We start from the raw sequence: 57671 nt of genomic DNA, 5'->3' as shown, positions 1-57671 counted from the left end.
AAGTTGCCTTGATTGCTGAAAATAGTTTCATTTTCTTTGTCTTTAATGACTAATTTATCAAGGTTGTACTGTAACTTTATATTCTTTGCGAATGCTTCGATATCTTGCTCAGTCGTTATTTGAGCGAGTTCAAGATCGATTGCTCTTTGCACTTTTAATTGTTGCGAGTTTGCATATTGATGCAACGCTGAATTAAGCATATATCCAGTAAGTGCTGTTGCTAGCAAGCAAAAAAATACTTGGATTGTAATAAAGCGAGTTAATCCTGCCATGGTTTTTCTTATCTCACGCTGTATTAATTGGTAGATTGTATTAAATGAAATAGGGGACAACAATAGATCGGCATACTTGTCAGCTATGCAAGACCAAAACTCTGTCACTAATACAAAAAATCACTTATGAAATGGTAAGTTATATTCTAAGAAAAGTCTAATAAAGGTAATAAAATGTAATATAGAAAGGTAAGAATTGGCTCCCCCTCCCCGACTCGAACGGGGGACCTGCGGATTAACAGTCCGTCGCTCTAACCAACTGAGCTAAGGGGGAACAACAATAGGCAGTGTGCTTTGGCTCCCCCTCCCCGACTCGAACGGGGGACCTGCGGATTAACAGTCCGTCGCTCTAACCAACTGAGCTAAGGGGGAACAAGCATACTTAAAGTAGATTAACGATTGGCTCCCCCTCCCCGACTCGAACGGGGGACCTGCGGATTAACAGTCCGTCGCTCTAACCAACTGAGCTAAGGGGGAATCGTTAAATGCTAAGAACTTGGCTCCCCCTCCCCGACTCGAACGGGGGACCTGCGGATTAACAGTCCGTCGCTCTAACCAACTGAGCTAAGGGGGAATGGCGTTGTTCTCAACGGGGCGAAATATTAATGACAGCATGGGGAAGTGTCAACAACTATTAATTAAGAAAGTTAAAAAAGTGGTTTGAATGCATATTTGTTGTGCAACTTGCTAGTTTTTTAACTGCTTTCGTGTGTTATTTGTTCATTAGTGTTTTAAAAATGATGGAAATTACATATTAAAATGAAGTATCTAAAGTCAAAAATTAGACACTCGCTACCTTGCCATTCATTTTATTACCTTAAAATTGTGCTTACGGATGATATAAACACTGAACTTGGTTTTTACTTTTAACACTTTTAAATAATCAGCGATTATTGGTGGATATCTAAAAGCTATTGATTACTGAGTCAAACTCACAATGTCTAATTCTCAATAGGATACAGGCTTATAACTGTGTTTTTAGATAAAATGTTAAAGCGAGCATTTACGAATACTTTGTGATTTATTTGCTTCACTGAACTGACAGGCTAATGCAAAACGGTGGCGATACATCTCAAACTCGAGTGTATAAAGAAGCTAAAAGGCACAAATACTCATCATAATTAGAATTAAGCCCAGAACAATTAAATTAGTGAAAACGTGTAATGCTAAAAAACAATACGCTATGCCTAGTTTAACTATAAGGAGATTGGGAACTTAAAAAGTATCGTTTTCGCTTATCCGACACTAATAAAAAGACATACTCGGTTGTAAATCGCCTTATACTTATTTAAGAGCTAAGAGCAAAGAGCAAATAAAACGCGCAATTGGTTCTAATAATAAGTATTTTGATTTACCTAACGATTAATGAATTAATCACTAGTGAAAAAGTATCAATATTTTTCTTGGCAATTTTTTTGATACTGATATTAGCGCACTCTATGACATATTTATTTTTGTAATCGCTGATTAATAAAGGGCTACATTTAGTTATCCACTAAATCTGTGGATAACTCTGTTTATGAATCTTTGAGAACATAACCAAGCCCTTTATTTATCGGTTGTAAGAGAAATGCAATAGTTTTCAAATAAAAAATATTTGCTAATAAATTCAATGATTTAATTTATTTGATGGTTTTTGGTTGAAAATTGTTCGAAATGTAATCTCGGTATGTTTATTGCGCAAGTTGTTGTGTAAAAACTAGTCGGAGCAGTGGTTGTTAGCTGTTACTAACTGAGTATCTATCGGAATATCAGTGTATTTATATAAATCAAATGTAAATATAGAATTCTTTTGGTTTACTTTTTGTTTACATTGGTTGGGCGGGTTTGTAAAAAGTTAATTTGCGATGGTATCAACGCGCTCATTTCATTAGAATGTTGCGGTGCTTATATAAGGGTCCTCATGCAACAGTCTAAATCGCAATCAGCAAATAGCGCCGCATCGCTTCTCGAAGCGCCGATTGAAAAAACACTTGTTAAAATGACCGTGCCAATGATTTTCGGCATGATCACCTTAATGTTGTTTAATATTGTCGATACTTTTTTTGTCAGTATGTTGGGCACAGAACAACTTGCTGCAATTAGTTTTACCTTTCCGGTTACATTTACGGTTATCAGCCTTGCAATAGGCCTCAGTATCGCCACATCGGCAATAATTGCTAAAGCACTTGGTGCAAATAATCACGCTGAAGCGCGTTTCGATGGTGCAGTCGCATTAATCGTGTCTGCATTGTTAGTTGTGGTGACGTCATTTATTGGCTATTTACTGATCACACCGATTTTTACATTACTTGGCGCGACACCAGAACTGCTGGTTTATATTCGTGATTATATGACGGTTTGGTTTATCGGCAGCGCGCTACTTATTACCCCAATGATTGGTAACGCCGTTTTGCGTGCTAGCGGCGATACTAAAACACCCAGCATTATTATGGGCGGGGCGGGGGTGATAAACGCAATCTTGGACCCTATTTTAATTTTTGGCTTTGGACCAGTGCCTGCCATGGGCATTAAAGGTGCTGCGATTGCGAGTGTTATTGCCTGGTCATTTGGTGTTGCCTTTATTCTTTATCTACTGATTATTAAACGCAAACTTGTGGCTTGGGAAAAGTGTCAGCAAAGCTTTATGACTGCAACGGTAAAAATGCTAAAAATTGGCGTACCAGCAGCCAGTGCAAATATGCTAACGCCGATAGCAATGGCAATTATGACTGCGATTGTCGCAAGCTATGGCGCGCATGCGGTGGCGGCATTTGGTGTGGGAAGTCGTATCGAATCAATCGCCAGTATTGTGGTGTTAGCACTTTCTATGACACTACCACCTTTTATTAGCCAAAATTTCGGTGCAAATCGTTACGACCGTGTTGAGGCAGCTTATATGGCGAGCCTGAAGTTTGTACTTATATGGCAGTTCGTTATTTACCTAGTGCTTATCGCGTTAAGTGGTGTGATAAGCCATATATTTGCTGAAGAGCAAAGTGTTATCGATGTGATAAAACTGTTTATCTACATTTTACCGTTAGGCTACGGTTTGCAGGGTATTATAATTTTAACTAATTCATCATTAAACGCATTACACAAGCCAATGCACGCGCTGGTACTTAGTATTGTACGCTTATTTGTGTTTTATTTGCCATTTGCCTATGTCGGTAGTTTAATCGGCGACTTACAAGGGCTATTTATTGGTGCGTTAGTGGGTAACTTATTCACAGCATGCGTTTCATACACATGGTTTAAAAAGCAGTTAACCAAATGCCATAATAGTATTGTGCCACACACTGTTTAGAGGGAAATATGAGTAAAGAAAATGTTTCAGATTTCAAATTGGTATCGCCCTTTAAACCCAATGGCGATCAACCCACTGCCATCGCGCAACTAGTTGATGGACTCGAAGCAGGATTGGCCCACCAAACCTTACTGGGTGCTACCGGTACAGGTAAAACCTTTACCATGGCGAATGTTATTGCAGAGCTAAATCGCCCGACCATTATTTTGGCGCATAACAAAACCCTAGCAGCTCAGCTATACGGTGAGATGAAAGAGTTCTTTCCTGAAAATGCCGTGGAGTACTTTGTTTCTTACTACGACTATTACCAGCCAGAAGCGTATGTAGTTGCAAGTGATACCTTTATTGAGAAAGATGCTTCAATAAACGACCACATCGAACAAATGCGTTTATCTGCAACCAAAGCGTTGCTTGAGCGACAAGACGTTATTATTGTTGCTTCAGTTTCGGCAATTTACGGTTTGGGCGATCCTGACTCTTATTTAAAGATGATGTTACTGATAAAGCAAGGTGACACCATAGATCAGCGTGACTTACTGCGCCGACTTGCTGAACTGCAATACACCCGCAATGACATTGATTTTCAACGTGGTACCTATCGTGTGCGCGGCGAAGTAATAGATATTTTTCCTGCTGAATCTGAAACCATGGCTATTCGCGTTGAAATGTTTGACGATGAAGTGGACCGCTTAAGCATTTTTGATCCACTTACAGGCGCGGTGGAACGGCATATTATTCGCGCCACAATTTACCCGAAAACCCACTATGTAACGCCGCGTGAAAAGATTTTAGCGGCAATAGACAACATTAAAGAAGAGTTGAAAATTCGTCGTAAACAGTTACTTGATAATAACCGTTTAGTTGAAGAGCAGCGCGTTGCACAGCGTACCCAATATGATATTGAAATGATGAGCGAGCTGGGATATTGCTCGGGCATTGAAAACTACTCGCGTTATTTATCGGGCCGGGCACCTGGCGAGCCACCACCGACATTGCTTGATTACTTGCCTGATGAAGCGTTAATGATTATTGATGAATCACACGTAACTGTATCGCAAGTAGGCGCAATGTATCGTGGCGATCGCAGTCGTAAAGAAAACCTTGTGGAATATGGCTTTCGTTTACCATCGGCACTTGATAATCGTCCGTTAAAGTTTGAAGAATTCGAAGCGATTTCGCCGCAAACGATTTATGTGTCGGCAACGCCTGGCGATTATGAATTAGAACGCTCCAATAACGAAGTAGCCGAGCAAGTTATTCGTCCAACAGGCCTATTAGATCCGGAACTTGAAATTCGCCCAGTCGGAACGCAAGTGGATGATTTATTATCTGAAATTTATAAGCGTGTTGAGCTAAACGAGCGTGTATTAGTTACCACATTAACCAAACGCATGGCTGAGGATTTATCCGATTATTTAAATGATCACGATGTAAAAGTGCGTTACCTTCACTCTGATATAGATACCGTTGAACGTGTTGAAATTATTCGTGACTTACGTGCGGGTGTATTTGATGTGCTGGTCGGAATTAACTTGCTTCGTGAAGGGTTAGATATGCCAGAAGTGTCTTTGGTGGCGATTTTAGATGCTGACAAGGAAGGTTTCTTGCGTTCAACCCGGTCGCTTATTCAGACCATTGGTCGTGCTGCCCGTCATATTAACGGCCGCGCAATTCTATATGCGGATCGCATAACAGATTCGATGAAGCGGGCAATTGACGAAACCGAACGTAGACGCAGTATTCAGCACCAATACAACTTAGATAACGGCATTACGCCACAAGCCCTGAATAAGAAAATCACCGACATTATGGACGTGGGTGAACAAGTTGATGATGCGCCGAAAGCAAGTAAGAGAACGGTCAGTAAAGCGACCGCTGAAATTTTATCAGCCGATGAAATTAACAAGAAAATCAAACAGCTTGAATCTGAAATGTTGGCGTTTGCCCGAGACCTTGAATTTGAAAAGGCAGCAAGCGTACGCGATCAAATTCAACAATTACATCAAGAATTAATAAATGCCTAATATCGATTTAACCAATTTACTAAGCGCTATTGCCAAAGGCGCACCGTTTAACGATGAAGTGTGCCGTGTTTACCATGGCCGCGGTGATAGCCAAGGTGAAACTAATTTCATCAATTTAGATTGGTACCCGCCGTATTTATTTCTTGCGTGCTACAACATAATTGATGAAACAACGCAAAACGCTCTAACAGAAGCCGTTTGGCAAGCGCAGCAAGCTGCTGGATTTAACGCAAAAGGGCTTGTGTTTCAGTATCGTGCCGGACGTGATACGCAAGTGTCTGTACCGTTTGGTGAGGTGCAAGACCGATTCGAAGTTGCTGAACTTGGCGCCAAATATTGGGTACAACTAACCAAAACGCAAAATACGGGTATTTTTCCTGATATGCGTGAGGGCAGGGCGTTTGTTAAAAATAATAGTCACGATGCAAAAGTACTTAACTTATTTTCATATACCTGTGCGTTTTCGGTTGTCGCTAAATTAGGTGGCGCTCAACAAGTTATTAATATGGATATGAATAAATCAGTGTTGCGTACGGGGGCTGATAATCATCGATTAAATAAGGTGGCGGAAAATATTAGTTATTTACCTCACGATATTTTGAAGTCATTTGGTAAATTAAAAAAGGCCGCGCCATTTGATTTAATTGTGGTTGATCCGCCGAGTTTTCAAAAAGGCAGTTTCGTACTAACCAAAGATTATCAAAAAATTTTACGCCGTTTGCCGGATTTATGCCACAGCAATACGCAGCTATTGTTATGTGCTAACAGCCCTGATGTCTCAGAAAACCTGTTTATCGAGATGATAAGTGACGCCACCGAAGGGCGACTGAGCTTTGTTGAAAGACTACCAGCGGCTCCGAGTTTTGAAGAGCCAGATGGCGCAAATTTAAAAGCGCTGGTTTATCGTCTAGCGTAAAATAAGTAGCCGATGCAAAACAAAAAAAGCGCTAAGTAAAATACTTAGCGCTTTTTTTATAACTTATTGATTTCTTTCGCTACTTGGTAGCCATCGTCCGTTACAATTTTTTCGAGTACTTGAACACGTTCAGTTAGCTTGGTGATTTGTTGTTTTAAATCTTCTGTTTGTGCATCATTTGCTTGATTGTGTTTTAACGTCTTCTCTTTAAATTTAATGTGCTTGTTGTACATATCTGCCAATACGCCAAAACCTACTGAGACAAATACGATCATCACAATCATCGTTGTGCCACTCATTGTCGCTCCTAACCTTCGAGTAAATGTGGCTTTAGCTTAATGCAAAAACATACACAATGTGAAATTTAATGATAAACGGTCAAATTTGGTGTTTTTCGAGTCGATATAAAAAGGCTTTGTAACTTAGCCCTAATAATTTTGCGGCTGCAGTTTTATTATTTTCACAGCGTTTAAGCGATTGCAATAAAATATCGCGTTCAAACTGATGCCAATCTATTCCCTCACTAGGCAAAATATATTGACCGCCTTGCTGGAGTTGCCCGTTTTCGTGTGTAAGGCTCTCTAATAGTTCGTCCTCATCGCCAAGTAGCGCGTAACGCTCAATGCAATTTGACAGCTGCCTAACATTACCAGGCCACGGGTAGCTTAATAGCTGTTTTAACGTGTGCGCACTTAATGGCTCAATATCTCCACCATACTGTTGGCTAAATTTGTCTTTAAAGTAATGAATAAGCTTGCCGATGTCTTCACTTCGCTCACGCAGTGCTGGCATATGAATAGGCACAACGTTTAAGCGATAATACAAGTCTTCGCGAAATAGGCCTTCTTCAACTTGTGCTAATAATTGTTTATGGCTTGCTGCAATCACACGTACATCAAGCGCTACTTCTTGGTGACAGCCTAACGGGGTGATCACCCCCTCTTGTAAAAAGCGCAGTAGTTTAGTTTGTAACTGCGGGCTAAGCTCCGCTACTTCATCTAAAAATAAAGTACCACCGTCGGCCGCGGCAAATTTTCCGAGCTTATCTTGATTAGCTCCAGTAAAAGCCCCTTTTTTGGCGCCAAATAATTCAGCTTCGGCAATGGATTCAGGAATTGCGCCACAGTTAATCGCAATAAATGGGCTACTTTTGCGCGGTGAAATTTTATGAAGTGCACGCGCTGCAAGCTCTTTTCCGGTTCCGCTTTCACCACTAATTAAAACGGTTGCGTTAGTGGAAGCCACTTTTTCAATACGTTGAAATACCTTTTGCATACATGGGGCACTGCCAATCAAATCGACCATGCTATCTTGTTGGCTCAGTTGACTATTAAGCGTTTGGTTGGTTAAACGTAACTGATTGGCTTTATTTGCTTTGGCGAGTGCCAGTAATAGCTCTTGGCGCTGAAATGGCTTTGCTAAATAGTCATCCGCGCCTTTTTCAATGGCAAGTGCAGCATGATCAATTGAGCCGTAAGCTGTGGCAATAACAATACCCACAGGGAAGTTGTTTTTTCGCGTAAACTCTAATAATTCAAGCCCGCTTAATTGGCCTAGTTTCCAATCACTAAAAATTAAGCTAATGCGATTATCAGCTTTAAGCGCCACAATAGCTTCTTCCACGCTAAATGTCGCTGTAACGGTAAACCCCTCAGCACTTAACATTGCAGCGATTAACTCATTTTGAGCAGTATCGTCCTCAACCAATAGAATATGTACGTTATCCATTAAACTTCTCTTTTAAACATTGCGCGAAAGTGACTACCATTTTGACTGGTGTTAATAAGTTGAATATCGCCCGCGTAATACAAATTGATAATCTGTTTAGCGAGGTAAAGGCCGATGCCGGCACCATCTGGCTTGTCGCTTACATGCGGTTGGAATAATTGCGCTTGAATAGCTGAATTTACACCTTTACCTTTGTCATTAATCTCAACGTTTACCGTTTTTTCATGTGTATTTACATCAATATCAATAACGTTGTTTTCGCCGCCTGATTCAATACCATTGACAATAAGCGTATGTAAAATACTGCGTACTTCGGTTTCGAGGCCAACGAGTTTAATACTGTTATCGCAATTGATGTTAATGGGTGTATTTTCTGATAATAGTTCGAGCTTTATATCCGTTAGTACGGCAGCAAGCGGTACCTCAGTGCTTCTGTCGACTTTATCTTTGGAGAGGGTTAGAAGTGCATTAATATTTTTATCAATATGCTCGATTTTAGTATGCGCAATTTGTTCTAGCTTAGTACGCTCTGTTTCGGGTGCTTTAAAATATTGGTCTATGGTTAAGTTTAGGGTGTGAACTGGGTTACGAAGTGCATGGGCAATACCCCGACTTAATTCACCAAGCTGCGCTAGGTGTTTTTTCTGTTCTATTTGATGCTGTACTTTGGCGAATTCGGCCAGTTTGCTGCTCATTGAATTAAACTGCTGTGCACAACGCTTAAGTTCGGTTACACCTTTTGCAGGAATTTGAATACCGAGTTTATCGTTATCTAACTCATTCATCGCTTGCACTAGCTGATTAATTGGCCGCGTGATTTTGTTGGTAAGCCAAAGCGCCAGTAGCAATGCAAGGGCAGAGGAAATAGCAATACTCCAAAGAATTGACTGCGTAAAGCGTTCAAAACTCGCGCTGTCGGTAAGGTATTCGGTACTAATTTGACGATGTACTTGCATATTGTCTAAGTCGTCTACCGCCATAAACACCGCTTCAATCTGCTCTGCATTCTGACTAATAATTTCAATACTGCGTTCGTTATCTTTATCGATTACCACATGGCGTTTTACAACAGTAGTACTGTTTTCGTGCGCGTTAGATGCTGCATGAGCATCGCTATCTGATTCTGCAGCGATATGAAATTCAAATTTCATATCGCTGTTATCCCCACTTTTTGGGGCAATTTCAATTAGCTTTTTACGAACCTTATCTTTGGTCGAGGCTAATATTTTTTCTGTTAATACTTCACTTTTACTTAAGATTTCACTTTCGATTTGTTGCTTAAAATACATAGTGAGTGCCGTTTGAATTAATGCGACGCTGGCAAACAACACAACTAAGGTGATAATTAACAGTTTTCTGATACTCAAAGAGGGCTTTCCTTTTTTATCGAATGTAAATAACACGTGGCCATATCTTAATTCAAACTTTGTACCAGATTATCAGCTAATGCCTAAATTAAGAATAACTATACAACACATTGAAAGTTATATAGTTACTACTCAAATGTAATTCAGTATTAAAAAAGTGCTCACAGTTTTCATACTACAATTCCTGATATCAGGAAATGCGACCCGCATATAGGCAAACTCAATTTCGTTAAAATGATTAAAAAATAGCAAAAACCATTTTAAATCAAATGATTATACTTTTGGCATGAAAATTCCTTAGTAACAAACAGAGTTAACAACAAAATCAATTAAACAAGGAATTAACCATGTTACTAAAAAAAACACGTTTTTTACTATTAGCGGCATTAGCACTTGCATGTACTACAGCGATGGCGGGTGATACAGAGAAAAAAGTAAAAGTTATTGAATACAAAACCGATATTGAACTGATAAGTGATGGGGCAACAACGCCTATTAAGATACAGTTCGATGGCAAGCCGAGTGAGCAGCAAATTGAAGATGCAGTTGCGGGTTTACCATCTGAAAAACAAGAAAAGGTGCGAGAGTTATTACGTAACCTTGAGGTTGAACATGATCAAGGATTGAAGGTATTTGCATTTAAAAGTGGTGAGGGCGATATTGAAAAGCATATCGAAATCCATGCTGATGAAGCTTGGTCGTCACAAAGCGGTAGCAATGTATTTGTTTTGAGTGACGGTGAAAAGCAGGCTCAAGTATTTAAGTTTAAATTTGAAGGCGATGAATCGGATGGACCTTTTCATGCGTTAAAACACCTTTTGAACACGGCCGACTTAACGCCAACGCAAATTGTTGAGTTGCAAAATATACTAAGTCAAAAATAACAAAATATACATCAAGCGAAGCCAGGCTGTTAAAACCACGCTTGGCTTTATTACTTGCGTCCACCTTTCTATAAATCATTGAATCTGTAAATTCTATTTAACCTCAACTCGGGTTAATTTGGTGCACAAACTACGTTTAATATGCGTTATCTTATCTCACGCTTTATTCGTATATTAATACTACATTGTAGAATTAATTGGACGGGTTATATTATTTATTCTACATTGTGATAAAAATAATATATTTAAATAGCAATGAAAGAGAAGTTTCTAGGTGAGTTTGAACAAATGGTGATGCTTGCCATTTTAAAACTCAATGACAATGCATACGGGGTGTCTATTCGCGACATGCTAGTTGAAGCAATTGATCGCGATGTGAGTGTAGGGGCCTTGTATACCACTTTGGAACGCCTTGAAAAAAAAGGTTTGTTAACAAGCTCGCAAGGGGAAGCAATTGCTGAACGAGGTGGTAGAGCAAAGAAGTTTTATGCTGTAACCGGTCAAGGAAAGCAGGCGCTTAATCGTGCTAAAAATGCACTTGATACCTTATGGCAAGGTGTGCAGTTAAGTAAGTTAGCACATTATGCATAGTTCATCTCCGCTTAAAAACAAACACGAAATGGTGCTAGCAAATAAACTGCTGAGCTGGAGCTTACCTGCGTCAATACGCGATGCGGTAATTGGCGATTTAGAAGAAACGTATTATTTAAAACAACAACAAGGCCTCGCGCCGATTGCAATTCAATATTGGTATTGGCAGCAGACGTTTAATCTAGCCTACCGTTTTATGCCAACAACTCAAAGAGGGTTAATCATGTTTATTTTAAGTCTAATTGTGTTTATGTCGATGATGGTATTTGGCATGGTTATGGGTGCGGATGTAACCGCGTTTATTGATGTGCCATCAGCAATGTTGGTGTTTCCTCCAGCTATCTTTTTTGCTATTGCTGCTACGTCTTGGCAAGAATTTACCTTTGCATTTGGTTGCGTGGTAAGTGATGAAAGAAGCTTTAGTGAGAGAGAACTCGTGCAATCAAAGCGTGTTTTTTCGGTACTAGGAAATTCTGCTTTGTGGTGTGGCGGCATTACGACCTTGATTGGTTGGGTGGCGATGGCATCAAATATTAGTGCACAAGAGTTTAGCAGTGTAATTGGCCCTGCATTTGCTGTATCAATTTTGACGTTTTACTACGGTGCTATTGTTAAACTGATTTGTTATGTTGCAGCGCAACGTATTGAATCTAAGTTACTAAACTAAAAATTTTACGCCAAAGTTAAAACAAAAAAGCCCGCATTGCGGGCTGTTTTGTGTTTATTTTGTTAAGGCTAATTGACTTTCTTTCTGCCTGAAAACGCATGGGAGAGTGTCATACCGTCTACTAAATCAAGTTCACCACCAACCGGCACGCCATGGGCAATACGTGATGCACTAATGTTATTTTTAGCACACATATCGGCAATATAATGCGCCGTTGTCTCACCTTCTACCGTTGGGTTTGTCGCTAAGATAACTTCTTCAATGGTGCCCGACTTTAATTGTTGCTCAAACACATCCAGACCAAGTTCCATTGGTCCGATGCCGTCAAGTGGCGATAAGTGACCCATTAAAACGAAATAACGGCCTTGAAATTGCCCCGTTTGCTCAATCGCTAGAATATCCGTTGGTGATTCAACGACACATAACAGACCGGAATCTTGGCGTTTTGTACTTAAGCAAATATCACATTGATCGGTTTCGCAAAAAGTTCGACAAGTTTTACAATGGCCGACGTTTTCCATTGCAAACGTTAAACTTTGACCTAATTGACGACCGCCATCGCGATCATGTTCTAACAGGTGAAATGCAATACGTTGCGCTGATTTTGGGCCGATGCCAGGCAAGCAGCGCAAGGCTTCAACAAGTTGGCTTACGCCTGATGTTAATTTCATAAGGAGTTTGAGTTTTCCAATTTTGCTATAACATACACTAAGTTACTAAATGAGCCAATTACTCAAAGCCAAGATTACTCGGCTTTGCCAATAACTGCGTATTGCGCTGCACCGGTTCATGTACGTACTCGATATGGGGGTTACGTAACCAAAGTTTACCGCGACTTATCAAAAGCGCACCAAACGACACAATTGCAGCATTTTCTGTAATGGGCAGTGTTACTTCGATATCTTGCCAGTCGCGAGTGCCTCCGCCACTGGTGTAACGTAAATTATCAAACGCCAATGCGTTGGTGTGTTTATCTTCAATGCGCATCCAAATACTGGCTATCGACTTTACAAACTGGTGTTTTATTTGTGCACGAAACCGAATACCAGTAATGTTTTCTTTAATAGCGTTTGCTGCGTTAAAGTCAAAGCGCTTTAGCACTACACCAAAATTAGGTTCATCCACTATGCTCTCGAGCAGCAATGTACCCGTGTCGTTACTAATTTGGTATTCACCATCTAGTTCATCACTTATTTCCCATGTTGAGTGGTTTATAGGTTGTGCTCCTTTGGTTAAGGTACCAAAGGGTTGGGTGTTGTAACCAACGATATTCAGGTATCTAGTGCGAGCAGGGCTGGGCGCTTCCTCCTTTGGCATTGTGTACCCATAGGCATAACTGTTGTCTTTCGCTTCATTTGGCGCGAGTTTAAGTTCAAACTTATCAAACCACACTTGCCCAGAGCCACGGAGTATGCCAGCGTAAGATAGCGCAGATGAATCAGCAGGGACCTGAGCGACAATTGAAAAGCGTTGCCAATCAAGCTCTGTATTAGTGCCAATAAACTTGGCATCAGCGCGGCGAACAATATTGTCATCGTGATCAAGCATATCCAACTGCAACGTAATTTCTCCATCAAGGTTGCTCGCTTTGACATAACCCGATAATTCGATTTTTTGATTTTTAAAACTTGCAGCCTGAATAGTTTGTCTGATTGAGGCAGCGCCATCTTTGCTGGGAAGCTTATTAACGATAAACAAGCTTGATTTACCTTCGATTACTTCATTGTTCGAAAGTCCATAGTGGTAATTGTTGTTTGGGTAAGCTGTAAAATACCAATGTTTAACTTCAGGCTTTTCTTTTACCGATAAAATCTGATGGCTTGTCAGAAAATCAAAGTGGCTTAAATGCACGTCACGATTATGAATCGCTGAATAAACGAAGGCTGTGCAACAAATAATTAGTATAAAAATCAGAGTACGAATGGCGATTGTCATTGTTGTTATTAACTCAATACAGCTTGGTCGGTGATTGTATCGTTTACGGGGAATATTTAAAACAAGTGTAAGTCTGATTGCGCTTAATTTCGGCAACTATTTCGGATTTTAACGTTTACTCTTGAAATCTCGAAACTCAACCCTATATCCAATTGCAACATAGCAAAAACCTAAGATTTTGACGGAGTTTTCAATGTCTGCCCAAAAAGAAACATTTGGTTTTCAAACCGAAGTAAAGCAACTTCTACAGCTTATGATCCACTCTCTTTATTCAAATAAAGAGATTTTTCTACGTGAACTTGTTTCAAACGCATCCGACGCAGCAGATAAACTGCGCTTTCTCGCATTAGAGAATAACGACCTTTACGAAGGTAATGGCGAGTTACGCGTTCGTATTAGCGCTGACAAAGATGCAAACACCGTAACTATCTCAGATAACGGTATTGGTATGAGTCGCGAAGAAGTGATTAGTTCACTTGGTACTATCGCAAAATCAGGCACGGCTGAATTTTTCCAAAACTTAACGGGCGATCAAGCACGTGATTCACAACTGATTGGTCAGTTTGGTGTGGGATTTTACTCAGCGTTTATCGTTGCTGATAGTGTGACTGTGCGCACTCGTAAAGCGGGTGAAGCGCAAGCAACTGAATGGCATTCACAAGGTGAAGGTGAATACACGCTAGCGGATATTGAAAAAGCCGAGCGTGGTACTGAAATTATTCTGCACTTACGTGACGATGAAAAAGAATTTTTAGAAGAGTTCCGTTTACGTTCAATCGTAACTAAATACTCAGATCACGTATCAATTCCAGTGGAAATGTATCAAGCGCCAACGGAAGAGTCAGAAGGTCCTGATGGCGAGAAAATTCCAGCAACGCCAGGTGAGTGGCAGGCAATTAACAAAGCAACAGCGCTTTGGACTCGTGATAAATCAGAAATTTCTGATGAAGAATACAAAGAATTCTATAAGCACGTTGGTCACGATTGGGAAGAGCCACTAACATGGGCTCACAATAAAGTTGAAGGTAAAACAGAATACACAAGCCTGCTTTATATTCCTAAAAAAGCGCCATTTGATATGTGGAATCGCGAACGTCAACACGGTTTAAAACTGTATGTGCAACGCGTATTCATTATGGATGATGCTGAGCAGTTTATGCCTAACTACTTACGTTTTGTTAAAGGCTTACTAGATTCAAATGACCTTCCACTTAATGTGTCGCGCGAAATTTTACAAGACAACAAAGTGACGCAAGCAATTCGTAAAGGCTGTACATCGCGTGTGCTTAAGATGCTTGATCGCATGGGTAAAAACAAACCAGAAGAATACCAAACATTCTGGAATGAGTTTGGCCAAGTGATTAAAGAAGGTCCGGCTGAAGATATGGCAAACAAAGAAGCCATTGCTAAGCTACTTCGTTTTGCGTCGACTGACTCTGATCTTGAGACACAAAATGTATCGCTTGAACAATACATTGCACGCATGAAAGAAGGTCAAGATAAGATTTATTATGTTGTGGCTGATAGCTTCCAAGCAGCGAAAAGCTCTCCACACCTTGAGATCTTCCGTAAGAAAGGCATTGAAGTGTTACTGCTTTCAGACCGTGTTGATGAATGGATGATGAGTCATCTGACGGAATTTGACGGTAAACAGCTTGCATCAATTACTCGTGGTGATTTAGACCTTGGTGATCTGGATGACGAAGAGAGCAAGAAAGAGCAAGAAGCGTCTGAAAAAGAAGTCGAAGGCTTAATTGAGCGTGTTAAAACAGCGCTGGGTGATAAAGTAAAAGAAGTGCGCTTTACTCACCGTTTAACAGACTCGCCAGCCTGTGTGGTTGCCGATGAACACGACATGAGCTCGCAAATGCAAAAGCTAATGGAGCAAATTGGTCAACAAGCACCTGAAACTAAGCCAGTGTTTGAGTTAAACCCAGAGCATCAACTTGTTAAGCACTTAAATGATGTGCAAGATGAAGACAACTTTGCACAATGGGCTGATGTACTGCTTGACCAAGCATTACTAGCAGAGCGCGGTAGCTTAAAAGACCCAGCAGGCTTTGTTTCTCGCTTAAACAAACTAATGTTAGATTTAAGCAAGTAATCAATCTGGTTAAAAGAAAAGGGCGCTAAGCGCCCTTTTTTATTGTAAGTGTTAAGTCGTTAAATTAGTCATTTTCTTCGGTCGTTGGCGCTAATTGCTGCTTTTGCGCTTTGATAACTGTCCACGCTTCGAGCATTACTAAAACACAAACGACTAACACAATAATATCTAAGGTAACTAATAACCAATTACCCGCATTGTAGTATTCTTGCAGTTTAAGTATGCCGGCGAAAAATGCCATCACTAGCACAAATAGCATGGGCACTAATGTGTAACGAGCAGGTCGCCCCATCTTTATTAACATCACAGAAATAACTAACAGTGTTAAACTGGCAAGGATTTGGTTAGTTGAGCCGAATAATGGCCAAATGATCATGCCGCCCGAACCAGACGAACCGCCTGCACCAAACGCTAATAATAAACAACACGCAACAGCAATCAGTGTAGCAATAATGCCATTTCTAAATGCGCTGATCTGATATATCTCGCCCCATTCTTGAATAATATAGCGTTGTAAGCGAACACCTGAATCCATTGTTGTTCCAGCAAACAATACAACCATTACAGCAAGTAAGGTCGACGCAAGTTCAGATGGAATGCCCCAACCTTGGAAGATTAGGTTTGAGCCACCTTGAATAAATGCGCCAACACTGCCAGCACCGAGATGGCTATATACTTCGTGCCACTCCTGCGGGCTCATTGCGAGTGTTACACCACTGACAGCAACAATGGTAATAAGGGCAAGCGAACCTTCACCAACAGCACCTAAATAACCAACGAACCGTGCATCGGTATCTTTATCTAATTGTTTTGAACTGGTGCCGCTCGATACAATACCGTGGAAACCAGATACCGCACCACAGGCAATCGTAACGAATAATAGTGGGATAATACTGGGCGTAGACTCTGCAACTTCGCTATTAAAAGCAGGTGCGGTAATGTCAGGCATAAACATAAATACGGCGCCGTAAAGTAACACTAACCCCACCAATAATTGAACACCATTAATAAAGTCACGAGGTTGTAGCAGCACCCACACAGGTAATAATGATGCGACAGCGGCATATATAAATAGAATGATTATCCAGTTAGCTTTGTCACTTAACCCGAACATTTCTTTTGGCAGTGCCAATGGCATTTCGCTACCTGCATACACGGTTAAGTAAAGCGCGACTACTCCCAACAAACACAAAAACACTAAGTTAAAGTTGCGGCGAATTAACTGACCAATAATTAAGGCAAACACAATCGCAGCCCAGGCTGGCAATACTGCAGTTGGTTGGCTAACAAATGAGTTGGCAATCACCACGCCAAATACCGCGTTAACCATTAACAGCACTAAAAATACCACTATCATAAATAAAGCGCGGGTGCGTTTACCGATAACTTCTTCTGATAGTGCGCCAATTGATTTACCTTTGTGGCGACTGCTCGCCCAAAGTGCGCCCATATCGTGAACACCGGCAAAGAAAATAGTTCCGAGTACTACCCAAATAACAGCGGGTACCCAGCCCCAATAAACCGCAATGGCAGGACCAACAATCGGTGCAGCGCCAGCAACAGAGGTAAAGTGGTGACCCCAAAGTACCACTTTTTTGGTTGGTACAAAGTCAACGCCATCATTAATTTGATGAGCTGGGGTAATGTACTTGTCATCCATTTGGAAAATGCGACTTGCAATAAACTTAGAATAGACAAACCAGCCAAACAGCATGCCGATAATGCCGAGCAATACAATAACGACAGATTGCATAGGTGTTCCTTATAATTGATTATTATTTAAACCAGCTTAAAGCAGCATATTGTAAAAGCAAGTGTTTGGCCTGAGACTTTGGCATAACACGGCGCTATTTATTTCGCTTTGGCTTGAGCTCCTTTATATTTTTAGCTTGATTATTAGGGCCTGTTGACCTTTGCTGTTCTATTTTTGTTCTTTTTAAGCGTGCTTTTATCGCGGCGCTCGGTGTGTGGCCTAGTAATCTAAGCGAATATCGAGCAAAGCTTCCGCGTCCTGCTCACGCCCCTTACCTACATCCATATAGGCAACAATGAGAAAAGTGCGCTCAAAAGAACCGTTCGGCAGCGCTTGCTTGGCTTTTCTACTGTGTTATCGGCTGGCTCACATAGAATAACTATGCCACGCAGCCTCCGCCTTGTATAAAACCCAATCAAACTGCTGCAAAAACGAACTTGAAAGGTCAACAGACCCTAAACAAAGCTCGTCAGCCCTTAAGCAAAAATACGCGAAATAATGGCTTTGCAGTTACTTGGTTAAACAAAGGTTAAACTTTTGGCTAATCACTATTGAGAATCAACTGCCACTGTGAAAGAATTCCCCCAATTAAAAAACATCTTGAGGAAAAGTCATGCGCATTATTCTTTTAGGAGCGCCAGGTGCAGGTAAAGGTACGCAAGCACAATTTTTAATGGATAAGTACGGTATCCCACAAATTTCGACAGGCGATATGTTACGCGCTGCGATTAAAGAGGGTACACCACTTGGTCTTGAAGCTAAAAAAGTAATGGATGCAGGCCAGCTTGTTTCTGATGAAATTATCATTGGCCTAGTAAAAGAGCGTGTTGCTAAAGCTGACTGTGAAAACGGTTTCCTATTAGATGGTTTCCCACGCACAATTCCTCAAGCAGATGCAATGAAAGAAAACGGCATTACAGTTGATCACTGTATTGAGTTTGACGTTGCAGATGAAATCATTGTTGAACGTATGGGCGGCCGTCGTGTACACCCAGGTTCTGGTCGTGTTTATCACGTTGTTTACAACCCACCTAAAACAGAGGGTAAAGACGACGTAACAGGCGAAGACTTAATTATTCGTGATGACGACGTAGAAGAAACAGTACGTAAACGCTTAGCAATTTACCACGAACAAACTAAGCCATTAGTTGATTACTACCGTGCTGAAGCAGACGCAGGTAACACACAGTACCACAAATTAGATGGTACACAAGCAGTTGAAGCAGTCAGTGCACAACTTGCAGATTTACTGGGCTAATACCCAATAAATAAAAAAACCGCCATCTCGGCGGTTTTTTTATATCTGAACGTTAATTATAACTTCTTAAGAGCTGACTCTACTGAGACATAATCAGGTTCTTTTGCTAAATTAGTCACTAACTGCTTATAAACAATCTTGTGGTCTTTATTTAAGATGATCACACCGCGCGCTAATAACCCCATATCTTGTATTAGCAAGCCATAATTTTGGGCAAACTCACGCCATACCGCGTCTGATAAAGTATGCATTTGGGTAATGTTTTCGGCCTTACAAAAACGGCTTTGTGCAAATGGTAAATCCATACTGATAGTAAGCATCACCACGTCACTGTAATTCGCTGCAAACTTATCATTGAAGTGTTTTGTTTGTAAGCTACATACGCCAGTGTCTAGGCTTGGCACTGTGCTAATCATTACCGCTTTTCCTTCAAAGTCGCTTAAAGAGACAGGTGCAAATTTATTGTTTGCCGCTTTGAAATCGGGCGCTTGTTGTCCTAGCTCAACCGCATTACCACGCAAGGTAAGCATTTTACTGTTGGCTGAAATTTTACCAGAATCAGTTTGATTCAGAGGTAATTGATATTGCGCTGCCGCTAGGTTTAAAGACAAAAGAGATGCGCTAATTAAACCCGTTAACGTCATTAAATTTTTTAACATAATAAAAACACAGTTTCTGCTATAAGTAATGTTAATTTAGCACACGTGTAAGACACCGATAAAGTGATAATAATAGTTATCTAATAATGGTTTTCGACACGCGATACAAAACTTAACAATTTGGTGAAATATGCAACTTTGTGAACGAAACTTTTGTAATTTGTTACAATTTTTAGCACAATAGTCTTAGATTTCATGCAGTGCTAGTTAAAACCTACTTCCTGCTCTAAACTTATAAAGACAAAAAATAAGAGTGATAGTATGGCAACCCCAGTTTTAATATGTGATGACTCTCGTTTGGCGCGGCGACAGCTCGCTCGTTCGCTACCAGATGATTGGGACATACAAATTGAATACGCTGAAAATGGTCTTCATTGTTTAGAGCAAATAAAAGCGATTCAACCTGAAATTCTGTTCCTCGATCTCAATATGCCACAAATGGATGGCTACGAAGTGCTGCAAGCAATTAAAGCAGAGAATTTGCACGTGCTGGTGGTGGTGGTGTCTGGTGATATTCAGCCAACGGCCCATGAACGAGTGATGGCACTGGGGGCGATTGATTTTATAACTAAGCCGTGTGATGGCGCTAAGCTAGAAGAGATTATTGAAAAGCATGGCATTAAAGATAAAGCCATGCGCGAGCGCTTGCAGCACTCTCTTGGCGAGCAACTCGATCCTGAACTGCGAGATATCTATCAAGAGATCACTAACGTAGCGATGGGGCAAGCGGGTAACTTACTAGCACGTTTGCTTAACGTCTTTGTTGAACTACCTATTCCCAACGTTAATGTATTGGAAGTCAATGAGCTTTCAATGGCGCTGCAATCAATTGATACCAATGCATCCACATCTGGAGTATGTCAGGGCTTTATAGGCGGTGGCGTATCGGGTGAAGCATTATTGCTACTCAATGATTCAAGTTTTGTTGAAATCGCATCTTTAATGAATTACGAAGGTGAACTGAATCAAAAAGTAGAGCTAGAGCTGTTAATGGATGTGGGGAATATTCTCATTGGCGCAGTATTAACGGGGCTTGCTAAGCAGCTTGATATGCACTTTTCACAAGGGCATCCTGTGGTAATGGGGCAGCATTGTAACGTAGCCGATTTAGTCAGTACTAACCAAGATCGTTGGCAGCGTACGTTAGCAATTGAGATCAGTTACGGCATTGAAAATCACAACGTAAACTGTGATCTAATGCTGTTATTTACTGAAGACTCACTAAAAACACTCAAGTTTAAAACACAATACTTATTAGAAGACTAACACTATGAGCGTAGACTTTGAACTCAATGAAATTCACTGGATGATGGATATGTTTAACACCATAGACGTCGGTTTGGTGGTGTTAGACAGAAAATACAATATTTGTGTTTGGAATGGCTTTATGGAAGCTCATTCTGGTTTGTTACCCAGTGCAGTAAAAGGTAAAGACGTATTCGATGCTTTCCCAGGCATCGATGAAACATGGTTTCGTTCAAAAGCCGAATCGGTATTTGTGTTAAAAACCCGTTCTTTCACCATTTGGGAACAACACCCGTATATTTTTAAGTTTAAAAATTACCGACCAATCACCGGTAAAGCAGATTACATGTACCAAAATGGCACTCTTATTCCGCTGACGAACACCACAGGCGAAGTCTCTCACTTGTGCGTGATTATTTACGACGTGACTGATGAGGCGGTTAACAAACTAGAGCTTGAACAAGCGAATGCAAAACTAGAAGAGTTAAGCCGAGTTGATAGGTTAACGAACCTTTATAACCGGGGTTTTTGGGAAGAAAGCTTTTCAAAAGAATTTAAGCGTCAGCAACGCAGTCAGGCAAAAAGTAGCTTGTTAATGTTCGACATCGATCACTTTAAAAAGATCAATGATTTATTTGGTCACCAAGGTGGCGATGCAGCGCTGTGTTTTGTATCACAAACGTTGAAAAAAGTGCTGCGCGAGTCAGATGTAGCAGGGCGTTATGGCGGTGAAGAATTTGCTGTTACGTTAGTTGATACCGACTTAGATGGCGCTAAAGTATTTGCCGAACGCTTGCGTAAAACCATAGAAGATGCGGTGATCCATTACGAAGAGTCGGAAATCACGCTTACTATAAGCATAGGTATTGCGCAGTTTGATGGTAAATATACAAAATACGAACAGTGGATTGAAGACGCCGATAAAGCACTATATCGTTCAAAAGAAGCAGGGCGAAACACCATTAATGTGGCGTAATTCTGCTGGCTTAGCGTTAGCAAGTTAACATACTTACTAACGCTATTAGCTTACTCAGCTAAAATACCCCAACCGTCGCCGTAGCCATTAAGCGGATTAGCAACCGATTCTAGATAGTTCTCTAAATCAGTAATAAGCTGATGGTCCGGTACCATTTCTACACTCACTAAAACTTCAAACACACCCGTATCTGGGCATTTTTGTTGTTTGGTATTAGGTGCAAGATCGTCCTCGCTAATAACTTTGGCAAACTTGTCTGCATCACTGACTTTTTCAAAAAGAATAAAAAAGTCTAGCGTGTGTGTCTTGGTTAAATCGACACCTTCTTGGTGCATCTCGGCCAAAATTTGCCCATTGTCGTCTGTTGGAAAATCCATCAAGGTACTCACGTAATAATTTATAGCGCTAAGTTTACTGCGTGCGTGAAACGGGGTAAATATGTAATCGTGAATGTTTTTGTTTATTCGCACATTTTGGCAGGTTAGAATAGGTACGGTTGATTTTTAACGTTCTATTTTTGTGCTCGTTGAGCGTGTTTCTATCGCGGAGTTTGATGTTTCGCCGTGTAATTTACGTGAGCTTCAATAACTAAAGGCTGATACGCGTTTAAAGAATCAATCGCCTCCGAATTCATGATTAAAATTAATTGAGTATAAATTGTTCCGCAGCATTCTTATTTTTACAGTGTTATGTTTGTTCTCTTGCTCAGTATTGGCATCGCCAATTGTTTCGAGCATAACTGTAAAAACAGACAACGACGGGTTAAAACGCAACGTCGAGTTATATTTAAATGAACTCAAACAACAGTCATTTTCTCCAAGCATCATTAAAAAAGCCAAAACGCTTACGCAAAATGCGTTAAAACCGTTCGGTTATTACTTACCCACCATTGACGTTAAAGCACAAGATGACGGCGGGCAAGTACACCTCGTTGTTAATGTCGATGCAAAAACGGTGACACAGATTAGCCAGCTCGATATTCAGATTTTTGGTGACGCTGCAAAGCAAAAAGAAATTAACGAACAGATTGCAAAACTTAACTTGGCGGTTGGTCAGGCGCTTAATCATAGCGCGTATGAAAAAGCAAAAAGCCAGATCAGCTCAGTGCTTTTCGAATATGGCTATTTTGACACAAAGTGGTTAAAGCATGCCATTGAAGTACGCCGTGGTACTTACAGCGCGGTTATTCGATTACATGTGGATTCGGGAATTCGCTATAAATTTGGCCCTGTTGTACTAGATAAAGAAATAAAAGCGTACGAGTTGGTGCACCGTTTAAATCCAATGGTTGTTGGCAATCCATATGATAACAACACGGTAACTGATTTTAATATTCAACTGTCAAACATGCCTTACTTTAAAAGTGTGCGTGTATATCCCGATATTATTAATCGTGAAAATGGTGAGATCTCGGTTATCGTACAACTGCTGCATAAACCTGAGAACAGTTTCGAGGTCGGTGGTGGTGTAAGCACCGACGATAACGGTTTAAAGTTACGGTTTAAATGGACTAAACCATGGATCAGCGAAAATGGCCATTACCTTGAAACCAATATTGAAGCCAGTCAAGTAGACCCACAAGCACGTATTAGCTATACCATTCCGGTGAACGATCCGAATAATGATGTTTGGCGTTTTGGCGCGGGTTATATTTATGACGATAATAAACTATCTCGAAAAGCAACTGTGCAAGCACAACGACAATGGCTGACAGAGAGTAATTGGATCCGTACTGCGTTTTTAAAGTATGAAATCGAAAATTATGAAATAGACAGCACGCATTATCACAGCAATATGGTACTACCGGGCATTAGTTACGCAAGAAAACGTACGTTAGGTGGAACTACGCCATATTGGGGTGAGCAGTTGTTAATTTCTACCGAGTTTGCCAGTGAAAGCCTCGCATCCGATACAGACTTAGTAAAAGTGCAGCTATTAGGTCAACGTCTTACCACCTTTGCTGAGCGTCATATGTTATTTGGCCGCATTAATATAGGCGCCATAATCACCGACGATATTAATGATGTACCAATTTCGATGCGCTTTTTTGCTGGTGGTGATAAAAGCATTCGCGGTTATCGTTACGAGTCGGTGGCACCAAAAATTAATGATCAAGTTGTTGGTGGGCAGTACTTAGCGACTACCAGTGCCGAATATAACTATCGCTTTTTACCGAATTGGCGGGCCGCGTTATTTATTGACGCTGGTACTGCAACCAACGATTTCGAAGATAAAATTCAGGTAGGTACAGGCCTTGGTTTGCGATGGTTAACGCCAATTGGCCCGGTACGAATTGATTATGCCTTTGCTGTTACTGATGACACGCGTACAGGTCGCTTTAGTATTACCATAGGGCCAGAAATATGAGTGAAACGGTAACTAAAACCCCGCTTACGAAAACGGTTTTACGCGTGTTTCGTAATCTATTTTGGTCTTTGTTAGTACTGCTTATTGGATTAGTCGCGCTGGTATTCAGTGGTGTTGGTAATCAACTGATAGTCTATGGTGCAAACAAACTGGTGCCAAATCTTTCTATTTCCATGAAAGACGATCCTTTGTTACGCGGCGGTCAGTTTAGCGTTAATTATAAAAATGAACAGTTAGCGCTTACGTTAGTTAATGCGCAGCTTGATGTGCGTTTTTATAGTTGTGCGGCAATATGTGTGAAGCAGTTTAACGCGCAATCTGTTGCGGTTGAGTTAGCAGCAAGTAAAAATACCCAAGAGCCTGATACGCAATCGCCACTTGGCAAAATAGAGCTGCCAATGTCGCTAGCGGTAAAAACATTTTCAATAAAATCATTTCGTTTTACCCAAGGCGAGTTGGCGCTTGATGTCACTGAGTTTTTTACCCAACTTAATGCGCAAAAGAGTGAACTGACCGTTGAACGCTTAGCAGTAAATAAGATTAAGTTAGCGTTGCCTGCACAAAATAAAGAAACCAGTGCTACAAAAACAACATCGCCAATAACGATGCCAAAAATATCGCCACTGCATTTTGAAACCCCACTTGATTGGCAAATAAACGCGCTACGTGTATCGCAATTCGAACTAGCGCAAGCAGACGTATCGCAAGTGATCCGCAATGTATCGTTGCAGGCAAAGCAGCAAGCAAGTGATTTAAATGTTATTCACTTAAGCCTTGATTATCAGGACATCAGTGCGGCACTGAACGGCGCGTTGTCACTAGCAAACCATAACCCAATAAGCTTAACCGCAACCGTTGAACACCCAAAACACGCTATTAAGGCGAATCTTGAAGGTGATTTAAGTGCATTAACAATAAGCAGTGAATTAACGGGCTTATACAGTGCATCACTTAATGGCAGTGCATCGCTGCTGAATGAGCAATTACCGTTTGAACTGAACGTTTTATCAAAGCACTTAGAGCTAGTACAAGACGATAAAACAATCGCCGTAGATGACGCAAGCGTTAGTGCAAAAGGCGATTTGACCGCTTTTGACTATAGTTTGAACACAAAGCTAAGTGTTACAGATATGCCAAAGCTTGCGATTGATGGTGAGGGCAAAGGTAACTTCTCTGAACTCAATATTGAACGCTTGGGTATCGAAAGTGAAAAGAGTACATTAACACTCGCAGGTAAGGTCAATTGGCAACAAGGCGTTGATGCCTCTATTTCAGTATTATCTGAGAATATTAGCACTGAGGAATTTTTGCCTTCGGTTGCTTCTAATTTAGCGCTAAAAGGTGACTTGGCGGTACACGCAAATGGTAACAAGTGGCAACTCGATATTCCGGAATTTGCCGTTGCCGGTCAAATAAACAATGCGCCTATCGATGCGATTGTTGCGATGAAAGTTGATGATCGCCTAAAAGCGTCAATATCTAAGTTACAGATTACCAGTGACAAAAATCAATTAACGTTACACGGTGAAATAACAAAAGAGTGGGATATTTCAGGTAACCTGAATTTAGTAAACCCCGATACGCTTGACCCAAGGCTGTCAGGACACGGAAACGCTGAGTTTAAAATTACTGGCGAACTCGAAAAACCAAAAGCGCGCTGGCAAGCAAATTTAAAACAGTTGGCATTTGAAGAGTACCGAATTGATGCGCTAAGCAGTGAAGGCCATGTTGATGTTGCAAAAAATTATTTAAGTAAGATTGCATTTGATGCCAAAGGGATCTCACTTGATGATCAGCCAATTCATGCGGTTTCTGTTTCGATAGAGGGCGACTTAAAGCAACATCTGGCTAAGCTATCGTTAGAATCTGAAACAGTAAATGCAAAATCACAAATTAACGGTGGTTTAATCAACAACCAATATGCTGGTAGCGTAAATAAGCTGGCGCTTAAAAATCAAAAAATCAATTTAACCAATCAGCAAGCGATAGATTTCAGTTATCACGTAAACTCTGGGCAAGTTAATGTTAGCGAACATTGCTGGCAAGGCACTAATACAGCCTTTTGTTTAAAACCATTAACGGCATCGGCCGAGCAAGGTGAATTATCGTTAGCATTAAAGCACTTTGATCTTTCTGTATTAACGTTAGCGCTTCCTAAAACCATAGCGCCTGCAGGCCAATTAGTCGGCCATTTAGATGCACGCTGGCAACATGGCAAATTATTGAGTTTAAATAGTGAGATCAAATCCAGCGATGTTAATTTTGCAATCAACGAAAGCTTTATTAAAACGCAAGTGCCAATCGAACAGTTTTATTTGAACGCTAAGGCGGATCAAAAAAACGTAATGCTAGACGCAAACTTAGCATCGTCCGTGCTCGGCAACATTATTAGTGATATCGATATTACTGATGTGACCGGAAAACGTGCGTTAACCGGCAAAATACAATTACAAGCGCTCGATTTTAGTAATTTAACCGGCTTTAGCCAGCAAATTGATAAGCTCGACGGTGAACTTAATGCCGATGTTACTTTATCAGGTAGCGCGTTTTCGCCACAAGTAAACGGAAAACTAGCTTTGCAAGGGCTTGCGTTTCTCGCGCCATGGACGCCATTGAGCATTGAACAAGGCAATATGGCTATAAACTTTAATGATCACAGTGCTAATCTCAACGGCGAATTATTTGATAGCAATAAAGGCAGCTTAGCGCTTGATGGCCAAGCAAATTGGCAAGGCGAACCGAGTGTGAGTGCTAATATTAAAGGCAATGGTTTTAAAATCGCCCTTGAGCCGAATTTGTGGTTTGCAATATCACCAAATATTAATATGACCTATGAACAGCAATTCGCCAATGTCTCAGGGCAAGTCCGTGTCGTTGATGGCCGCATTAAAGTAAAAGAACTACCTGAAGGTGCTGTAAGTGTTTCCGATGATGAAGTTATTGTCGATGCTGCTAAACAAACAAAGAAACCGTTACCAATTCGCTACGGTATCGACCTTTCAGTTGTCATTGATGACAATGTGCGTATTGATTCGTTTGGTTTACGTTCAAAGTTAAAGGGCGATGTGCTATTTAAACAAGTAGGCGATACGCCGCTGATTGCAACGGGTGAAGTGGCGTTATTAGAAGGTTACTATCGCGGGTTAGGGCAGGAGCTACAAATCGAAAAAGGGCAAATCGCCTTTAATGGTGCGGTTGATAAACCGCTACTGAATGTAAGAGCTATTCGTAATCCTGACCTTACTGAAGACGGTGTTATTGCTGGCATAAAACTCACCGGTGGTGTTGAACAACCACGCCTTGAAGTATTTTCAGATCCCAAAATGGATCAAGCTATGGCGCTGTCTTATTTATTGTCAGGGCGTCCGCTTAGCGATTCTAATTCATCGAGTGATGGCATGTTAACCCAGCTTTTATTATCGCGCGGTCTTGCGCGTGGTGAGGGCAGTATTACAAAAATCGGTGAAGCAATCGGTATTGAAGATGTGTCGTTATCATCACGCGGCAGTGGTGAAGAAACCAAAGTAGAGATTTCAGGTTATGTCGCGCCCGGCATTCAAGTGCGATACAGTATTGGCATATTTGATTCGATGAGCGAAGTTGCAGTGCGTTATCAATTACTACCAAAACTGTATATTGAAGCGATTAGTGGCCTAAATGATTCGCTCGATATTTTATATAAATTTGATTGGGACTAATAATGATAAGAAAAACCCTAATATCGCTGGTTGTAGGCGCGTTGGCTGTTACCAGCACAGCAAGCCAAAGCAATGATAAGCCATTATCACCTGCCAAAGTGATAGCACAATCAAGCCAAAATGAATGGCGTGCGCTCGATTTAGAAAACACGTTAATACTATCGCTAAACACTGGCGATGTAGTAATTGAGCTAAACCCGTTGCTTGCTCCTAATCACGTTGCTAACTTTAAAAAGTTAGTACGAGAAGGGTTTTATAAAGACTTAAATATTTATCGTTTTGTAGAGGGCTTTGTTGCGCAAGGTGGTGATATTTCCGAAAAGAAACAGCCGAAAACAGCCAGCAAATCCATCACCGCGGAATTTGTAAAAACAACACAAAAGCCAATCGCGATTCAGCTAGTGGATGTACAAGATGGTTATGCTGATAAAACCGGCTTTTTAAATGGTTTTGCTGTGGCGCAAAATGCGGCGAGCACCCAAACATGGCAAACCCACTGTATTGGTAATTTTGCCATGGCAAGAGGCAACGAGCTTGATAGTGGTGGTACAGAATTTTACGTGATTTTGGGCAATCACCGTTATTTAGATTTAAATATCACATCGTTTGGGCGCGTTGTAACGGGTATTGAGCATATTCAACGACTAGATAGAAAACCAAAAACGACTATTGAAGATGTTAGCTTTAATCCAATTCGCAATTTTGTTGTGGCAGCAGATTTAAGCGATTCGCCAGCGCATAATATTGAAGTGATGAAAACCAACAGTGATAGTTTTAAGCAGTATATTGAATCACGACGCAATCGCCCGGAACCTTGGTTTCACCACCAAGCAAATTACATCGATGTCTGTGGCTTAAATGTGCCTAAGCGCGTAAAAACCACAGAAAAATAAAGATAGTTTAAGTAACTGCTTATTGGCGGTTACTTTTTAACTTAAATTGTGTTGTCGCAAAATCGGTAGAGCGATACGGGTTGATATCTAAACCACCACGACGTGTATAGCGTGCAAATACTTCAAGTTGCGTCATAGAAAACTTATTCTGAATATCGCAAAACAAGCGCTCGACACATTGTTCGTGAAATTCGTTATGATTTCTAAATGAAATAAGGTACTTGAGTAAACTCTCATGGCATATTTTTTTGCCGGTGTAGCGGATCACCACCGATGCCCAATCTGGCTGTGATGTGATCAAGCAGTTAGACTTTAATAAATGGCTATACAGTGTCTCAGTCACAATCTCATTGCTCGCATCAGCTTTGAGTAGCTCGGTATTGAGATCGTATTCACTTACTTCAATATCTAAGTCATCTAAACACGTGCCAGTAAACGGGGTTGGCATTAAGCAATCGAAATCGTCGGCATTGAAAAGTTTTACAACCACATCGCAATTTGCCGATTTAGATAAATCGCTGGTTAGAATTTGCTGAACCTGCGCCATAGAATCAAATTTAGTTTGGTTAAAGCTGTTTAAATACAGTTTAAATGACTTTGATTCAATAATATGGCTGCTGGTGGCTGGGAAAATGAACTCAGCAACTGCAACGACTGGCTTACCTTTTTGATTTAACCAAGAAAGCTCATAGCCTGTCCATGTATCTTCGCCTTTAAATGGCAATGCACTTTCATCGATATTTAAATCGTCGCGATTAAGTTTTCGTGCAATGGGAAACAGTAACGATGCATCGTAACTGTCTTTATATTCGGTTTGTTGTCCGAGTAATGCACCTTTTAATTCAGGCGCGTCTTGGTAATGTGACATAATCAGATTAAAATCGGTAAAATAATTAACTATTGTAACGAATAAATTGGGCAAAGGCAGTATGTCAATTAGCGAAAACTTACAACGCGTGTACACGGAAATTACGCAATTAGCACAGCAAAAAACAGGGCAGGCACCACGCGTGTTTCACGATAGCGATTGGCCAAGTCCATGTGAAATACCAAATAGTGTCGAAAATGATTCGGTTGCTTGGCAGCAAGTGGCGCAAAACGGCAATATGCAGGCGTTAGAAAAAGCCCTTGAAACACAATTTCCAGCGGCACTTCAGGCCTATTTTGGCAGCTTTTACAGCGATAATTTATTTGCCAGCTATCAAGAACATAATCTTTGTTTGTTGCAAGCTTGGAGCGAACAAGACTTTGATCGGTTGCAGCAAAATATAACCGGCCATGTGCTTATGAAGCGCCGATTAAAACAGGCTGATACGGTATTTTTTGCAACCTGTGAAGAAGATGATTTGCTACTTGTAATGAAATTAGAGGATGCAAGTATCTGGCTTGAATACCTTGGCAAAGAACCACATCATAAATTAGCAGACTCAATGGAAGCATTTTTAGCTGACTGCTCTGGTCTCTACTACGCACAATAACGTTTAATATCAAGGTGATTAACTATGTGGTCGTGCTTGCGAGCCAAAGCACCATCACCTACGTTGAAAAATTGCCGTGACAGCAACAGTCAAAATTTTCGCTCTGTTGCAGAATCGTTTTTGTCGAAGAAAAAGCGGTAATTAATGTAATTACTATCATAAGGCGCGCTTTGCGCCTTATTGCTTTATTGAAATTACTGAAAGTCCCATGAAATATTAGATACCAGCTCACAGGTATCACAGCGAAAATCGAACAAGCCAAACCATGGCTCCTCTAAGCGCCAATCACCGTCACATTTTGGGCATTTACGCGACAACTCTTGCTCTTTTGATAACCCGCCCACTCGGTATAAATAGTAATACACCGGTTTTTTCGTAAGGAAGCGAATGCGCTTTGATAAATCCATCCCGCGTCTAAAAAGGTCACTATCAATATCGGCTAATTCTTTAATTGCTGCAAATTCACAGCGTGTTGCACCATTGATTTGAATTTGGTCGCAGGCTTGCCAATCTTCTTGCCACTTTAGCAGGGCTTTAAAGTCACCATTGGCAACAGCAGGCACTTTATAGAGTGGTACGGGCATAAAGTCGTCACCACAGTATAGCGGGCTACAGGTATGCAAATAGGTAGTATATAAAATATAGCTCGATGGTGATGAGCAAGCGTCAGAGCCATTGGAATGAATATCTTGCCCAATTACTTTTACTTTTGGCTGTAATAAGCCAGCTTCATTGAGTTTCTCTAAGCTAAATTTTACAAATGGACTGTGATTTAATGGATGCAGTGCGTCTTCTTCTGGGCACATAACACGGGTAATAAAAAAGCCATCTTTTAGCGTTGTTGGAAATTCTTCCCCGATAATTTGGCCATTAAAGCGCAGTGCATTAACTAAACGCACTATGGCTTGTTCAGCCGCATCGAGTGTGGTGTCTTGATAGCAATCAAAGGTAAGGTCGACAATGTACATGGGATTATTTATTTTCTAGCAGGGATAACAATTTATCGAGCTTAGCTTCGATACGATCGAGTTGCGTTTGCGACGCACTTGAGGTTTGTTCTGGCTGTTGCACTTGCTTTAGTGTTTGACGTTCAAAATCGCTTGGGCTTTGTTTATAACGTGCAAGCACATCAATAATGATAGGCATTGGCACCGGTTGAGGTAAATTTGCTTTTACGAGTGCAACGTTGGGTTGCTTGTTGGCAGCTAACAGCTTACTGATAGTTGCGATGACGATATCTTGCATAAATGTGCCCTTTTAAAACCATTGGGCAATTTTACTGTAATCTAACGGAGCAGGCTATCGAGTTGATCGATAATTTCACACCAATCAGCGTCTTGCTCGATTGATTCTTTAATAAAGCTCGCTTGGCTTTGGCTCCAAAATGGCGCATCGGCAAGTATTAGGCTTGGTGAAATTTTATGGGTAGCGATAAATTTTTCAATCGCTTCATCTGTCGAATCGAGCCCAAGTTGTGAAAACAGATCATTCATTGCATGCGAACCTGATTCCATAATATTGCTCCTATGTTTGCTAAAGAAGGTTGTTTTAACGCTATAACTATAGAATAGCTCAAATAATGTGCTAACTTGAAGTGTGAACAATAATAATAAAGGAAGATATTATGGCCGCTGAAACATTAGCAACCCCAGCGTTAGATACCGAATTAAAAGCCAGCTATTTAACCGCAGAAGACTGCAAAATCGCAGCAAGTGTATTGTATCAAGCGTATCACGATGATGAGTTATTTCAGCAAATCTTGGGATACGATAAAGCAAATAAAGGTGCTTACGAGAAAAAACTCCGCTTATTAATACGTGAAGAGCTAGCTAGCTTTTGGCAAAGCCATCAGCATATTATCGGCGTATTTGCCGGTGACAATTTGCTCGCGGTTAGCTGTGTGCAAAAAGCCAATGATGCTTTAGCTGCGGACAGAGTATGGCACTGGCGCTTAAAATTAATGCTCAACACCGGAGTATTATCTACCAATCAGCTTATCGAAAAAGAAAAAGCAATCCACCAAGCCGTCGCAAGCTTCACTGATTGCTGCTTTATTAGCTTATTTGCAGTCGATCCTCATGTGCAACACCAAGGTATCGGCCGCTACTTATTAAGGGCAATTGATGACGTTGTTAAATCTGATGGGGCGCAAGCAAGTGCGGTGTTCATTACACGGGAACGTTTTCACGATTTATTTATAAGTGAAGGTTACCAAGGTGAAACTGAACTTACATTTACCAAAGTGTCTGGAAAACTGTTTGTTAAGCAAAAGGGCTAAGTCGCTTTCTGACAAATAGTGTGTAGGAAATATCTCACAATGATGTGAGTTTGTGATGCTTTAAGTGCTGTAAATAGCACTTATTTTCATTTAACTCTATGTAATACAAGAAAAATTATAATATGTATAAAAGATTAATAAATTTAGAATCAATTTACCTCATTACATTAGTCACAAATTCTCACTATTATTAACATCAACAAGGAAGCAAACATACAGGAAGTATGTTTTATGCCAAGGAATGGAATTTAGGCATAGATACAGGGCGTATCAAGGGAACAAAGGACAAGGATGCAGGGATGGCGGTGCACTAAATGAGTTAGTGTTTTGCAAAGATGCAAAAGGGATAAACGCAGGAGCGTTTAAAGGATGGTTTAGGAAAAACCAAAATACAGGGAAAGGCTAGGAGCAAAGAGGACACCTCAGGATGAGGGTAGGAATTGGGACAAGGATAGCCAGGGAAGCATGGATTGGTTTCCTTCAATGGATGAGAAATGGATGTGCGAAAGCATAAATGGTGATGGATAACCAAGGAAAAATGGATGTTTTTTCGAATTTGAGGCGCGGCATTATGTTGCGCCTTAGCTTTTTCTGACGTACTAAAAATTAGTTTATTTTATGTGGCGGCACATCAACACTAATTACTTTGTCATTTTCTAAATTAACGACGCCATTGTAACTGTCTTCGCCATTACTCGAAAACTCCCAAACAAAAGTTGATTTAAGCCCTGGTTTTCCATTTTTTAAAATACCGATACGTTTTTTGGTACACGCAATACTAAGAAACTGTACATTCAGTTTTTCGCTATGGCGATTGGCATATTCTCTTGCACTTTCAGCAGCTTGTCGGTCAAGCCAAAATAAGTAGATCAGTGTAGCAACCGCCAGAATAAGCCAAATTGACGCCATAACGTTACCTAATAATTATTGTTGAAATAGTTTTCCAATTGCACGCGAAAGGGCTTCGCTTCTATTTTGCATTCGGATCATTGCTAACATATGAGGGCGTAAACTTGGAATTGCAACAAGATCAGCAAAAATGCCACCAAAAACATCTTGGTCGTGCTCTGATGCAAGGTAATCCATAAGAGCGACAACATGATTTTCGAGCACATGCCAGCAGCGTCCTGTGAGCGTTAACACAGTATCAAGGTTAAGCAAGGTTGGTGTCGTTACTAATATTGCGACAGCACGTTCTAAAATACCAGTGGCAGAAGTATTCGACATCATGCGTAAGTAGTTAATGATATTTTCACTGTTTTGTTGTTTAACGGCGTTTTCAAACTGAACGTACAACGCTTCAGTTAAAGCAACCGAAATTGCACTGTGTTCAAGGGTTGCAGCCAATGAATTAACAACGGGCTGTGGTAACTGATCTAATGCTTTTATTAAGTTGTTTTGATTGGTATCTGTTAAGCGCATTGCAAAATCAGCGATGCCTTGCAAGCCAAGTTGCTGCCATTCATTAAAACCAAGCTTACCGCTAAAATAAAGTTCTACATGTTCATAGTAGGTTGATGCGCTTTGTTTTAGTTCTTTTTTAATAATGGCATTAAACGCCGCGAGTTTATTTGCGTTTGGTGTAAATACATACGGGTTATTATCGAGCTGGCTTTGCGCTTCATCATTACCCGTAAGTTGATTTCCAAGTGCCTCGAGTACCATAGATGCAAAATGATTGCGGCTTGCTTGAACCAGTTTACTTTGTTCGTCGAGCGGCATTTTCAAAAACCAAATGTAGGGCGTTTCTGTCTCGTGGCTATTCCAAAATTGAATCGCTAAAAACGCATGTTGTTGCAATGGAAATGGATAGGGGATTTGATTATTTTCTATTTGCGAAAATGTTTGCTTATCAATTTTTTGAATGCGGCGACCCATGTCAAAAACGCGCCATGTTGTGCCTGCATTATCAAGAAGTTCGCCAAGGCTTGAGATAGTGTGTTGCATTAATAATAATCCATTCGAGCATTTTGCTCATTATACAATGAAAAGCAGCGAAGTTTTGATAAAATACGTGAATAGCTAAGTAATATAACACCGATATGATCATTCAACTGCTCGACGAATTAAGTGACACGTTAAAAGTACATCAACTGTGGTCAAACACACCACCAAATACTGCAGCATTCGCATCTACTGCGCCATTTTGTTATGACACAATGCGGTTTGAACAATGGTTACAATTTGTATTTATTATCAAAATGAAGCAACTCGTTGCCGCAAATCAACCGTTGCCAAAAGGTGCCAATATCACGCCGATGGCAGAGCAAATGTTAGGCGATTATCCAAAAGTGATTGATGTGATTAAAAAATTAGATAAGGCGCTTAATTAATGTTTGGTGAATTACCGATTTTATATCGTGATGAACACTTTATTGCGATTGATAAACCGTCGGGTTTATTAGTGCATCGCTCTTTTTTAGATAAACGTGAAACTCATTTTGCGATGCAGATGCTACGCGACCAAATTGATCAACATGTGTTTCCGCTTCATCGGTTAGACAGGCCTACTTCTGGTGTGTTGTTATTTGGTTTAAGTAGTGATGTAGCGCGTACCGCAAGTTCACTCTTTTCAGAGCATAAGATCAGCAAGCGGTACTTAGCCCTAACACGTGGGTTTGCGCCAGAGTCGTTACATGTGGATCATGCACTCAAATATAAACACGATAAGATTGCCGATAAGTTTGCCGATAAAGAAAAACCAGCGCAAGAAGCACAAACTGACTTTAAGTGTTTACACCAAGCTGTGATCAATAAACCACTTGGTAAGTTTCCAACGGTGCGTTATTCACTGGTAGAGTGTTTACCAAAAACTGGCCGTAAGCACCAAATTAGGCGCCATTTAAACCATATTAATCATCCTATTTTGAATGATGCAAATTATGGTGATAACAAGCAGAATCATTTTTTCCAGCAAGAGTTTGGTTTAAATCGCTTGATGCTATTTGCTAAAGAACTCACTTTTGAGCATCCCTTTAGTAAGCAGACAATTCATATTGAGGCCTCGATAGGCGAGCCGGAGCTTGAACTATTTAAGCGCTTAGGCTGGCCAGGTGAAGAAAAAGATTATCGGTTGCTAAAATAACACCTGATTGCCTAAACTGATTTTGGTGCCAGCGTTATTAATTTGGGAGTAAGTTAACTACCTCATCTGCGAGGTTAAAGATGTGGGGCATTACACATTAATGAAGTTGGATTAGGGCACTAACACTAGGAGAGAAAATGGCAAATATTAGGTGTTTTATTGGTACCGTTTACGGGGGGGCAGAAGCCCTTGCCGAACAACTAGAGTCAATTGCACAGTCAAAAGGTCATGGATTTGAACTCTATAACCCAGGCAGTATCGCTGACTTTGTTTCAAGTGATGTGATTTTGGTAGTTACATCAACAACTGGGCAGGGGGATATTCCTTTTGAGCTTGAATCTTTGTATTTGGCCCTTAAATCGGAGTTTCCGTTAATTTCTAATAAGCCATTTGCTGTGATTGCAATGGGAGACAGTAGTTATGGCGAAACTTACTGTGGTGCTGGCAGAAAATTTAGAGAGTTACTCATTGAGTTGCAAGGAAATGAAGTGATAGATCTGTTAAAGGTCGATGCGAGCGAACACTTTGATCCTTTGCCGGTGGCGGCACCTTGGTTTAACTCACTGCTTGAAACATTAGATAAGTAATTGTTAGTGAGAGATTGAAAAAAAGCGGCATATTTGCCGCTTTTTTTATTCTTTATCTTCAAAGGCTGCTTTTTCTTCAGCAAGCTCTTCTTTTAGCTTTCTAATTTTAAGCCCTAACTCTTGGCCACGATAGCGAGCGTAGTATGTACAACCAATAAACATACAACTGGCAAAAAGCAGCTCAAGCAAAACAAAAATCATCTCATTTTGCGTCACCCATAAGGAGGTAAAGCCATGCAAAAAATAGATAATGACAATAAAGTTAGCCCAAGCATACGTGTAAGGTTTATCTTGAATAATACCTTTTAGTGGTAGTAATAAAGGCACAATGTAAAGGCCAATAACGAACCCTGTGCTGTAACCTTCACGTGGTGATAACCAGAGTAACCAGGTTGGCATTAAAATTAATAACCCAATGTAACCGAATAGCGCAATTTTTTGATAGCGCTTTGTAATTGCTTGTTTCTCTATTTTACTCATTGTAATTGCTTAATTAGTTTAGCGAGTCGATTGCCAACACTTTGGCAAATGGCGATTTCGTCCTGACTTAAATTACTTGAATTTGTAAGCCCAGATACATGGCTTGCACCGTACGGGGTGCCACCAGTTTGTGTGGCTGATAACGCTGGTACATCGTAGGGTACGCCGCATAACAGCATGCCGTGATGCAACAGAGGCAATGCCATTGACAGTAATGTTGATTCATTACCGCCATGTTGACTGCTTGATGACGTAAATACAGCAGCGGGCTTATCAATCAATTGACCGGCTAACCATAAATCACTAGTAGTTTCCCAAAACTGTTTTGCTGGTGAGGCCATCATGCCAAACCGTGTTGGACTACCAAAGGCAAGGCCCGCACAATTTTTTAAATCGTCAATGGTCACAACTAGGTCGTCAGAATCATCGCTGAAACAGCGAATTTTTACGTCGATGCCGGCGTGTTGTGCTGCGTCGCTGATCTCGTACGCCATATTTTTTACTGAATCGGTACGAGAATGATACAGCACTAATAAATAAGACATTAGATAATTGCAAGCACGCTTTCAGGTGGACGGCCAATTGCTGCTTTGCCATTATTGATAACGATTGGGCGCTCAATTAATTTAGGGTTAGCAACCATTGCATCAATTAATGCGTCTTCGCTTGTTTCATCTTTTAGATTAAGCTCTTTGTAAATTGTTTCTTTAGTGCGCATTAATTGACGCGCAGAATCAAAATTTAATAGGGATAAAAGTTGTTTAATATCCTGCGCGCTTGGAACGTCTTTTAAATATTCAACAATCTCAGGAGAAACGGCATTTTCTTCAAGCAATGCAAGGGTTTCACGTGATTTTGAACAGCGAGGATTGTGAAAAATTTTAACAGTCATAGGATTCTCAAATCTATTTTTTGCGTGATTGTAATGTGCTTACAGATGAAATTAAAGTTTCGCGAGCTCTTTTTGCATTAGGCGATATTCTTTTAATCGCGCTTTTAAGCGTTGCTGCTTAATGTCATCTTCCGTATCCACATGATTCAATGCTTTTTGTACTTCGTTTGAAGCTTGAGCATAGGCGCCATAATCAGTGTAAATGCTGGCTCTTAATTCATGGTAAGACGCTTTGTCATCTTGCTCTTTATATGTTTGTGCTAGCAGTTCTTTACCTAATACATGTCCTGGTTTTTCGAGCAAAAAGTACTTAAGTAATTGGTGTGCCAAATCGAGTTTGCCTGCTGTTATAGCCGCATTGGCATAATTGAGCGTGACCACCTGATTATTAGGTTGGCGTTGGTACTCTTTTTTTAGCATGGCGAGTGCTTCGTCGTATTTTTTCTGACCGAGCAATAAATCGGTTTTTGAATCAAGAATAAATAAGCTGCCCGGTACTTTTTTCTCTAAATCAGTGAGCAGGTCGTTTGCCTCATCATATTTCTCTTGGTCTATCAGTGTTAAGGCAAGGCCATACTCTGCTGCTGTGGTAAGTGCAAAACGATTAATGCGTAAATGTTTACGAAATTCTTGTTCTGCTTTCGCGCTTTCTTGCCCGTAGCGTGCAATTACGCGTGCTTTTGCTAACGAGAAATCTAACGACGAATCGATAAAGCGTTCAGGGTATTGCAGTGCGCGCATACGCACATCTGAAACACGAGAATCGGGTAATGGGTGAGTCAGTAAGAATGCCGGTGGTTTGGGCATATGACGCATTTGATCGGCAAGTTTTGCTAAAAATTCGCTTGATTCTCTGGGATCAAATCCGGCGCTATTTAGTGTTTGCATGCCAATGCGGTCAGCTTCTTGTTCTGCACCTCGGCTGTGCGTTAACTGACTTAGTTGCGCTTGTGTTTGGCTTGCAGCCAAAATAGCCATACCTGCGTCGGGGGCAATCATGGTTGTTAAAATGCCGGCTATCATCCCTGCGATGGTGAGTCCTTGATTGTCTTTGGCTTGTTGTAAACGCCTTGCTAAGTGACGTTGTGTTACGTGAGCGATTTCGTGTCCAAGTACTGACGCCAGCTGGCTTTCGTTATCGGCGTTCATAATTAGGCCCGTATGCACGCCAACATGACCGCCGTAAAAGGCAAACGCATTTATATCTGTGCTATTAATCCAGAAAAACTCAAACGGGAAGCGAATGTCATCAGCATGAGCAACAAGACGATTGCCAATATTGGTAAGGTATTCATCAAGTGCGGGGTCTTGCATTACACGTGAGGTGCCACGCACTTGCATCATCATAATATCGCCAATGGCGCGTTCTTTTTCGATAGATAATACTTGTACTGCAGAGGTGCCGAGATCGGGTAACTTAAAATTACTTTGAGCCACAACAGGAAGCGATAGTGCGAAACAAAAGCACGTTAGCTTTTTTAAAAGGCTGGGTTTTGGCATGTTATTCCTTTTTTTGTAGCATTTCATTTGCCATTAAATGAGCGAGTGCAAGTTCATCCTCACAAGCGTCGGCTGTGCGTTCTGCTTTTTGGTAGTATTCTTTAATCGACACACCCGATACTTTTATAACGTTTAGTTCGCTCTTTAAAAATTCAATGGTTTTATGCACTATTTTATGTGAATGCAAAATTAACGCTTTGTCTGCTTCATCACCGCGTTGAAAATAAAACTGGATGTACTTATGGAGCTGATTAATTCGCAGCACATTGCGCATTGCATGGGGATCCCATACTTTAAATTCCATCAATTTATTTTCTTTTACGTATTGGTCGATTTCTTTGTCTTTGGCATAAGGAAAGGCAAAAAGTTCAAAACCACGTTCCGTAAATACTTGGTAAAGGGCAAGTCTTGGTGGGTTATCGCATTTAATTTCACCGTTTTCGAGTTCTTCGCCACCAAGGAGTGCTAAGTTCCAGTTGCGTTTATCGGTAATACGCTTAATCGCGTTATCAAAGCCATGACTAAATACACCTTCAGCTTCACCTACAGAAGCTGCCACCAAATGATAAAAAGGCGGTAGTTCACCCCAATTTAACTGTTTTTTAAACCAGTTAATGTCTTTTAACGTGGGGTTTTTCGGTAGTTCGTTTTTTTTATTTTGTTTTGTCATAAACAGAAAGCTAATATGATCAAATTCGGCTTGTATACTGTGAATTTAGCATAATCATCAAAAACATGCTTGCGCTTTGTAAATTACTGAGCGGTAACTGCTTTATCAAGCTGTTTCATGGTGCGTTTTGTGATAACGTTAATTGCGTAAAAGACATGTTTTTTATTCTGTATGAAAGATTTAACAGGGCTGAAATGTCCTCAATTATTTGTTCAATTTAAATATCTATTAAAACAAAACAATACGGCCAATTATGTGGTGTTTAAGTTTGCTCAAGATGCACAGCTTAACGATGTATTTCGCTATCTTGACAACCAACAGCGAACCTATACATGGCAATCTAATGTATTAACTGTAACTAACCCCATTGAGGAAGCGAATTAGTGTTACATATTTTTAAACAATGGTACTCGCGCAAGTTTTCAGATCCAAATTCAATTACATTATTAATGCTGACGCTGGGTTTAGCTGCGGCATTTTATTTTTTTGGTACGTATATTATTCCGGTTATGGTGGCTTTAGTTATCGCATATCTATTAGATTGGCCGGTACAAAAACTAATGCATACGGGCGTGTCTCGCGTTATTTCTAGCACTTTGGTGATGTTGATATTCAGTGGTGTAGTTGTATCTATTGTGGTTGGTATTATACCGGTGTTATGGCACCAATTATCAAATTTTGTGCAAGATTTGCCTTCCATGTTAGAGCAGGGAAAAGGGTATTTAATGACGCTTCCGAGTAATTATCCTGAATTGGTTAACCCTGAGCAAGTTAAATCGATATTGTCGTCTGTGGAAGGGCATGCAGTGACGATTGGTCAAACGGTGCTATCTACGTCACTTAATTCATTAAAAGATGTGGTGGCTTGGTTAGTTTATTTGATTCTTGTGCCTCTTTTAGTGTTTTTTATGCTGAAAGATAAACATTTGCTACTCGCGGGTTTTGAAAAGTTTATTCCAAAAGAGAGAAAACTAATAAGTCAGGTTTGGCAGGAAATGAACCAGCAAATTATGAACTATATACGTGGCAAAATTTTTGAAATTTTAATTGTTGGTTCAACCACGTTTATTACTTTTACAATATTAGACTTACGCTATGCGGCGTTACTTGGCACGTTAGTTGGTTTCTCGGTGCTTATTCCGTTTGTAGGTGCGGCGCTGGTAACAATCCCTGTAGCGCTTGTGGCGTTATTTCAATTTGGTGTGGGCAGTGAGTTTTGGTATGTGATCATTGCTTATGGTGTTATTCAGGCGTTAGATGGAAACTTATTGGTGCCACTGCTGTTTTCAGAAGCGGTAGACTTACACCCAGTTTATATCATTGTTGCGGTATTGTTTTTTGGCGGCTTGTGGGGTTTTTGGGGCGTTTTCTTTGCAATACCGTTAGCGTCGCTCGTGAGAGCGTTACTAAATGCGTGGTCAATGTCGAATCAACACGAGACAGTCAAAGCTTAAAGGCAAAAAAATAGCGCAGATTACTGCGCTATTTTTTTATGTGTTTTGCAACTTATACTTTAGGTTGCGCGTCAATCGATTGGCCATTTACACCAATTGAATCATCCGACATTAAGTACAGGTATGTTGGCATTAAATCGGCTGGTGTTTTTAACTTGTCTTTATCTTCACCAGGGAACGCAATTGCACGCATTGCTGTGCGTGTTGCACCTGGGTTGATGCAGTTGATACGAATATTCGTTTTGCTAACTTCCTTAGACCACGTTTGCATCATGCCTTCTGTGGCAAACTTCGAAATTGCGTAAGCACCCCAGAATTCTCTTCCTTCGCGGCCAACGCCACTTGATGTAAATATTATTGATGCGTTATCAGACTTTCTTAACAGTGGAAAAAGCGACTTAGTTAACACAGCTTGTGCGGTAACGTTCACTTTCATAATGTTTTCGAATGTTGATACGCAGAAATGCTCCAGTGGGCCTAATGAACCAATAATAGAAGCGTTATTTAATAGTCCGTCAAGGCGGCCAAATTCATTTTCAATTGTGGCTGCTAAGTCACGATAGTGTTGTTTCGTTGCGCCTTTCATGTCGAGCGGTACAATTGCAGGTTGGGGCGCACCTAATGCGATAATCTCATCGTATACGGCTTCAAGTTTTGCAACTGTTTTACCTAATAAAATTACCGTTGCGCCGTGTTTTGCAAATTCAATTGCGGCAACTTTACCGATGCCATCACCGGCACCTGTTACGAGAATGACTTTGTTGTTAAGCGCGTCATTACTTGCTTGATAATCATGCATATTAGTTTAGGTGTTCAAAATTTTTCGCCATCATACCATAGTCAAGTAAAATAGTTTTGTGATTTATTTAAATTTAGGTGGAGAAATTGCTTTGTTTAAGTTAACTTTAACTGGTCTAATGTCTTAATAATAACCACCGACAAATTAATTTTTGATGTTTAATATCAAATACACACAATAAAAAAGATCGGGTTTGGAGCAATAAAATGAAAAAAGTGCTACTCACAATGGCGATTGCTACAGCGTTATACGGCTGTGGTGAAAGCTTAGAAGATGTTAAAAATGAGTCAGAAATAGTTGTGCCTAAGGTCACAGCTTCCGTCGCATTTGATCCCTCAAACGGTGTGATATCAGTACCAAATGATTTACTGTTTTTAGGTACTACTGATGGTACGCTCAACATGCCAGGCGAAGTCGCTGAAGAAGTTAATTATGCTGACCCTCAAACGGCGTTAGGCGCTCTTGATGGTTGGTCAACACAGTCACCATATCAAATTGCATTAGATGTACCTGCAACTTTGATTCTAGACGCTAGTACCGTAAATGCAGATTCAGTGCGTTTGTTTGAAGTTGTAATGGGTGCAAGTATTACTGACGCTGAATGTGCACAGATCCAAGCTGGTCTTGCCTGTAAATATTTAAAAGAGTTGACGTTTGGTGTTGACTTTATTGCGCAAGCAAACGGCAATAACATTGCAATTGTTCCACTTAAGCCGTTAAATCAGGGGTCAGCTTACATTAATGTAGTTACTAACTCTTTGCGCGATACTCGAGGCGAGTCATTTGAGCCTTCAGAAACTTACGGTTTAGTTAAACTCGACATTAATTCATTACCATTGGTAACTGACGAGCAAAAAGCGCTTCAAGCGGTTATTAACAGTTACGAGAACGTGGTAGTGCAATCGGGCTCGTTAACCAAAGACGATATTATTTATACTGGCGCAATGAGCATTCAATCAGCTGGTTCAGTTATGAGTATGGTTAAAAATGTGTATGCGATGAGTGCAGCTACACAACAAAATATGCCACAACTTATGATGGGCCCATCTACTGGTATGACTGTAGGTGATGTATTATTTCGCTCTCAAGGCGCACAGCCGCCTTCGCCCGTTTTTGATCAAATCAAGTACGAGCGTGGTTCTGTAGTATTACCTCACTACCTTAAAACACCTGAAGGACAAGACGATAGTGCTTTAAATAGCACTTACTGGAAAGGTCTATGTGACGGCGCGGCGACGATTGCAGGTTATGTTGCTCAGGGCGGTTCTGTTCCAGCGGAGCCAATAAATGAGAAAGATGCACTGTGCTTTAATGCAACCGGTGGTTTACTGCGTGATTTGGGGCTAGATGAACAGCGTCACCTCACTAAATACAACCCGCTACCAATGCCACATAGCTATGCGAATGTGCCAGTCCAAGTTACTACGCCTGCTGATGACCTAACTATTTTAAATGCGGTAAGGGCGCAACTTGGTATGCCGGCGATTGCAATGCCAGCAACAGGGTGGCCAGTTGTAATGCTGCAACACGGTATCACAAGTACAAAAGAGAGCATGTTAGCTATAACAGCAGCACTTACATTACAAGGGTTCGTTACAGTTGCCATCGACCATCCGATTCATGGTGAACGCGGAATTGACGTTGACGGTGATGGTAATTTCGATTTCATTGCATCTGGCGATGATGGCAACGTGCTTCATTACATGAATTTATCATCAAGTTTAGTGGCGCGTGATAATTTACGTCAATCAATGGCTGACTTACTCGGTTTACGCTTATCATTAGCGGCGACAAACCTACAAGGCATAAACCCGACAGACGTAAGCTTTGTTGGTCACTCTCTTGGTGCTGTGGTTGCGCCAGGTTTCTTAGCTGCTGCAAATGAGTCAGTTGCTCCTTTAGTAGGCCCAGAAACAGCAGCTCTTATTGACCCGCTATTCAAGGTAAACACAGCGGCACTTGCAAGTGGTGGCGGTGGTTTAGCTGGCTTTTTACTTGAATCAAACGCTTTTGGTAACGTAATAAAAGGTTCAGTATTAGCTTCAGCAGGAACTGCTGAGTCAGCTGAGTTTATTGCGTTTATGCAATCTGAAGAAGGTATGCAAGTATGCGCAGAGTTTGCTGGGTCGCAAAGCGAATATGCGGGTTGCGCATTTGTTGCATATACAACTATGCTTGCTCAGGCTGAGGAGACTGAAAAGTTAGCCAATATTTCAGGCACGATTAGTCAATTTGCATTTGCTATTCAAACAGCTGTCGATGCGGCTGATTCTAACTCGTTAGCTAGTAAGGTGGCTTCTCAAGGCACAGCTATCTACCAGAATGTAGTAGTTGGTGACGGGATGGGTAACCCGGCTGATACTGTAATCCCACCTTACTCAACTGTAAGTCCAGTATCGGGTACTGTTCCATCGGGTTTATTTATGGGGCTGACACCTGTCGCAACTTCACAGGTATCTGAAGTACCGGCGAGCTATTTAGTTAAATTTACCAAAGGCCACCATGGTTCGGTTTTAACACCTGCACCAGCATACGGCGTAGCACCTTCGGATGCTGCAGCTGCTAATGCTGAAATGCAAAGCCAGATTGCGTCGTTCTTAGCGAGCAGAGGCTTAATGCTACAAGTTACAAATACAGCTGTTGTAACTGAATAATATTAAACACAATATCAAGCCGCACTCGTTAGTGCGGCTTTTTTTTTGCCTCGATTTTAATTAGAGTACGCAAAAAATTAATTACGGAGTTTAAGTTTGGAATTTTTATACGAATATGGATTATTTCTCGCAAAAACAGTCACATTTGTAGTTGCGTTTGCCATTATTGTTGTGTTGATTGTGGGGGCCTCAAGTAAACCTAAAGCAAGTAAAGGTGAATTAGCGATTGAAAGCTTAAGCGAAAAGTTAGACCAACAAAAGAAAGCGCTATTAAGCGTAACGCTTGATAAAAATGCCTTTAAAGATTTTGAGAAGAGCGAAAAAAAAGCATCTAAAGACATTGCTAACGAAAACCTAAATAAAGTATTTGTACTGTCTTTTAAGGGCGGCGTTGATGCGAAGGAAGTCGAGTCACTGCGAAATGAAGTGACGGCGATTATTCAGGTCGCAAAGCCAAGCGATAAAGTGGTCCTTAAGCTTGAAAGCGGTGGTGGCGTAGTGCATGGTTATGGGCTGGCAGCATCGCAATTAGCACGCCTTAAACAGGCAAAGCTTGAACTTATTGTTAGTGTAGACAAAATTGCAGCAAGTGGTGGTTATATGATGGCCTGCGTATCAGATAAATTTGTTTGTGCCCCGTTTGCTATGGTTGGCAGCATAGGTGTTATTGCGCAGTTACCAAATTTCAACAAATTGCTAAAGAAAAATCACGTAGAGTTCGAGCAAATCACTGCCGGTGAGTTTAAACGCACGTTAACAATGTTCGGTGAAAATAATGACATTGGCCGTGAAAAGTTTAAGCAAGAGCTAGAGCAAATTCATGAATTGTTTCGCGAACATGTCCAATCTGCTAGGCCACACCTAAATGTAGAAAAAGTGGCGACAGGTGAAACTTGGTTTGGTACAGATGCACACAAGTTAGGATTAGTTGATGAGATCCAGACAAGTGACGATTTATTGCTAGCGTTAAATGAGCAATTCGAGTTGCTTGAGATAACCTATAAAACCAAAAAAGGCTTATCAGATAAACTCGGGTTAGGCGTGACAGGAATTATTGATAATGTGATTGCCAAATTATTATCAAAAAGCAAAGAGCTTTATCATTAATAATTAACCTCTTGCGACAAAAAAAGCCGCTAAAATTAGCGGCTTTTTAATAAACACTCAGCGTTAGCGTATATTTTCAAATTCTTTACCGGCATTGGTATCGTTAAATACCGCATCATCAAATTCGCCTTCAGACTTAGCAACAACACACGTAACCATACAATCTCCTGTTACGTTAACAGCGGTGCGAGTCATATCTAACAGGCGATCTACACCTATAATAATGGCTATACCTTCAACAGGTAAGCCCACTTGATTAAGAACCATCGCAAGCATAATCAATCCAACACCTGGAACGCCCGCTGTGCCAACAGAGGCAAGTGTTGCAGTTAGGATAACCATTAAGTAATCGGTAAAGCCTAAATCAACAGTAAATACCTGTGCGATGAATACAGTGGCAACACCTTGCATAATTGCGGTGCCGTCCATGTTAATGGTTGCACCTAATGGTACCGTGAAAGAAGCAACTTTGTTATCGGCACCTAGTTTTTTAGTGGCTGTTTCTAGTGTTACTGGCATGGTTGCGCTTGAGTTTGAAGTACTAAACGCAAAAATAGACAACTCTTTTACTTTATTTAGGAATATTTGTGGGTTTAACCCTGTAAATGTTTTAAATAGCATTGGGTATACAATTAGTGCATGAATAAATAGCGCAAGTAAAACAGTACCGAAGTAAAAGATAAGCTTAACGATTAAGTCGCCTTCAATATAGCTAAATAGCTTCGCCATTAAAAAGAACACACCGTAAGGTGCAATATTCATTAAAATAGTGACTAGTTTTAAAATAATTGTATTTAGATCTTCAAACACTGCCGTCAAACGTTTGCCCGCGTCACCGCTAAGTGCCATTGCAATACCAAATAACAGTGCAAACACAATAACTTGTAGCATATTTCCGCTAGACATTGCGTTAATCGGGTTGGTTGGGAACATGTTTATAATAACATCAACAAGTGTCGGCGCTTGCTTCGCATCAAACGTAGATGAACTTGGCATATTAATGCCTTCACCGGGGTTTATTACAAGTGCTAGAGTCATTGCAATGGTAATCGCAATGGCAGTTGTAAGAAGGTACAAGCCAATTGATTTGCCACCTAAGCGACCTAATTTTTTAGGGTCGCTTAAGCTACACGTGCCACACACAAGCGAGATAAATACTAAAGGTACGACTAACATCTTTAAACTATTAACGAATATTTGACCGCCAATATGAAAAATACCGTCAACAAAAAAGCCTTTAAACGAAAACGTAAACTCACCCGCAGTTAGAGTGAAATCACCTGATTCGCCCATTAGCGCTTTGAACAAAAAGCCGGTGATAATACCTAAAACCATACCGATGAGGATCTTGCCTGTTAACCCCAAACCTTTAGGTTGTGAAATAGTGGATGTCATAATTTAGTATGTATATTTATTGTGATTTTCTGCATAGCCTACCAGTGAACATAAAAATTTAAAGGAAATACGGTAAGTTTTTTTAAAAATGCTATGATTTTTGTTGGATTATTAGTTTAATATAGACTGAATAACTCTAATTATAATTTTAATGCAAGGGAGAAGTCATGCCTTCGATCCGATTACTCTTCGCTCTGCTGTGCAGTTTTATGCTAACAGCATGTGGCGGTGGTGGTAGCTTAGAGTCACCAGATGGTGGTGGTTCAGCGAATAGCTACGAACTTAAAGTTACTCTTCACTCAACAGATGGTGGGAATGGTATTTCTCAAGTATCTGCTGCTCAACCTGGTTTGTTAAAAGCTACTTTAACTAAAAACGGTAAAGCGTATGCAAATCAACTGGTTTCATTTATTCTTTCAGACTTTAATGGTGATACTGTCGGTAAATTGGATCCTGAAATAGGTACCGCACAAACAAATTCCGAGGGTGTCGCCGAAATTACATTGCGTGCAGGCTCAGTAGTTGGTTCTGGTAAAGTGACGGCGACTTTTGCCCCGACAGATACCGACCCGTTACAAGTTTCGCTAACTTTTACGAGTGCTGGTGACGAATCAGATGGCGGTGTGAGTGGTGCTGTAACATTAGAACTGACCGTTTTGGATAAAAATGGTAATAAGTTCACAGAAGCAAATCCTTTAAGCAAAGATAATCAGGGAATTGTTCGTGCGGTTGTTAAAAGTGATGGTTTACCAATCACGGATGGTCTTGTGATTTTTAGTACAGAGCATACGGGAACAGTCTTATCAGATACTGGAACTCAACTTTTAGATGATAATGGTATTGCAACTGTCGCACTTGGTTCTGGTAACTTTAAAGGTGCGGGTAAAGTAATAGCACAAATCGATGGTACAACTATAACCAAGAGCACAGGCTTTTTCTCGTCTGGTGATGATGCATCGGTCGAAACTGCAGAAACAATAGTAGATGTTAAAATACTGGTGGGTTGTAATGACGGGTGGGATGCTGATCGTGATAACAACCGTTTAGACCCAACAGATCCAATCACAGGTTGTACAGTCGTAAATAGAGATATTTCTTCAGATCAGATTGGTACTGTGTTTGTTTCCGCTGTAAATGCTAAAACAGGCGATGGTTTTGCAGATGTATTGGCAACTGTTAGCACTACAGTAGGTAAACTATCACCAGAGTCTGGAAAAGCCGTAACAGACGCTAATGGTATTGCTTTATTAACTCTTGAGCCAGGTACCAAAAATGATACTGGTGAATTAACAGCAACTGTCCGTAATGTATCAACGAGTAAAGCGTTTAGTGTCGGCGTAGCTGAGTTTTCTTTAAGCATAAATAATGGGTTACACCTTAAAAACGATGGGTCGGGAGAGTATCAAACCTTAGCATCGGGTGCGACAACAGTTATTACGGTTGAATTGAGAGATGCTGATGGTCAGCTACTTTTAATTCCTTTGGATGTTGAATTTAGCTCAGCGTGTAAACAGGCCGGCAGTGCCGAACTTGATACCAAAGCCACAAGCATTGGTGGTATTGCGTCTGCCACATATCGCTCTCTTGGTTGTGAGGGCAATCCAACAGATACAGTGACAGCATTTATAAATGGTAAATCTATTTCTACACTGTTACCACTTTCAGCTTCTGAAGTGGCGTCAATCGAATTCATAGATTCCTCTGAGACAGTAATTGCTTTGAAGGGTACTGGCGGAAAAAATAGGACTGAATCAAGTAACATTCAATTTAAGTTGATCGATGAGTTAAAACAACCTGTTGCTAATAGCCGTATTGATTTTAAATTGAGTTCTAACAACGGTGGCGTTTCGCTAAATCGGCATTCAATTAATACAAATAGCCAAGGTATTTCAGAAGTTACTGTAACATCTGGCAAAATACCTATGGCGGTGCGCGTTCACGCGTGTTACATACCAGATGAGCAAATACCGTCAGACTATCCATTTAACGACGTTACGTGCTGGAAAGAGTTTTTTGATCAGTGTAAAACAACACCAAAAGCGGAAGACTGTCCTGAAGGGCAACTTAATCTTGTTCAGTTAGACTCACAAATTACTAGTGTGTCAGATTTATTAACAATTACATCAGGTTTACCAGACAATGATAGTTTTACTGTTGCATCTGACAATTATAATGTTGAAGGTTTACAGTATGACAACGTAACAGCCAATGTAACTATTTTCATGGCTGACCACTTTGGTAATTTCGTTCCTGATGGAACTCCTGTTTATTTGCGTGCAGAAGGTGGTGCTATTGGCCTCATAGATGGTGAGCAATTTAGTGACTTATTGCGTTGTGAAACGATAGATGGTGTTTGTACTGTTCAATGGAGAAGTCAAGATCCAAAACCATTTACAGAAAGTAAATGGGGAAACTCTATCAGTGGTGTAAACCCTGTAACAAATGAAGTTAATTGTAACCCTTGGTTTGGTCTTCCTGCTCCTTGTAGGTTTGGTCTTCTAAATGCAAACGATAACTCAAATGGCGTACCACTTGGTGGGCGGGCTACAATTTTAGCGACTACATCAGGTGAAGAAAGTTACATTGACCGGAATGCAAATGGGATGTTTGATAGTGGTGAATTTTATGCACCTTTTGACCTTCCAGAAGCTTTCTTAGATAGTAATGAAAATGGGGTCTTTAACGGTGATGTAGACTGTAGCACTGGCACTAATTGTATACCAGGAAACACTAATGGCGGTGAATTCGAAGAGTTTGTTGATCTCAATGGAGATGGTGAGTACTCACTTGCCGATGGCAAATTTAATGGTTTAGTGTGTTCTGAACAAGCTGAAGCTAATGGAGATTGTTCGAAAAGTTTAGTAGATTTGCGTCGAAATATTGAAATTGTAATGTCGGGTAGCGAAGCATTCGGTCGTTACACGATTAGTAAATCTGCCAAATTTGTTCATCCGGTTTTGGGTACTGAAGGTTTAATCCCAGGAAATTGTGATAATTTAGTTCTTGAACCACCAGCTAACGGTTCATGGGAGTTTATGGACAGAACAACTAATGCTAGAGTTTTACTAGCACTCGAAGAATCAGAAACCCAAGATTTCTGTGATGTACACTCAGTTGATATCTCTCGTTATTTTATTCATATTAATGATGATGACGATGTGAACACGCCAGCAGCGTGTGACCAGCCTAATGCGGTAGTTGAAAACGGTATATGTGTCGGTGATGTTGATACACCAATTGACGTTGGTTTGTCATATGTGCCTTTTAATTTTTACTATAGCGACATATTTAACAATCCACTACCAGCGGGTACTAAAGTAACATATACCGCTAGCAATGGTGAGACGGATGATGGTGGCTATGATATTCCCAGCTCAAATACGACATGGGCAGCTTATTCAAGCCATATTATTGGTCGTGAAGGAGAACCTAACAAGAAAGTAACAGGCGAATTTTATTTCGAATTTATAACACCAAAGTCAACGATAAAGAAAATTTCTTTGTTAGTTATAGATGAAGGGTAATCCTTGAGATAAAAAAAAGCGCCTTAACGGCGCTTTTTTTATACACTAAATCTATTTTCCCTTCAGAAATCTACCAGTTCAATCTACTCAAATTTTAATCAAGCCGTGTATTTTTAACGCTAACACATATAAAAATAGCGAGTTTTTTAAAAATATGCTTGTCAGGCTGGCACTTTGTCGATATACCTTTAATAATAGCGCCCTAAATGGGTTAACAAATTAAATCGCATTGCGTAAATAAAAATAGGCAAATATGGGTAAGTCGTTAGTTATTGTTGAGTCACCAGCCAAGGCGAAAACAATTAATAAATATTTGGGCAAGGATTTCGTCGTAAAATCCAGTGTTGGCCACATTCGTGATCTGCCAACATCTGGGAAAGCGAACAAAGCCGCTACTAAATCGCCAGCTGAAGTACGCAAAATGTCACCAGAAGAAAAAGCTAAATATCGCAAAGAAAAAGATTATGCGAATTTAGTTGCGCGTATGGGTATTGACCCTAATAAAGGGTGGCAACCACATTATGAAGTGCTTCCTGGTAAAGAAAAAGTTGTTGCTGAATTACAAAAACTCGCAAAAGACGCTGACTACGTTTATCTCGCAACCGATTTGGATAGAGAAGGGGAAGCAATTGCTTGGCACCTTGAGCAGGTCATTGGTGGCGATGAGTCAAAGTATAAACGCGTTGTATTTAATGAAATCACTAAAAACGCGATTCAGAATGCCTTTGCTGAGCCAGGCCAATTAAATACCGACATGGTTAACGCGCAGCAAGCGCGTCGTTTTCTCGATCGTGTTGTTGGCTTTATGGTGTCGCCGTTACTTTGGGCGAAAGTAGCACGCGGTTTGTCAGCAGGTCGAGTACAATCGGTAGCAGTGCGTTTATTAGTTGAACGTGAACGTGAAATTAAAGCATTCATTCCGGAAGAATTTTGGGATATTCACGCAGAGCTGAAATCTCATGAAGATCAAATTCGTTTTGCGGTAGCAAAATATTTAGGCAAGGCGTTTGAACCTAAGAATAAATCAGATGCAGATGAAGCCGTTGCCAAATTAAAAGCTGCGGAATATAAGGTTGCAGCAACCGAACAAAAACCAAGCAAAAGCAAACCATCAGCGCCATTTATTACTTCAACAATGCAGCAGGCAGCGAGTACGCGCTTAGGTTATGGTGTTAAAAAGACCATGATGCTCGCTCAGAGGCTCTATGAGGCTGGTTTTATTACGTACATGCGTACTGACTCTACAAATTTATCAAATGACGCTGTAGAGGCTTGTAGAGGCTATATCGAAAATGAGTTTGGTGATAAATATTTACCTGCATCGCCAATTCGTTATTCGTCAAAAGATGGTGCGCAAGAGGCGCACGAAGCAATTCGTCCATCTAATGTTGCTATTTTGTCGGGCCATTTAGACGGTGTCGAGGCTGACGCGAAGAAACTGTACGAGCTGATTTGGCGTCAGTTTGTGGCATGCCAAATGACACCAGCAGAGTATGACTTAACAACAATTACCCTTGCCGCTAATGGCTATGAATTAAAAGCTAAGGGTCGAGTACTGAAGTTTGATGGTTGGACACGTGTTCAGCCGTCAGTTAAAAAGAAAAATCAAGAAGAACAAGCATTGCCTGAGGTTAAAACGGGTGATGTATTAAAACTTGTTGAACTGGATCCTAAACAACACTTTACCAAGCCTCCTGCACGCTTTAGTGAAGCGAGCTTGGTACGTGAGCTTGAAAAACGTGGTATTGGTCGTCCATCTACGTATGCATCAATTATTTCTACGATTCAAGATCGTGGTTATGTGCGTGTAGAAAATCGTCGCTTTTTTGCAGAAAAAATGGGTGAAATTGTTAATGAGCGCTTGGTTGAAAGCTTTAGCGATTTAATGAATTTTGATTTCACCGCGAAAATGGAAGAGCGTTTAGATGATATCGCAGAAGGCGAGCGTGAGTGGACACAGGTTCTTGATAAGTTCTACCAAGAGTTCTCAGCAAATTTAGATAAAGCCAGTTCAGATGAAAATGAAGGTGGCATGCGTACCAACCAAGTGGTTGAAATCGATTTGTCGTGTCCTACATGTAGTCGCAATATGGGCATTCGCACCGCCTCAACAGGTGTGTTCTTAGGGTGTACAGGTTACGCATTGCCACCTAAAGAACGTTGTACGCAAACGATGAATTTGGTACCGGGTGAAGAAGCGGTGGCCGCAGATGTGGAAGACGAAGAAACAGAAGTGCTTCGTCAGATGAAACGCTGTCCTAAATGCGAAACAGCGATGGATTCTTACCTCATTGACGAAACGCGAAAATTGCATGTGTGTGGTAATAACCCAGACTGTGATGGCTATTTAATTGAAAGCGGTAGCTTTAAAATTAAAGGGTACGACGGCCCTGTTATCGAATGCGACAAGTGTCAGTCTGAAATGCAATTAAAGTCGGGTCGTTTTGGCAAATACTTTGGTTGTACTAACGAGGAATGTAAAAATACCCGTAAACTGCTTAAAAATGGTGAAGCTGCGCCTCCGAAAGAAGATCCGGTACACCTACCTGAGTTACCGTGTGAAAAGTCGGAAGCATACTTTGTGCTACGTGACGGCGCATCAGGTATCTTTATGGCTGCGTCAACGTTCCCGAAATCACGTGAAACGCGAGCGCCTAAAGTGTCTGAGTTAAAACGTTTTCGCGATCGTATTTCACCTAAGTTTTATTACTTAGCAGACGCGCCAGAGAAAGATCCAGATGGTAATGACGCGATTATCCGCTATAGCCGCAAAGCTAAATCACAATATGTAATGTCTGAAGTTGAGGGTAAAGCAACTGGTTGGACGGCACAATTCGTTGATGGCAAGTGGGTAGAAGAATCAAAGGCGAAAGCAAAACCAAAATCTAAAGCGAAAGCCAAAAACTAATTATCAAAATAAAAAAACGCAGCCAATTGGCTGCGTTTTTTATCTAGTATCTTTAGTTGCATACTTGGCTTAGCGCTAACGTTGCTTTGCATTCATTGTTAGGCTGGCGCCAGTGTTGCACATCTGATTGCGCCGTACAGCCAGCATCTTCAATTAGTAAGGTGTTGTTATCACAAAGCAGCAAGGCTGCGTTGGTTTCATCAATAATAACGTGAAGCTGGAATTGGTTAAACGGCGCTAACCGATTGGCATCATTATCAATTGCGTCTTGTAGCAACTGCTGTCCTTCAGTGTAATGTGTGTCGCTAAACTTCAATGTGCCGTCTAGTGCTGCTGCAATGTCTTTTAATTGTGACGCTAGGTCCGCCATTTTTTCAGGCTCATACTCATTTGGCTTGTTGGCACATGCTATGCAAAAGAGCATACCCATAATTACAATAAGGTGTTTCATACTAGTGCTCCCATGCAGTTAACTTATTAGTTTCGTCTTTACCGGTATCTAAATTCCAATTACAAATAGCGTCGCAAGGCATATCTTCAAATACACTGTTGGCGACAATACTAATATAGTATTTGATATTTTCAATAGCTAAATCAAACACATCGTTGTAATGCATTTTGCCGTGAGGCGTTTCAAGTTGGGAAATGAAATCTAAATCGACTTCTTCAAACATTGGATAGGTTAGACCATGGTCAACACCTACATGTCGTGCCCAAGGAAAAAGCCGGTGGCTCTCTTCAGCATTATTAACTACAAGCTGAAAGCCTGACTGCCATGCATCAAAATCAGGTTCTACATTTTTTGTATATTCAGGGTGAATTTGCTCTAAACAAAAACGCCAAATTTGCTTTATATCGTCATCCAATTCGTTATTTGCATTAGTGCATGAGCCAATATTGAGCTCGACCCGATCAGCATAACCAATTTCGCCAAGATTAAGCCGTTGCCAAATAAAGGCATCTTGATTCATTTCACAAACTCTATGTGCTTTTTGGTTTTGCTCGTACGGCCCCACCTTTAATTCAACGACAGGGTGAATAGTAATGTCTGCGGCAACGTGAGCCATATAGCCACACAGCCAAGCAAATGATTTTTCTTGCGCGCTTCCTTCCAGAGTTTTGCAATAGGCAATAGCGGCTTTAATGACGTCTCCTGTGCGCTCGTAATGCATAAGATCAGCCCATTTATTTTGTAGCTCTTTATCTAAACCCACCACCAAATAAGGGTAATCTGGTGAAACACAGCCTAATTCCAGATATTTTTTGTTTTTACTTAAAATTAATTTGGCTTTTTTGGGTATGTCTAATTGGTGTAGCGATTTATTTTCGGTAGCGAAATTAACCGCTGTAATGTGTGCAAATGCACCCGGCATGGTTTAGTCCTTTAAATAATCAACCTCGATAGCATAAATAACTTAAAGCAGTGGGCTAAATAGTCAAGGATTGTTGATTTTAAACAAACGGTTTATGTAGTTTTGTGGGGATTAGAGTTAAAGCTGTTTGATTAAATTTAAATTTGCTTAATTTTATAATTCTTACTTACTTATTTAAAAGTTCGAAGTATCTGATTAGGGTGAGAAAAGAATGGTCGGCATAGCAGGATTTGAACCTGCGACCCCTGACACCCCATGACAGTGCGCTACCAAGCTGCGCTATATGCCGACATAGTTGCTAGTGTATTCTCGGATTTATGTAAAAGCAACTAGTCTAGGTTTAACTGCGTGATAAATATACGATTTAATGAAAGTGTTAGCTGTTATATTTTGAATATAACTGGTCACGTACGATTGTTATTGTTTTACCTTATACATCGAATACATGTGTTCTTCGTCTAAACAAAGAGAGATATTTTATCGCGGCTCACTATCAAGACTCATTAATTTAATCAATCAACAAACAAGAGTATTTAAAAACAAGCCTGATAACTCATTTAAATCAATATTCTTTTACTCAACAGCTTAGTTAAATTCGATTGTTGTATTTTGTCAGTTAACGTTATTGCAAATATAAGCCAATTATTACTAATCGTTAATTATTTAAAATTAAATCTGCAAAATGTTGTTTCATTATCTCTACTAATAAAGGTTGTGCTTTTGCATTAGGGTGAATGCCATCGGGTAGCATAAGCTCAGGCTTGGTCACCACCGATTCAATAAAAAATGGAATGGTTGGTACAGATTTTTCACTTGCGACCTGCTTATAGGCGTTTTGAAACAGTGTTGCGTAGCGCTTACCGAGATTAGGAGTAATAGCTACTTCCATTAAAATGACGTTTGCGTTCGCAGCTAAGCTTTTATCAATAATTTGGCGTAAGTTATTCTTGAGTAATTTCACCGGGTAGCCGCGTAAACCGTCGTTACCGCCTATTTCTACTAATACCCAGTTTGGCGAATGTTCATCTAATAAAGCGGGAAGACGTTGCAATACACCACCACTGGTTTCACCGCTAATACTTGCATTTATCAATGTGATAGGGGATTTTTCTTGGTTGTACGCATTTTGTAACAACTGAGGCCACGCTTGTTCTTGTTTTAGACCATAGCCTGCGCTTAAGCTGTCACCTAAGATAAGTAATTTAGTTACTTGATTTTTGTCGCTTTTACCATCAGTGTGATCGGTGTTGGCGATTGCCGTGTAACTAATAACAAGTAAGATAACGAATAAACTACGTAACAACATTGAGAGTCCTATGAATAAGCTTTCGCAAATGAATGTGATTCAGGTCAAAGACCTTGAAAAAACTGTCGCAACACTTGATGGCGACCTAACTATCCTCTCTGGCATCAGTTTTAATGTCAAGCCAGGCGAGTCAATTGCGATTGTCGGAGCATCGGGCTCAGGTAAATCTACCTTGCTTGCGCTACTTGCGGGCCTTGATAGCGTCACCCAAGGTGAAATATTTTTAGATGGCGAGCCATTACATAGTTTAGATGAAGAGCAGCGTGCAGCGGTACGTGCTAAGAGTGTCGGTTTTATTTTCCAATCGTTTATGTTGGTGCAAAGCCTAACGGCGCTTGAAAACGTAATGCTACCTGCGGAGCTTGCAGGTGAAACAAACGCTGAAGAAAAAGCCAAAGAACTGCTTGAAAAAGTTGGGCTTTCACACCGTTTACATCATTTTCCTTCACAACTATCGGGTGGAGAGCAGCAACGCGTTGCGATTGCGCGCGCATATATTGGCGAACCTAAGGTGCTATTCGCAGATGAACCATCGGCTAATCTTGATAGCAAAAATGGCCGCATCATTGAAGAACTTTTATTTGATTTAAATAAAGTCGCCGGCACAACCTTAGTATTGGTTACGCACGACGAACACCTTGCTGAAAAGTGCCAACGCACCCTTCATATTGATGCAGGCCAATTAATCGATGACCGTATCGGAGTACAGGCTGATGTGGGCTAAATTAGCGTTTAAATTATTTCGCCAAGAATTAAAACGAGGCGAACTCAATATTATTTTATTGGCGATTGCGCTCGCTGTCATGACGGTAATGACATTGTCTTCAATCACTGATCGCATCGGTCTTTCTATCAATCAAAAAAGTAGCGAGTTTATAGCCGCAGACCGTGGCTTGCAAAGTAACCACAAGCTGCCACAAGAATTCCTCACAAAAGCGATTGATGACGGCCTGCAAACGGCCACTTGGTATGGTTTTGATAGCATGCTGTTTGCCAATGATGAAATGCAAATAGCGTACATTAAGGCAACCGACGAAGGCTACCCACTAAAAGGCCAATTAAAACTTAAAGACAGTTTTGAAGGGCCCGAGTATGTTACCGAGGCGCACCCAGCGCCTGGCAATATATGGTTGTCCGATACGGTTTTTTACAGCTTAAATATTGAAGTAGGGGACGTGGTTGAAATTGGTGAAGCCAATTTCATTGCAGAAAAAATTCTTGCTGAAGAGCCTGATGCACCATTTGCGATTTTTTCAAGTTCGCGTCGGGTACTTATGAATATCGCCGATGTTGAAAAAACACAAGTGATCCAACCAGGTAGCCGCGTTTCTTATCGTTATTTATATGCCGGCACCGAGCAGCAACTTAATGATTATTACGCTTGGCTCAAACCGCAATTACTTGAAAACCAGCGTTGGTATGGCGTAAAAGATCGTCAAGGTCCAGTATCTGATTCTGTAAACCGCGCTGAGAGATTTTTATTACTGGCAGGCTTGCTCGGCATTATGCTTGCGGCGGTAGCAATTGCCGTGTCTGCAAGGCGCTACTGTGAGCGTCA

Annotated in this window: 50 protein-coding genes and 5 tRNA genes (2 of these 55 cut by a window edge); 25 read left to right on the top strand and 30 right to left on the bottom strand. The window is 40.7% G+C overall.

Translation table 11 applies throughout. The annotated features are described in order from the left end of the window. The 5 genes from PSPO_RS08680 to PSPO_RS08660 form a co-directional block, all read right to left on the bottom strand. Nucleotides 1-272, bottom strand: partial view of an EAL domain-containing protein gene (locus PSPO_RS08680; RefSeq protein ID WP_010559830.1) — the 5' end (the start) only. The gene continues 1660 nt to the left of window position 1, outside the view; only the first 272 of its 1932 coding nucleotides appear in the window; it begins with the start codon at nucleotides 270-272; its stop codon lies beyond the left edge, outside the window. Nucleotides 273-469: 197 nt separating this feature from the next. Beyond that, nucleotides 470-546 (bottom strand) — tRNA-Asn (locus tag PSPO_RS08675). Between the two features lie 21 nt (nucleotides 547-567). Continuing rightward, nucleotides 568-644 (bottom strand) — tRNA-Asn (locus PSPO_RS08670). A 28-nt stretch (nucleotides 645-672) separates the two neighbouring features. After that, nucleotides 673-749, bottom strand: a tRNA-Asn gene (locus PSPO_RS08665). A gap of 20 nt (nucleotides 750-769) precedes the next feature. Next, nucleotides 770-846, bottom strand: a tRNA-Asn gene (locus PSPO_RS08660). Nucleotides 847-2175: 1329 nt separating this feature from the next. Here PSPO_RS08660 and PSPO_RS08655 point away from each other — a divergent pair. Genes PSPO_RS08655 through PSPO_RS08645 form a run of 3 tightly spaced genes read left to right on the top strand, consistent with a single transcriptional unit; the run spans nucleotide 2176 to nucleotide 6498 of the window. Next, nucleotides 2176-3558 carry an MATE family efflux transporter gene (locus PSPO_RS08655; RefSeq protein ID WP_010559831.1) on the top strand — a complete coding sequence of 461 codons (1383 nt, stop codon included), beginning with the start codon at nucleotides 2176-2178 and terminating at the stop codon, nucleotides 3556-3558. Nucleotides 3559-3566: 8 nt separating this feature from the next. Further along, complete coding sequence (gene uvrB / locus PSPO_RS08650) at nucleotides 3567-5582, top strand: excinuclease ABC subunit UvrB (protein WP_010559832.1); 2016 nt, start codon at nucleotides 3567-3569, stop codon at nucleotides 5580-5582. Further along, the gene (locus tag PSPO_RS08645; RefSeq protein WP_010559833.1) at nucleotides 5575-6498 is read left to right on the top strand and encodes a class I SAM-dependent methyltransferase; all 924 of its coding nucleotides are present in this window, start codon (nucleotides 5575-5577) and stop codon (nucleotides 6496-6498) included. Before uvrB ends, PSPO_RS08645 begins: the two co-directional genes overlap by 8 nt. Nucleotides 6499-6554: 56 nt before the next feature. Here the strand turns inward: PSPO_RS08645 and PSPO_RS08640 are convergent, their stop codons facing one another. The 3 genes from PSPO_RS08640 to PSPO_RS08630 form a co-directional block, all read right to left on the bottom strand. Next, nucleotides 6555-6797: a hypothetical protein gene (locus tag PSPO_RS08640; RefSeq protein WP_010559834.1), complete on the bottom strand. Its 243-nt coding sequence runs from the start codon at nucleotides 6795-6797 to the stop codon at nucleotides 6555-6557. A gap of 79 nt (nucleotides 6798-6876) precedes the next feature. Continuing rightward, a complete protein-coding gene (locus tag PSPO_RS08635; protein WP_010559835.1) occupies nucleotides 6877-8226 on the bottom strand; it encodes a sigma-54-dependent transcriptional regulator in 1350 nt (449 codons plus the stop codon). Further along, on the bottom strand, nucleotides 8226-9593 hold the full coding sequence (locus PSPO_RS08630) for a HAMP domain-containing sensor histidine kinase (protein ID WP_010559836.1): 1368 nt from the start codon (nucleotides 9591-9593) through the stop codon (nucleotides 8226-8228). Before PSPO_RS08630 ends, PSPO_RS08635 begins: the two co-directional genes overlap by 1 nt. Nucleotides 9594-9940: 347 nt before the next feature. On the opposite strand from PSPO_RS08630, the gene PSPO_RS08625 reads away from it, so the two are divergent. From PSPO_RS08625 to PSPO_RS08615, 3 genes are all read left to right on the top strand, one after another. Beyond that, a complete protein-coding gene (locus tag PSPO_RS08625; protein ID WP_010559837.1) occupies nucleotides 9941-10477 on the top strand; it encodes a hypothetical protein in 537 nt (178 codons plus the stop codon). 255 nt (nucleotides 10478-10732) lie between these two features. Then, nucleotides 10733-11068 carry a PadR family transcriptional regulator gene (locus tag PSPO_RS08620; RefSeq protein ID WP_040642776.1) on the top strand — a complete coding sequence of 112 codons (336 nt, stop codon included), beginning with the start codon at nucleotides 10733-10735 and terminating at the stop codon, nucleotides 11066-11068. Then, complete coding sequence (locus PSPO_RS08615; RefSeq protein WP_010559839.1) at nucleotides 11061-11735, top strand: MotA/TolQ/ExbB proton channel family protein; 675 nt, start codon at nucleotides 11061-11063, stop codon at nucleotides 11733-11735. The genes PSPO_RS08620 and PSPO_RS08615 overlap by 8 nt, the downstream gene beginning before the upstream one ends. A gap of 68 nt (nucleotides 11736-11803) precedes the next feature. Here the strand turns inward: PSPO_RS08615 and recR are convergent, their stop codons facing one another. Further along, nucleotides 11804-12406, bottom strand: a complete 603-nt coding sequence (gene recR, locus PSPO_RS08610) for a recombination mediator RecR (RefSeq protein WP_010559840.1) — start codon at nucleotides 12404-12406, stop codon at nucleotides 11804-11806. Between the two features lie 58 nt (nucleotides 12407-12464). Continuing rightward, a complete protein-coding gene (locus PSPO_RS08605) occupies nucleotides 12465-13670 on the bottom strand; it encodes a hypothetical protein (protein ID WP_010559841.1) in 1206 nt (401 codons plus the stop codon). 193 nt (nucleotides 13671-13863) lie between these two features. Between PSPO_RS08605 and htpG the strand changes: the two genes are divergently transcribed. Then, nucleotides 13864-15774 carry a molecular chaperone HtpG gene (gene htpG, locus PSPO_RS08600; protein ID WP_010559842.1) on the top strand — a complete coding sequence of 637 codons (1911 nt, stop codon included), beginning with the start codon at nucleotides 13864-13866 and terminating at the stop codon, nucleotides 15772-15774. Between the two features lie 64 nt (nucleotides 15775-15838). On the opposite strand, the gene PSPO_RS08595 is transcribed toward htpG, so the two are convergent. Then, on the bottom strand, nucleotides 15839-17527 hold the full coding sequence (locus PSPO_RS08595) for a carbon starvation CstA family protein (RefSeq protein WP_010559843.1): 1689 nt from the start codon (nucleotides 17525-17527) through the stop codon (nucleotides 15839-15841). A 613-nt stretch (nucleotides 17528-18140) separates the two neighbouring features. On the opposite strand from PSPO_RS08595, the gene adk reads away from it, so the two are divergent. Beyond that, nucleotides 18141-18785 carry an adenylate kinase gene (gene adk / locus PSPO_RS08590; RefSeq protein WP_010559844.1) on the top strand — a complete coding sequence of 215 codons (645 nt, stop codon included), beginning with the start codon at nucleotides 18141-18143 and terminating at the stop codon, nucleotides 18783-18785. A 56-nt stretch (nucleotides 18786-18841) separates the two neighbouring features. Here adk and tpx read toward each other — a convergent pair whose 3' ends face one another. Then, entirely contained in the window at nucleotides 18842-19444 is a 603-nt protein-coding gene (tpx, locus tag PSPO_RS08585) for a thiol peroxidase (protein WP_010559845.1), read from the bottom strand. A gap of 261 nt (nucleotides 19445-19705) precedes the next feature. Here tpx and PSPO_RS08580 point away from each other — a divergent pair, with 261 nt between their 5' ends. Further along, entirely contained in the window at nucleotides 19706-20710 is a 1005-nt protein-coding gene (locus PSPO_RS08580; RefSeq protein ID WP_010559846.1) for a response regulator, read from the top strand. A gap of 4 nt (nucleotides 20711-20714) precedes the next feature. Further along, on the top strand, nucleotides 20715-21665 hold the full coding sequence (locus tag PSPO_RS08575; RefSeq protein ID WP_010559847.1) for a sensor domain-containing diguanylate cyclase: 951 nt from the start codon (nucleotides 20715-20717) through the stop codon (nucleotides 21663-21665). A 50-nt stretch (nucleotides 21666-21715) separates the two neighbouring features. Here PSPO_RS08575 and PSPO_RS08570 read toward each other — a convergent pair whose 3' ends face one another. Continuing rightward, on the bottom strand, nucleotides 21716-22042 hold the full coding sequence (locus PSPO_RS08570) for a ribonuclease E inhibitor RraB (protein ID WP_010559848.1): 327 nt from the start codon (nucleotides 22040-22042) through the stop codon (nucleotides 21716-21718). A 280-nt stretch (nucleotides 22043-22322) separates the two neighbouring features. Here PSPO_RS08570 and PSPO_RS08565 point away from each other — a divergent pair, with 280 nt between their 5' ends. Genes PSPO_RS08565 through PSPO_RS08555 form a run of 3 tightly spaced genes read left to right on the top strand, consistent with a single transcriptional unit; the run spans nucleotide 22323 to nucleotide 28623 of the window. Further along, nucleotides 22323-24032, top strand: a complete 1710-nt coding sequence (locus tag PSPO_RS08565) for an autotransporter assembly complex protein TamA (protein WP_040642774.1) — start codon at nucleotides 22323-22325, stop codon at nucleotides 24030-24032. After that, entirely contained in the window at nucleotides 24029-27730 is a 3702-nt protein-coding gene (tamB, locus tag PSPO_RS08560) for an autotransporter assembly complex protein TamB (RefSeq protein ID WP_010559850.1), read from the top strand. Before PSPO_RS08565 ends, tamB begins: the two co-directional genes overlap by 4 nt. Nucleotides 27731-27732: 2 nt before the next feature. After that, entirely contained in the window at nucleotides 27733-28623 is an 891-nt protein-coding gene (locus PSPO_RS08555; protein WP_010559851.1) for a peptidylprolyl isomerase, read from the top strand. A 19-nt stretch (nucleotides 28624-28642) separates the two neighbouring features. On the opposite strand, the gene queF is transcribed toward PSPO_RS08555, so the two are convergent. Next, nucleotides 28643-29491, bottom strand: coding sequence for an NADPH-dependent 7-cyano-7-deazaguanine reductase QueF (queF, locus tag PSPO_RS08550; RefSeq protein ID WP_010559852.1), 849 nt, complete (start codon nucleotides 29489-29491; stop codon nucleotides 28643-28645). 61 nt (nucleotides 29492-29552) lie between these two features. Here queF and syd point away from each other — a divergent pair, with 61 nt between their 5' ends. After that, nucleotides 29553-30101, top strand: coding sequence for a SecY-interacting protein (gene syd / locus PSPO_RS08545; RefSeq protein WP_010559853.1), 549 nt, complete (start codon nucleotides 29553-29555; stop codon nucleotides 30099-30101). Nucleotides 30102-30295: 194 nt separating this feature from the next. On the opposite strand, the gene PSPO_RS08540 is transcribed toward syd, so the two are convergent. From PSPO_RS08540 to PSPO_RS08530, 3 genes are read right to left on the bottom strand one after another with little or no spacing between them, the layout of a single operon-like run. After that, the gene (locus PSPO_RS08540; protein WP_010559854.1) at nucleotides 30296-31069 is read right to left on the bottom strand and encodes a Zn-ribbon-containing protein; all 774 of its coding nucleotides are present in this window, start codon (nucleotides 31067-31069) and stop codon (nucleotides 30296-30298) included. A 4-nt stretch (nucleotides 31070-31073) separates the two neighbouring features. Beyond that, the gene (locus PSPO_RS08535; protein WP_010559855.1) at nucleotides 31074-31346 is read right to left on the bottom strand and encodes a hypothetical protein; all 273 of its coding nucleotides are present in this window, start codon (nucleotides 31344-31346) and stop codon (nucleotides 31074-31076) included. Between the two features lie 41 nt (nucleotides 31347-31387). Continuing rightward, nucleotides 31388-31615 (bottom strand): DUF2789 domain-containing protein, encoded by a 228-nt coding sequence (locus tag PSPO_RS08530; RefSeq protein WP_010559856.1) that lies wholly within the window; start codon nucleotides 31613-31615, stop codon nucleotides 31388-31390. A 110-nt stretch (nucleotides 31616-31725) separates the two neighbouring features. Here PSPO_RS08530 and PSPO_RS08525 point away from each other — a divergent pair, with 110 nt between their 5' ends. Beyond that, nucleotides 31726-32379, top strand: a complete 654-nt coding sequence (locus tag PSPO_RS08525; RefSeq protein ID WP_010559857.1) for a GNAT family N-acetyltransferase — start codon at nucleotides 31726-31728, stop codon at nucleotides 32377-32379. 606 nt (nucleotides 32380-32985) lie between these two features. On the opposite strand, the gene PSPO_RS08520 is transcribed toward PSPO_RS08525, so the two are convergent. Both PSPO_RS08520 and PSPO_RS08515 read right to left on the bottom strand, forming a co-directional pair. Continuing rightward, entirely contained in the window at nucleotides 32986-33288 is a 303-nt protein-coding gene (locus PSPO_RS08520) for a DUF3301 domain-containing protein (RefSeq protein ID WP_010559858.1), read from the bottom strand. A gap of 15 nt (nucleotides 33289-33303) precedes the next feature. Beyond that, nucleotides 33304-34326, bottom strand: a complete 1023-nt coding sequence (locus tag PSPO_RS08515) for a DUF3549 family protein (RefSeq protein WP_010559859.1) — start codon at nucleotides 34324-34326, stop codon at nucleotides 33304-33306. Nucleotides 34327-34421: 95 nt separating this feature from the next. Here PSPO_RS08515 and PSPO_RS08510 point away from each other — a divergent pair, with 95 nt between their 5' ends. The 3 genes from PSPO_RS08510 (at nucleotide 34422) to PSPO_RS08500 (ending at nucleotide 36051) form a co-directional block, all read left to right on the top strand. After that, nucleotides 34422-34712, top strand: coding sequence for a YqcC family protein (locus PSPO_RS08510; RefSeq protein ID WP_010559860.1), 291 nt, complete (start codon nucleotides 34422-34424; stop codon nucleotides 34710-34712). Continuing rightward, nucleotides 34712-35464 carry a tRNA pseudouridine(65) synthase TruC gene (truC, locus tag PSPO_RS08505; protein ID WP_010559861.1) on the top strand — a complete coding sequence of 251 codons (753 nt, stop codon included), beginning with the start codon at nucleotides 34712-34714 and terminating at the stop codon, nucleotides 35462-35464. The genes PSPO_RS08510 and truC overlap by 1 nt, the downstream gene beginning before the upstream one ends. Nucleotides 35465-35601: 137 nt before the next feature. Then, nucleotides 35602-36051 carry a flavodoxin domain-containing protein gene (locus tag PSPO_RS08500; protein WP_010559862.1) on the top strand — a complete coding sequence of 150 codons (450 nt, stop codon included), beginning with the start codon at nucleotides 35602-35604 and terminating at the stop codon, nucleotides 36049-36051. A 45-nt stretch (nucleotides 36052-36096) separates the two neighbouring features. Here the strand turns inward: PSPO_RS08500 and PSPO_RS08495 are convergent, their stop codons facing one another. Genes PSPO_RS08495 through PSPO_RS08475 form a run of 5 tightly spaced genes read right to left on the bottom strand, consistent with a single transcriptional unit; the run spans nucleotide 36097 to nucleotide 39593 of the window. After that, nucleotides 36097-36531 (bottom strand): DUF2069 domain-containing protein, encoded by a 435-nt coding sequence (locus PSPO_RS08495; protein WP_010559863.1) that lies wholly within the window; start codon nucleotides 36529-36531, stop codon nucleotides 36097-36099. Further along, the gene (locus PSPO_RS08490; protein ID WP_010559864.1) at nucleotides 36528-37076 is read right to left on the bottom strand and encodes an NAD(P)H-dependent oxidoreductase; all 549 of its coding nucleotides are present in this window, start codon (nucleotides 37074-37076) and stop codon (nucleotides 36528-36530) included. Before PSPO_RS08490 ends, PSPO_RS08495 begins: the two co-directional genes overlap by 4 nt. Then, nucleotides 37076-37423 carry an arsenate reductase (glutaredoxin) gene (gene arsC / locus PSPO_RS08485; protein ID WP_010559865.1) on the bottom strand — a complete coding sequence of 116 codons (348 nt, stop codon included), beginning with the start codon at nucleotides 37421-37423 and terminating at the stop codon, nucleotides 37076-37078. The genes PSPO_RS08490 and arsC overlap by 1 nt, the downstream gene beginning before the upstream one ends. A 51-nt stretch (nucleotides 37424-37474) precedes the next feature. Then, nucleotides 37475-38923 (bottom strand): beta-barrel assembly-enhancing protease, encoded by a 1449-nt coding sequence (bepA, locus tag PSPO_RS08480; protein WP_010559866.1) that lies wholly within the window; start codon nucleotides 38921-38923, stop codon nucleotides 37475-37477. A gap of 1 nt (nucleotide 38924) precedes the next feature. Then, nucleotides 38925-39593: a hypothetical protein gene (locus tag PSPO_RS08475; RefSeq protein WP_010559867.1), complete on the bottom strand. Its 669-nt coding sequence runs from the start codon at nucleotides 39591-39593 to the stop codon at nucleotides 38925-38927. A gap of 383 nt (nucleotides 39594-39976) precedes the next feature. Between PSPO_RS08475 and PSPO_RS08465 the strand changes: the two genes are divergently transcribed. Beyond that, nucleotides 39977-41047 carry an AI-2E family transporter gene (locus PSPO_RS08465; RefSeq protein ID WP_010559869.1) on the top strand — a complete coding sequence of 357 codons (1071 nt, stop codon included), beginning with the start codon at nucleotides 39977-39979 and terminating at the stop codon, nucleotides 41045-41047. A 52-nt stretch (nucleotides 41048-41099) separates the two neighbouring features. Here PSPO_RS08465 and PSPO_RS08460 read toward each other — a convergent pair whose 3' ends face one another. Next, the gene (locus PSPO_RS08460; protein ID WP_010559870.1) at nucleotides 41100-41846 is read right to left on the bottom strand and encodes a YciK family oxidoreductase; all 747 of its coding nucleotides are present in this window, start codon (nucleotides 41844-41846) and stop codon (nucleotides 41100-41102) included. Between the two features lie 206 nt (nucleotides 41847-42052). Here PSPO_RS08460 and PSPO_RS08455 point away from each other — a divergent pair, with 206 nt between their 5' ends. Next, on the top strand, nucleotides 42053-44500 hold the full coding sequence (locus tag PSPO_RS08455; protein ID WP_010559871.1) for a VolA/Pla-1 family phospholipase: 2448 nt from the start codon (nucleotides 42053-42055) through the stop codon (nucleotides 44498-44500). A gap of 96 nt (nucleotides 44501-44596) precedes the next feature. Further along, complete coding sequence (gene sohB, locus PSPO_RS08450; protein ID WP_010559872.1) at nucleotides 44597-45607, top strand: protease SohB; 1011 nt, start codon at nucleotides 44597-44599, stop codon at nucleotides 45605-45607. A 63-nt stretch (nucleotides 45608-45670) separates the two neighbouring features. On the opposite strand, the gene PSPO_RS08445 is transcribed toward sohB, so the two are convergent. Then, complete coding sequence (locus PSPO_RS08445) at nucleotides 45671-47002, bottom strand: dicarboxylate/amino acid:cation symporter (RefSeq protein WP_420848512.1); 1332 nt, start codon at nucleotides 47000-47002, stop codon at nucleotides 45671-45673. 167 nt (nucleotides 47003-47169) lie between these two features. On the opposite strand from PSPO_RS08445, the gene PSPO_RS08440 reads away from it, so the two are divergent. Both PSPO_RS08440 and topA read left to right on the top strand, forming a co-directional pair. After that, nucleotides 47170-50526 (top strand): hypothetical protein, encoded by a 3357-nt coding sequence (locus PSPO_RS08440; RefSeq protein ID WP_021033088.1) that lies wholly within the window; start codon nucleotides 47170-47172, stop codon nucleotides 50524-50526. Between the two features lie 253 nt (nucleotides 50527-50779). Continuing rightward, nucleotides 50780-53434 (top strand): type I DNA topoisomerase, encoded by a 2655-nt coding sequence (gene topA, locus PSPO_RS08435; protein ID WP_010559875.1) that lies wholly within the window; start codon nucleotides 50780-50782, stop codon nucleotides 53432-53434. A gap of 52 nt (nucleotides 53435-53486) precedes the next feature. On the opposite strand, the gene PSPO_RS08430 is transcribed toward topA, so the two are convergent. The 4 genes from PSPO_RS08430 to PSPO_RS08415 form a co-directional block, all read right to left on the bottom strand. Next, nucleotides 53487-53885 carry a hypothetical protein gene (locus PSPO_RS08430; RefSeq protein WP_010559876.1) on the bottom strand — a complete coding sequence of 133 codons (399 nt, stop codon included), beginning with the start codon at nucleotides 53883-53885 and terminating at the stop codon, nucleotides 53487-53489. 1 nt (nucleotide 53886) lies between these two features. Further along, on the bottom strand, nucleotides 53887-54807 hold the full coding sequence (locus tag PSPO_RS08425) for a zinc dependent phospholipase C family protein (RefSeq protein WP_010559877.1): 921 nt from the start codon (nucleotides 54805-54807) through the stop codon (nucleotides 53887-53889). A 212-nt stretch (nucleotides 54808-55019) separates the two neighbouring features. Then, a tRNA-Pro gene (locus PSPO_RS08420) sits at nucleotides 55020-55096 on the bottom strand. Nucleotides 55097-55462: 366 nt separating this feature from the next. Then, nucleotides 55463-56113, bottom strand: a complete 651-nt coding sequence (locus PSPO_RS08415) for an arylesterase (protein WP_010559878.1) — start codon at nucleotides 56111-56113, stop codon at nucleotides 55463-55465. 10 nt (nucleotides 56114-56123) lie between these two features. On the opposite strand from PSPO_RS08415, the gene PSPO_RS08410 reads away from it, so the two are divergent. Together PSPO_RS08410 and PSPO_RS08405 are read left to right on the top strand one after the other, a co-directional pair. Next, nucleotides 56124-56837 carry an ABC transporter ATP-binding protein gene (locus tag PSPO_RS08410; RefSeq protein WP_010559879.1) on the top strand — a complete coding sequence of 238 codons (714 nt, stop codon included), beginning with the start codon at nucleotides 56124-56126 and terminating at the stop codon, nucleotides 56835-56837. Continuing rightward, nucleotides 56827-57671 carry the start of an ABC transporter permease gene (locus PSPO_RS08405; RefSeq protein WP_010559880.1) on the top strand. The gene runs 1651 nt beyond the window's last position, so the window shows 845 of its 2496 coding nt (coding positions 1-845); it begins with the start codon at nucleotides 56827-56829; its stop codon lies off the right edge, out of view. Before PSPO_RS08410 ends, PSPO_RS08405 begins: the two co-directional genes overlap by 11 nt.

The organism is Pseudoalteromonas spongiae UST010723-006 (assembly GCF_000238255.3).
GTDB lineage: Bacteria > Pseudomonadota > Gammaproteobacteria > Enterobacterales > Alteromonadaceae > Pseudoalteromonas > Pseudoalteromonas spongiae.
This window is presented reverse-complemented; position numbering and strand designations above follow the sequence as displayed.

Coding starts and splice junctions, on each gene's coding strand:
- truC (WP_010559861.1), top strand. CDS start 34,712: ATGTTTGGTGAATTACCGATTTTATATCGTGATGAACACTTTATTGCG.
- PSPO_RS08500 (WP_010559862.1), top strand. CDS start 35,602: ATGGCAAATATTAGGTGTTTTATTGGTACCGTTTACGGGGGGGCAGAA.
- PSPO_RS08410 (WP_010559879.1), top strand. CDS start 56,124: ATGAATAAGCTTTCGCAAATGAATGTGATTCAGGTCAAAGACCTTGAA.
- PSPO_RS08510 (WP_010559860.1), top strand. CDS start 34,422: ATGATCATTCAACTGCTCGACGAATTAAGTGACACGTTAAAAGTACAT.
- PSPO_RS08460 (WP_010559870.1), bottom strand. CDS start 41,846: ATGCATGATTATCAAGCAAGTAATGACGCGCTTAACAACAAAGTCATT.
- PSPO_RS08580 (WP_010559846.1), top strand. CDS start 19,706: ATGGCAACCCCAGTTTTAATATGTGATGACTCTCGTTTGGCGCGGCGA.
- queF (WP_010559852.1), bottom strand. CDS start 29,491: ATGTCACATTACCAAGACGCGCCTGAATTAAAAGGTGCATTACTCGGA.
- PSPO_RS08595 (WP_010559843.1), bottom strand. CDS start 17,527: ATGCAATCTGTCGTTATTGTATTGCTCGGCATTATCGGCATGCTGTTT.
- PSPO_RS08635 (WP_010559835.1), bottom strand. CDS start 8,226: ATGGATAACGTACATATTCTATTGGTTGAGGACGATACTGCTCAAAAT.
- recR (WP_010559840.1), bottom strand. CDS start 12,406: ATGAAATTAACATCAGGCGTAAGCCAACTTGTTGAAGCCTTGCGCTGC.
- PSPO_RS08625 (WP_010559837.1), top strand. CDS start 9,941: ATGTTACTAAAAAAAACACGTTTTTTACTATTAGCGGCATTAGCACTT.
- PSPO_RS08555 (WP_010559851.1), top strand. CDS start 27,733: ATGATAAGAAAAACCCTAATATCGCTGGTTGTAGGCGCGTTGGCTGTT.
- PSPO_RS08455 (WP_010559871.1), top strand. CDS start 42,053: ATGAAAAAAGTGCTACTCACAATGGCGATTGCTACAGCGTTATACGGC.
- PSPO_RS08425 (WP_010559877.1), bottom strand. CDS start 54,807: ATGCCGGGTGCATTTGCACACATTACAGCGGTTAATTTCGCTACCGAA.
- PSPO_RS08440 (WP_021033088.1), top strand. CDS start 47,170: ATGCCTTCGATCCGATTACTCTTCGCTCTGCTGTGCAGTTTTATGCTA.
- syd (WP_010559853.1), top strand. CDS start 29,553: ATGTCAATTAGCGAAAACTTACAACGCGTGTACACGGAAATTACGCAA.
- PSPO_RS08615 (WP_010559839.1), top strand. CDS start 11,061: ATGCATAGTTCATCTCCGCTTAAAAACAAACACGAAATGGTGCTAGCA.
- PSPO_RS08525 (WP_010559857.1), top strand. CDS start 31,726: ATGGCCGCTGAAACATTAGCAACCCCAGCGTTAGATACCGAATTAAAA.
- bepA (WP_010559866.1), bottom strand. CDS start 38,923: ATGCCAAAACCCAGCCTTTTAAAAAAGCTAACGTGCTTTTGTTTCGCA.
- arsC (WP_010559865.1), bottom strand. CDS start 37,423: ATGACTGTTAAAATTTTTCACAATCCTCGCTGTTCAAAATCACGTGAA.
- PSPO_RS08475 (WP_010559867.1), bottom strand. CDS start 39,593: ATGACAAAACAAAATAAAAAAAACGAACTACCGAAAAACCCCACGTTA.
- htpG (WP_010559842.1), top strand. CDS start 13,864: ATGTCTGCCCAAAAAGAAACATTTGGTTTTCAAACCGAAGTAAAGCAA.
- PSPO_RS08645 (WP_010559833.1), top strand. CDS start 5,575: ATGCCTAATATCGATTTAACCAATTTACTAAGCGCTATTGCCAAAGGC.
- PSPO_RS08495 (WP_010559863.1), bottom strand. CDS start 36,531: ATGAGTAAAATAGAGAAACAAGCAATTACAAAGCGCTATCAAAAAATT.
- PSPO_RS08415 (WP_010559878.1), bottom strand. CDS start 56,113: ATGTTGTTACGTAGTTTATTCGTTATCTTACTTGTTATTAGTTACACG.
- tamB (WP_010559850.1), top strand. CDS start 24,029: ATGAGTGAAACGGTAACTAAAACCCCGCTTACGAAAACGGTTTTACGC.
- topA (WP_010559875.1), top strand. CDS start 50,780: ATGGGTAAGTCGTTAGTTATTGTTGAGTCACCAGCCAAGGCGAAAACA.
- PSPO_RS08655 (WP_010559831.1), top strand. CDS start 2,176: ATGCAACAGTCTAAATCGCAATCAGCAAATAGCGCCGCATCGCTTCTC.
- PSPO_RS08520 (WP_010559858.1), bottom strand. CDS start 33,288: ATGGCGTCAATTTGGCTTATTCTGGCGGTTGCTACACTGATCTACTTA.
- PSPO_RS08430 (WP_010559876.1), bottom strand. CDS start 53,885: ATGAAACACCTTATTGTAATTATGGGTATGCTCTTTTGCATAGCATGT.
- PSPO_RS08640 (WP_010559834.1), bottom strand. CDS start 6,797: ATGAGTGGCACAACGATGATTGTGATGATCGTATTTGTCTCAGTAGGT.
- PSPO_RS08515 (WP_010559859.1), bottom strand. CDS start 34,326: ATGCAACACACTATCTCAAGCCTTGGCGAACTTCTTGATAATGCAGGC.
- PSPO_RS08575 (WP_010559847.1), top strand. CDS start 20,715: ATGAGCGTAGACTTTGAACTCAATGAAATTCACTGGATGATGGATATG.
- adk (WP_010559844.1), top strand. CDS start 18,141: ATGCGCATTATTCTTTTAGGAGCGCCAGGTGCAGGTAAAGGTACGCAA.
- PSPO_RS08535 (WP_010559855.1), bottom strand. CDS start 31,346: ATGCAAGATATCGTCATCGCAACTATCAGTAAGCTGTTAGCTGCCAAC.
- PSPO_RS08620 (WP_040642776.1), top strand. CDS start 10,733: ATGAAAGAGAAGTTTCTAGGTGAGTTTGAACAAATGGTGATGCTTGCC.
- PSPO_RS08445 (WP_420848512.1), bottom strand. CDS start 47,002: ATGACATCCACTATTTCACAACCTAAAGGTTTGGGGTTAACAGGCAAG.
- tpx (WP_010559845.1), bottom strand. CDS start 19,444: ATGTTAAAAAATTTAATGACGTTAACGGGTTTAATTAGCGCATCTCTT.
- PSPO_RS08540 (WP_010559854.1), bottom strand. CDS start 31,069: ATGTACATTGTCGACCTTACCTTTGATTGCTATCAAGACACCACACTC.
- uvrB (WP_010559832.1), top strand. CDS start 3,567: ATGAGTAAAGAAAATGTTTCAGATTTCAAATTGGTATCGCCCTTTAAA.
- PSPO_RS08490 (WP_010559864.1), bottom strand. CDS start 37,076: ATGTCTTATTTATTAGTGCTGTATCATTCTCGTACCGATTCAGTAAAA.
- PSPO_RS08605 (WP_010559841.1), bottom strand. CDS start 13,670: ATGACAATCGCCATTCGTACTCTGATTTTTATACTAATTATTTGTTGC.
- PSPO_RS08570 (WP_010559848.1), bottom strand. CDS start 22,042: ATGGATTTTCCAACAGACGACAATGGGCAAATTTTGGCCGAGATGCAC.
- PSPO_RS08530 (WP_010559856.1), bottom strand. CDS start 31,615: ATGGAATCAGGTTCGCATGCAATGAATGATCTGTTTTCACAACTTGGG.